49 protein-coding genes, 4 tRNA genes and 2 pseudogenes are annotated in these 57,671 nt (G+C 39.9%); 11 read left to right on the top strand and 44 right to left on the bottom strand.

What is annotated here, in order from left to right; translation table 11 throughout:
- Positions 1–104: 104 nt before the first annotated feature.
- The 17 genes from MTCD1_RS09145 to MTCD1_RS09065 all read right to left on the bottom strand — a co-directional run bounded on the left by MTCD1_RS09145 (position 105) and on the right by MTCD1_RS09065 (position 25,522).
- Positions 105–584: a DUF3015 family protein gene (locus MTCD1_RS09145; protein WP_057180864.1), complete on the bottom strand. Its 480-nt coding sequence runs from the start codon at positions 582–584 to the stop codon at positions 105–107.
- Between the two features lie 251 nt (positions 585–835).
- Positions 836–1,321 (bottom strand): c-type cytochrome, encoded by a 486-nt coding sequence (locus tag MTCD1_RS09140; protein WP_235013364.1) that lies wholly within the window; start codon positions 1,319–1,321, stop codon positions 836–838.
- Positions 1,322–1,610: 289 nt separating this feature from the next.
- The gene (gene pyrD, locus MTCD1_RS09135; RefSeq protein WP_057180863.1) at positions 1,611–2,621 is read right to left on the bottom strand and encodes a quinone-dependent dihydroorotate dehydrogenase; all 1,011 of its coding nucleotides are present in this window, start codon (positions 2,619–2,621) and stop codon (positions 1,611–1,613) included.
- A 118-nt stretch (positions 2,622–2,739) separates the two neighbouring features.
- Positions 2,740–7,617 (bottom strand): NAD-glutamate dehydrogenase, encoded by a 4,878-nt coding sequence (locus MTCD1_RS09130; protein WP_057180862.1) that lies wholly within the window; start codon positions 7,615–7,617, stop codon positions 2,740–2,742.
- A 501-nt stretch (positions 7,618–8,118) separates the two neighbouring features.
- The gene (locus MTCD1_RS09125; RefSeq protein ID WP_057180861.1) at positions 8,119–10,437 is read right to left on the bottom strand and encodes an efflux RND transporter permease subunit; all 2,319 of its coding nucleotides are present in this window, start codon (positions 10,435–10,437) and stop codon (positions 8,119–8,121) included.
- 63 nt (positions 10,438–10,500) lie between these two features.
- Positions 10,501–11,535, bottom strand: a complete 1,035-nt coding sequence (locus MTCD1_RS09120; RefSeq protein ID WP_057180860.1) for a WD40/YVTN/BNR-like repeat-containing protein — start codon at positions 11,533–11,535, stop codon at positions 10,501–10,503.
- 126 nt (positions 11,536–11,661) lie between these two features.
- Positions 11,662–13,023: a DUF1329 domain-containing protein gene (locus MTCD1_RS09115; RefSeq protein ID WP_057180906.1), complete on the bottom strand. Its 1,362-nt coding sequence runs from the start codon at positions 13,021–13,023 to the stop codon at positions 11,662–11,664.
- Positions 13,024–13,050: 27 nt separating this feature from the next.
- The gene (locus MTCD1_RS09110) at positions 13,051–15,144 is read right to left on the bottom strand and encodes a DUF1302 domain-containing protein (RefSeq protein ID WP_057180859.1); all 2,094 of its coding nucleotides are present in this window, start codon (positions 15,142–15,144) and stop codon (positions 13,051–13,053) included.
- Positions 15,145–15,520: 376 nt separating this feature from the next.
- Entirely contained in the window at positions 15,521–15,736 is a 216-nt protein-coding gene (locus tag MTCD1_RS09105; protein WP_057180858.1) for a DUF2835 family protein, read from the bottom strand.
- An 83-nt stretch (positions 15,737–15,819) separates the two neighbouring features.
- On the bottom strand, positions 15,820–18,435 hold the full coding sequence (gene pepN, locus MTCD1_RS09100; RefSeq protein ID WP_057180857.1) for an aminopeptidase N: 2,616 nt from the start codon (positions 18,433–18,435) through the stop codon (positions 15,820–15,822).
- Positions 18,436–18,487: 52 nt separating this feature from the next.
- Positions 18,488–19,963 carry a Na+/H+ antiporter NhaC gene (nhaC, locus tag MTCD1_RS09095; protein WP_057180856.1) on the bottom strand — a complete coding sequence of 492 codons (1,476 nt, stop codon included), beginning with the start codon at positions 19,961–19,963 and terminating at the stop codon, positions 18,488–18,490.
- A gap of 113 nt (positions 19,964–20,076) precedes the next feature.
- Entirely contained in the window at positions 20,077–22,128 is a 2,052-nt protein-coding gene (gene prc / locus MTCD1_RS09090) for a carboxy terminal-processing peptidase (RefSeq protein ID WP_057180855.1), read from the bottom strand.
- A gap of 84 nt (positions 22,129–22,212) precedes the next feature.
- Complete coding sequence (gene proQ / locus MTCD1_RS09085; protein ID WP_057180854.1) at positions 22,213–22,875, bottom strand: RNA chaperone ProQ; 663 nt, start codon at positions 22,873–22,875, stop codon at positions 22,213–22,215.
- Positions 22,876–22,984: 109 nt separating this feature from the next.
- Positions 22,985–23,260 carry a hypothetical protein gene (locus tag MTCD1_RS09080; protein ID WP_231733006.1) on the bottom strand — a complete coding sequence of 92 codons (276 nt, stop codon included), beginning with the start codon at positions 23,258–23,260 and terminating at the stop codon, positions 22,985–22,987.
- Positions 23,261–23,343: 83 nt separating this feature from the next.
- On the bottom strand, positions 23,344–23,826 hold the full coding sequence (locus tag MTCD1_RS09075) for a free L-methionine (R)-S-oxide reductase MsrC (RefSeq protein ID WP_057180852.1): 483 nt from the start codon (positions 23,824–23,826) through the stop codon (positions 23,344–23,346).
- Between the two features lie 116 nt (positions 23,827–23,942).
- Entirely contained in the window at positions 23,943–24,782 is an 840-nt protein-coding gene (locus MTCD1_RS09070; protein WP_057180851.1) for an SIMPL domain-containing protein, read from the bottom strand.
- A 59-nt stretch (positions 24,783–24,841) separates the two neighbouring features.
- Positions 24,842–25,522: a YccT family protein gene (locus tag MTCD1_RS09065; RefSeq protein WP_231733005.1), complete on the bottom strand. Its 681-nt coding sequence runs from the start codon at positions 25,520–25,522 to the stop codon at positions 24,842–24,844.
- Between the two features lie 149 nt (positions 25,523–25,671).
- Between MTCD1_RS09065 and MTCD1_RS09060 the strand changes: the two genes are divergently transcribed.
- The 3 genes from MTCD1_RS09060 to MTCD1_RS09050 all read left to right on the top strand — a co-directional run bounded on the left by MTCD1_RS09060 (position 25,672) and on the right by MTCD1_RS09050 (position 30,475).
- Positions 25,672–26,280: an RNA polymerase sigma factor gene (locus tag MTCD1_RS09060; RefSeq protein WP_057180850.1), complete on the top strand. Its 609-nt coding sequence runs from the start codon at positions 25,672–25,674 to the stop codon at positions 26,278–26,280.
- On the top strand, positions 26,273–27,385 hold the full coding sequence (locus MTCD1_RS09055) for a FecR family protein (protein ID WP_057180849.1): 1,113 nt from the start codon (positions 26,273–26,275) through the stop codon (positions 27,383–27,385). Before MTCD1_RS09060 ends, MTCD1_RS09055 begins: the two co-directional genes overlap by 8 nt.
- Before the next feature lie 243 nt (positions 27,386–27,628).
- Complete coding sequence (locus MTCD1_RS09050) at positions 27,629–30,475, top strand: TonB-dependent receptor (RefSeq protein ID WP_082606488.1); 2,847 nt, start codon at positions 27,629–27,631, stop codon at positions 30,473–30,475.
- A 99-nt stretch (positions 30,476–30,574) separates the two neighbouring features.
- Here the strand turns inward: MTCD1_RS09050 and prpF are convergent, their stop codons facing one another.
- The 11 genes and pseudogenes from prpF to MTCD1_RS08995 all read right to left on the bottom strand — a co-directional run bounded on the left by prpF (position 30,575) and on the right by MTCD1_RS08995 (position 39,787).
- Positions 30,575–31,768 (bottom strand): 2-methylaconitate cis-trans isomerase PrpF, encoded by a 1,194-nt coding sequence (gene prpF / locus MTCD1_RS09045; RefSeq protein WP_057180848.1) that lies wholly within the window; start codon positions 31,766–31,768, stop codon positions 30,575–30,577.
- 347 nt (positions 31,769–32,115) lie between these two features.
- A pseudogene (gene acnD / locus MTCD1_RS09040) lies at positions 32,116–34,748 on the bottom strand (Fe/S-dependent 2-methylisocitrate dehydratase AcnD).
- Between the two features lie 191 nt (positions 34,749–34,939).
- The gene (prpC, locus tag MTCD1_RS09035) at positions 34,940–36,091 is read right to left on the bottom strand and encodes a bifunctional 2-methylcitrate synthase/citrate synthase (protein WP_057180847.1); all 1,152 of its coding nucleotides are present in this window, start codon (positions 36,089–36,091) and stop codon (positions 34,940–34,942) included.
- 113 nt (positions 36,092–36,204) lie between these two features.
- On the bottom strand, positions 36,205–37,113 hold the full coding sequence (gene prpB, locus MTCD1_RS09030; RefSeq protein WP_057180846.1) for a methylisocitrate lyase: 909 nt from the start codon (positions 37,111–37,113) through the stop codon (positions 36,205–36,207).
- A gap of 1 nt (position 37,114) precedes the next feature.
- Positions 37,115–37,819, bottom strand: coding sequence for a GntR family transcriptional regulator (locus MTCD1_RS09025; protein WP_057180845.1), 705 nt, complete (start codon positions 37,817–37,819; stop codon positions 37,115–37,117).
- Positions 37,820–38,220: 401 nt separating this feature from the next.
- A complete protein-coding gene (locus MTCD1_RS09020; RefSeq protein ID WP_057180844.1) occupies positions 38,221–38,754 on the bottom strand; it encodes a DUF924 family protein in 534 nt (177 codons plus the stop codon).
- 43 nt (positions 38,755–38,797) lie between these two features.
- On the bottom strand, positions 38,798–38,989 hold the full coding sequence (locus tag MTCD1_RS09015; protein WP_057180843.1) for a VOC family protein: 192 nt from the start codon (positions 38,987–38,989) through the stop codon (positions 38,798–38,800).
- A 178-nt stretch (positions 38,990–39,167) separates the two neighbouring features.
- Positions 39,168–39,243: transfer RNA gene (locus MTCD1_RS09010), tRNA-Glu, on the bottom strand.
- A gap of 107 nt (positions 39,244–39,350) precedes the next feature.
- Positions 39,351–39,426 (bottom strand) — tRNA-Glu (locus MTCD1_RS09005).
- Between the two features lie 107 nt (positions 39,427–39,533).
- Positions 39,534–39,609: transfer RNA gene (locus MTCD1_RS09000), tRNA-Glu, on the bottom strand.
- Between the two features lie 102 nt (positions 39,610–39,711).
- Positions 39,712–39,787 (bottom strand) — tRNA-Ala (locus MTCD1_RS08995).
- Between the two features lie 418 nt (positions 39,788–40,205).
- On the opposite strand from MTCD1_RS08995, the gene MTCD1_RS08990 reads away from it, so the two are divergent.
- Complete coding sequence (locus tag MTCD1_RS08990; protein WP_057180842.1) at positions 40,206–41,123, top strand: gluconeogenesis factor YvcK family protein; 918 nt, start codon at positions 40,206–40,208, stop codon at positions 41,121–41,123.
- A 49-nt stretch (positions 41,124–41,172) separates the two neighbouring features.
- Here MTCD1_RS08990 and dcd read toward each other — a convergent pair whose 3' ends face one another.
- Positions 41,173–41,763 carry a dCTP deaminase gene (dcd, locus tag MTCD1_RS08985; RefSeq protein ID WP_057180841.1) on the bottom strand — a complete coding sequence of 197 codons (591 nt, stop codon included), beginning with the start codon at positions 41,761–41,763 and terminating at the stop codon, positions 41,173–41,175.
- 32 nt (positions 41,764–41,795) lie between these two features.
- Positions 41,796–42,995, bottom strand: coding sequence for an iron-sulfur cluster carrier protein ApbC (gene apbC / locus MTCD1_RS08980; RefSeq protein ID WP_082606480.1), 1,200 nt, complete (start codon positions 42,993–42,995; stop codon positions 41,796–41,798).
- 119 nt (positions 42,996–43,114) lie between these two features.
- On the opposite strand from apbC, the gene metG reads away from it, so the two are divergent.
- The 5 genes from metG (at position 43,115) to MTCD1_RS08955 (ending at position 47,357) form a co-directional block, all read left to right on the top strand.
- Positions 43,115–45,241: a methionine--tRNA ligase gene (metG, locus tag MTCD1_RS08975; protein WP_057180902.1), complete on the top strand. Its 2,127-nt coding sequence runs from the start codon at positions 43,115–43,117 to the stop codon at positions 45,239–45,241.
- 69 nt (positions 45,242–45,310) lie between these two features.
- Positions 45,311–45,493, top strand: coding sequence for a hypothetical protein (locus MTCD1_RS08970; protein WP_057180840.1), 183 nt, complete (start codon positions 45,311–45,313; stop codon positions 45,491–45,493).
- A gap of 1 nt (position 45,494) precedes the next feature.
- Positions 45,495–45,899: an Rcs stress response system protein RcsF gene (gene rcsF, locus MTCD1_RS08965; RefSeq protein WP_057180839.1), complete on the top strand. Its 405-nt coding sequence runs from the start codon at positions 45,495–45,497 to the stop codon at positions 45,897–45,899.
- A 1-nt stretch (position 45,900) separates the two neighbouring features.
- Complete coding sequence (gene tsaA, locus MTCD1_RS08960; RefSeq protein ID WP_057180838.1) at positions 45,901–46,668, top strand: tRNA (N6-threonylcarbamoyladenosine(37)-N6)-methyltransferase TrmO; 768 nt, start codon at positions 45,901–45,903, stop codon at positions 46,666–46,668.
- Between the two features lie 41 nt (positions 46,669–46,709).
- On the top strand, positions 46,710–47,357 hold the full coding sequence (locus MTCD1_RS08955; RefSeq protein ID WP_057180837.1) for a carbohydrate-binding family 9-like protein: 648 nt from the start codon (positions 46,710–46,712) through the stop codon (positions 47,355–47,357).
- Between the two features lie 171 nt (positions 47,358–47,528).
- Here the strand turns inward: MTCD1_RS08955 and MTCD1_RS08950 are convergent, their stop codons facing one another.
- From MTCD1_RS08950 to MTCD1_RS08900, 11 genes and pseudogenes are all read right to left on the bottom strand, one after another.
- A complete protein-coding gene (locus MTCD1_RS08950; protein WP_057180836.1) occupies positions 47,529–47,909 on the bottom strand; it encodes a VOC family protein in 381 nt (126 codons plus the stop codon).
- Between the two features lie 372 nt (positions 47,910–48,281).
- Positions 48,282–49,148 carry a tetratricopeptide repeat protein gene (locus MTCD1_RS08945; RefSeq protein ID WP_057180835.1) on the bottom strand — a complete coding sequence of 289 codons (867 nt, stop codon included), beginning with the start codon at positions 49,146–49,148 and terminating at the stop codon, positions 48,282–48,284.
- A gap of 166 nt (positions 49,149–49,314) precedes the next feature.
- Positions 49,315–49,656 (bottom strand): hypothetical protein, encoded by a 342-nt coding sequence (locus MTCD1_RS08940; protein ID WP_057180834.1) that lies wholly within the window; start codon positions 49,654–49,656, stop codon positions 49,315–49,317.
- 110 nt (positions 49,657–49,766) lie between these two features.
- Complete coding sequence (locus tag MTCD1_RS08935; protein ID WP_057180833.1) at positions 49,767–50,012, bottom strand: hypothetical protein; 246 nt, start codon at positions 50,010–50,012, stop codon at positions 49,767–49,769.
- A gap of 113 nt (positions 50,013–50,125) precedes the next feature.
- Entirely contained in the window at positions 50,126–50,362 is a 237-nt protein-coding gene (locus tag MTCD1_RS08930) for a hypothetical protein (RefSeq protein WP_057180832.1), read from the bottom strand.
- Positions 50,363–50,584: 222 nt separating this feature from the next.
- The gene (locus MTCD1_RS08925) at positions 50,585–51,094 is read right to left on the bottom strand and encodes a GNAT family N-acetyltransferase (RefSeq protein ID WP_057180831.1); all 510 of its coding nucleotides are present in this window, start codon (positions 51,092–51,094) and stop codon (positions 50,585–50,587) included.
- A gap of 139 nt (positions 51,095–51,233) precedes the next feature.
- Entirely contained in the window at positions 51,234–51,977 is a 744-nt protein-coding gene (istB, locus tag MTCD1_RS08920; protein WP_057180830.1) for an IS21-like element helper ATPase IstB, read from the bottom strand.
- Positions 51,978–51,986: 9 nt separating this feature from the next.
- Complete coding sequence (istA, locus tag MTCD1_RS08915; RefSeq protein WP_057180829.1) at positions 51,987–53,522, bottom strand: IS21 family transposase; 1,536 nt, start codon at positions 53,520–53,522, stop codon at positions 51,987–51,989.
- Between the two features lie 278 nt (positions 53,523–53,800).
- Positions 53,801–54,355 (bottom strand): GNAT family N-acetyltransferase, encoded by a 555-nt coding sequence (locus tag MTCD1_RS08910; protein WP_088568931.1) that lies wholly within the window; start codon positions 54,353–54,355, stop codon positions 53,801–53,803.
- A 222-nt stretch (positions 54,356–54,577) separates the two neighbouring features.
- Positions 54,578–54,748: pseudogene (locus MTCD1_RS23285) on the bottom strand (transposase); the annotation flags it as partial.
- Positions 54,749–54,945: 197 nt separating this feature from the next.
- Positions 54,946–55,275, bottom strand: coding sequence for a hypothetical protein (locus MTCD1_RS08900; protein WP_057180827.1), 330 nt, complete (start codon positions 55,273–55,275; stop codon positions 54,946–54,948).
- 210 nt (positions 55,276–55,485) lie between these two features.
- On the opposite strand from MTCD1_RS08900, the gene MTCD1_RS21740 reads away from it, so the two are divergent.
- Positions 55,486–55,740, top strand: coding sequence for a site-specific integrase (locus MTCD1_RS21740; RefSeq protein ID WP_057180826.1), 255 nt, complete (start codon positions 55,486–55,488; stop codon positions 55,738–55,740).
- 30 nt (positions 55,741–55,770) lie between these two features.
- Positions 55,771–55,950 carry a tyrosine-type recombinase/integrase gene (locus MTCD1_RS21735; RefSeq protein WP_268807350.1) on the top strand — a complete coding sequence of 60 codons (180 nt, stop codon included), beginning with the start codon at positions 55,771–55,773 and terminating at the stop codon, positions 55,948–55,950.
- A 296-nt stretch (positions 55,951–56,246) separates the two neighbouring features.
- Here the strand turns inward: MTCD1_RS21735 and MTCD1_RS08890 are convergent, their stop codons facing one another.
- The 3 genes from MTCD1_RS08890 to MTCD1_RS08880 all read right to left on the bottom strand — a co-directional run.
- Positions 56,247–56,456, bottom strand: a complete 210-nt coding sequence (locus MTCD1_RS08890) for a BrnA antitoxin family protein (protein WP_057180825.1) — start codon at positions 56,454–56,456, stop codon at positions 56,247–56,249.
- Positions 56,449–56,745, bottom strand: a complete 297-nt coding sequence (locus MTCD1_RS08885; RefSeq protein ID WP_057180824.1) for a BrnT family toxin — start codon at positions 56,743–56,745, stop codon at positions 56,449–56,451. Before MTCD1_RS08885 ends, MTCD1_RS08890 begins: the two co-directional genes overlap by 8 nt.
- A 367-nt stretch (positions 56,746–57,112) precedes the next feature.
- On the bottom strand, positions 57,113–57,671 hold a 559-nt coding region (locus tag MTCD1_RS08880), incomplete at its 5' end, for a transposase (protein WP_143760102.1).

The raw sequence follows: 57,671 nt of genomic DNA, 5'->3' as shown, positions 1-57,671 counted from the left end.
TCTTGCTAAGAATGTGCTGGCGTTAAATGAAGACTGAAGATATAAATTCACTAATTAAAAAAGGCTACTTAAAGCAGCCTTTTGTCTTCGAAAAAAGTTAAATACTAAACAGTGTATTTAGCTAAAATTTCGTTATTTTTCATCAAGGTGAACATTGAGCTAACAACATGCTCAGTAGTTGCATCTTCTGAAGGGAATAATGTATTGAAGTTGTTATGTAGCGTCGACTTAAATAATGCACGGTCAGCTGCTGATACACCTAAAGAAACAGCAACGGCGGTTAATGCTTCACCATCACCACGAGCAACGTCTTCACTGAACTCATCCATAATCATGCTAACATCAATCATTTCCTTACCACCGTAAGTCAATGTACCTTTAGTTGAACAGCCGTTAGTACCGAATGTCATACCAAAAGTATTGTTACCTGTTGAATTATTGGTTGTCGCAGCTAACACATGGCTAGGAGTACCAGATTGACCCGCGAAAAGCATGTTACCCCAACCACAAGATTGGCTACCCGGTGCATCTGCAAGTGCAGAAGTTGATACTAATAATGTTGCGGCTATTAATAACTTTTTCATGATAAATCCCTGTATTTTTTTGTTAAATGTTACTTATTGTTAAAATTAAGCCAAACAAGTTTAATACATAAATTTTATTAATTCTAGCGTTTAAGTCATTAATTACTGGAGAAATTCAGCCTAGTGCGAGTAAAGCCTTATTAGACTTTTAACCGTTAAATAGTTACTTACTGATTTATTAAGTGCCACAAAAAAGCCCTTGCAACTGGCAAGGGCTTTTAAAAAATGAGCTGGGCAGAGAACTCTATCAATTAATCTTTCTTAAAGTCATTATGACAACCGCCGCAAGTTTTACCAACACCGCCAATCGCTTTTTTAATGGCACTTTCATCGTTAGATTTTGCCGCGGCAATTAACGTAGTGGAAGCTAAGGTTAATTTTTCGATATCTTTATTGAAGTGATCATTTTCTTGCCAAACTTTGGCTAATGCCTCTGTTTTAACGTTAAACTTCGAGGTATCAGTACGGGTATAATCGGCAATCATCAAGGATAGTTGCTGTATGCGAGTGGCGTTTTTTTCAACAACAACGGCATCAAGGGGGATTTTACCCTTCGCCATAGCGCCTAACGTACCCATATTACTACCCAGTAATTTGAACACTGATTGACGTAACTCAGTTGCTTTGATTGCATGTTTTTCAGAGCTGGCTGGTTGCGCCACAACGGCAGTAGCAGCTACTAAACTCGTTGCCACGGTAATAGCTAATAAACTTTTTTTCAGGACATTTATCGACATCATATCTCTCTTAATAATGATTATTTAACATGGCTATGTAGTTAGCTCAGGACGTCGTTGTAAACGTCATCTTCGAAGTCTCTGATCGAAGATCCATTGCTTTTAGAAGCTGGATCCCCGATTAAGACACCACGGGGATGACGATCCTGAACCATGTACATAGGCATGTTATTTAAAGACTTTTACTCGGCTAGTGTAGCTTAATCTCACTTGACAGCAAGCGGCATTTTGTAACAAAAACAAAAACAAAAAGTTAAATACTACAAAGTGCCACTTTATTTTTTATCACTTACAAACCATTAATTATATCTTTAACTAACGGTGGACCTTGATAAATAAAGCCAGTGTACACTTGCACTAAACTTGCGCCAGCGGCTAATTTTTCATTGGCATCGTCACTCGATGCTATGCCGCCAACACCAATAATGGGTAATTTATTATCAAGCGCTTCACTTAATATCTTGATCACCTGAGTACTTTTATCTTTCACCGGTTGACCGCTTAAGCCACCTTGTTCGCCGCCAAATTCAAGACCTTCAACGCCATCACGAGATAAGGTAGTATTAGTAGCAATCACGCCATCAATACCGTTATCAATTAATGATTTAGCGATAGATTTGACTTCATCTTCAGATAAGTCTGGCGCGATTTTAACCGTAAGCGGGATATATTTACCGTATTTATCAGCAAGTATTTTCTGCTCAGCCTTCAAAACTATCAATAAATCATTCAATGCATCACCGTATTGTAGCGAGCGCAAACCTGGGGTATTAGGCGATGATATATTCACGGTAATATAAGTCGCTAAGTCATAAACCTTACGCATGCAGTAAAGGTAGTCATCTTTCGCATTTTCTTCTGGGGTATCTTTATTTTTACCAATATTGATGCCTAAAACACCTTTAAAATTAGCCGCTTGTACTTGTGATACTAGGTAATCAACACCTTTATTGTTAAAGCCCATACGATTAATAATCGCGTTGGCTTGAGGTAATCTAAAGATACGTGGTTTATCATTACCCGGCTGTGGACGAGGTGTTACTGTGCCTACTTCAATAAAACCAAAGCCCATAGCAGCGAAAGCATTAATACACTCACCATTTTTATCAAGACCGGCCGCTAAACCAAGGGGATTAGGAAATTTTATCCCCATAACGGTTACCGGTTTATCTGCTACTTGTTGCTTATAAAAAATATTTAAAGGTGATTTTCCCGTGCTTTTTAAGCCTTTTATAGTCAACTCATGGATGGTTTCAGCGTCAAACTGAAAAAGTACTTTACGAATGGCTGGATAAAACATAGTGCCTCGGCTTGTAAATTATTAAAATAAAAAATCCCCGCTGGGCGAGGATTTTATCAGTTAAAGCGAGCATTACAATATGCTAGCTCTGTTTGAGCAAAATAAACTTAGTGCACGGTTATTTTAGATTTTCTTTCGCTAAAACCGGTTGGCAATTAAGGCTCAATAACATTAATTCACGCAATGCTACTGAGAATTTAGCAAAATCGTGCGACTGGCCTACTTTAAAATCAGCTAAAATATGTTTCCAGCGTCCCAAAGGTTGCTCATTAACGTCAATCCACTCAGTAAGCAACTGATCTAAATCAGTAAACTGGGAATCACATTGGCAACGTAATACCACTGAAGTTAGTGAACGTTGCTGCCAATCTAATTCTTCTCTAAAGGAAGAACGAGCAAGTGCTTGCCAGTGATTTGCCACGGGTTGGCGAGTAATTTGATCTAAGAACCAATGTAACTCTAAACGTGCACCTAGTGCGAAGTATAAAATTGCGGCATGCTCAACCGTACAGTTATTTTCCTGAGCAATTTCTGCAATATCCATGGTCGAGAATAGAGTGCTTAACTGAGAAATACGAGTAGCAACCACTTTAGGTACACCCGCATCAACTAGATCACTAGCAACCCTTGCTATGGATTCAACTTCATCACTGATCATAAAACTAAAGAGTTTTTCTGACATAATGGTAAACGTAGGTTGATACAAGGCAATGGATTCAGCAATTGACAGCGACTTGTTACGATGACGCAAGAACCAACGAGTTACTCGACGTACCGTTCTGCGGTATTGAAACAACATTTCAGTTTGAATAGCCGTAGATATTTGATTATTTAAAACTTCAATTTTCTGCCAAAAGTCATCTAACTCAAAGACTGCACTGGCGATGGTATAACAATTAGCAATCTCGGCAATACTAGCACCGGTTTCTTCTTGCATACGATTGACAAAGTTAAAGCCCATATCATTACCAATTTTGTTGGCAAGTTTGGTTGCTATAATTTGTGCACGTAATGGATGCTGTTGCATTTCATCTTGATAGAGTTCACGTAACTGCTTAGGGAAAGCTTCAATCAATAAACTGTTGTGGTAAGGGTTATCTGTAATTTCCACATGAACTAAATCATCTTTAAGAACCATTTTACTGTAGGCAAGCAAGACTGAAAGTTCAGGACGGGTTAAACCTTTACCTTGTGCTAATCTATCAGCAATTTCTTCGTCATCAGGAATAAACTCTAGCGCGCGATTTAGTTTGCCCGCTCTTTCCAGCTCATGAATAAAGCGAACTTGCTCTTTTAATTGGCTAGCACCACGCATTGCCGTGATAGACAATGAATGTGTTTGGCGATAACAATCCTCAATAACAATTTTACCTACGTCTTCAGTCATATCATGAAGTAGCTTATTACGTTGCTTAATGGTTAAATCACCATTTTGAACTAAGGTATTGAGTAATATCTTAATGTTTACTTCATTATCCGAGCAATCAACACCACCGGCATTATCAACCGCATCGGTATTAATACGGCCACCATTGGCAGCATATTCAATACGGCCTAATTGGGTGAAACCTAAATTACCACCCTCACCGACTACCTTGGCCTGAAGATCGACACCGTTAATACGTAAGGTATCGTTAGCTCGGTCACCTACTTCTAAATGTGTTTCTTTAGTCGCTTTAACATAGGTTCCTATACCACCATTCCAAAGTAGGTCTACCTTCATAGATAAAATGGCTTGCATCAAGTCAGTGGGTGCCATGCTTTGTTTTTGCGTGCCGATCATTTTCTTAATTTCAGGCGTTAGCTTGATTGATTTCACATGGCGACTGAAAATACCACCACCTTTGGAAATAAGTTCTTTATTGTAATCGTCCCAAGTACAACCAGGTAAATTAAATAAACGTTCACGCTCGACAAAGGAACTCGCGGTTTCAGGATTTGGGTCAATAAAGATATGCATGTGGTTAAACGCAGCTTGTAAGCGAATATGTTTTGACAATAACATACCATTACCAAACACATCACCCGCCATATCACCAATGGCAATACAGGTAAAGTCTGTAGTTTGACAATCAATATCCATTTCTCTGAAATGACGTTTAACTGACTCCCAAGCACCTTTAGCGGTAATACCCATGGCTTTATGATCGTAGCCAACACTACCACCTGAAGCAAAAGCATCACCTAACCAGAAATTGTATTCCTCAGCGATGCCGTTAGCAATATCCGAGAAAGTCGCCGTACCTTTATCAGCCGCTACCACGAGGTATGCATCATCACCATCTAAACGTACCACATCTTTTGGCGGCACAACTTCACCGGCAACAATGTTATCAGTAATGTCTAGCAAGGCGCGAATAAAAGTACGGTAACATTCTTTACCCGCTTCAAAAATTTCTTCACGTGTGCCATCAGGTAACTGTTTACAAACAAAGCCACCTTTAGCACCTACCGGGACAATAATGGTATTTTTAACTTGCTGCGCTTTAACTAAGCCAAGAACTTCGGTACGGAAGTCTTCACTTCTATCCGACCAACGTAAGCCACCACGAGCAACTTTACCACCACGTAAATGTACACCTTCAATTTGTGGTGAATAGACAAAAATTTCAAATTTTGGTACCGGCTGAGGCATTTCACTGATTTTACCGGGAAGGATTTTAAATGAAATGTAGGATTTATCACCTTTAATCGGGTCTGCTTGGAAGTAGTTAGTACGAATAGTCGCCATAATCATTTCGACAAAACGGCGAATAATACGGTCATCGTCTAAGTTGGCAACGTTATCGAGTGAACTCTCAATTTCGGCTAATAGCTTATTGTTTGCTTTTTCTTTCGCGCTCTCAGTTGCCTTGCTTTTAGGATCGAAACGTAAGGTGAATAAATCAATCAGTAATTGCGCAATTTCAGGGTAGCGAGAAAAGGTATTTTCAATATAACTCTGGCTAAAACGACCACCAATTTGCCGTTCATACTTAGCAAAGGCCCGTAAAATAGAAACGGCTCGACCTTCAATACCCGCACCTAAAATAAGACGGTTAAAGCCATCATCTTCTAAATCACCATGCCAGACTTTGACAAAAGCATCTTGGAAAAGGGTCCTAACTTTATAGACATCAAACTTACCTTCACCGGTTAGGTACATGGAAAAATCTAATATCCAGTAGGTTTCGCCATCAGAGGTTTTGATTGCATAAGGTCTTTCACCAATAACACGAAGACCAAAATTTTCCAGCATTGGCAACACATCACTTAAGTGAATAGGCTCGCCTTTATGGAATAATTTTAATTTAACAAAACGGCTACCCGTCTTCTCTTCCAGTGGTTGATAAAAAAGCATTTCTAAATCTTTTTCGTTAGTAATATTTTCTAGCTTTTCAATATCTACAATGGCAGAGCCGGGTAATACTTCATCTTTATAAGCTTGTGGGAATTTAATATATTTACGGCCAAGTGCTTTCGCCGCTGATTCACCGCGGTTAGCACCTAAAGCACTCATTAATTTGTCGTCCCAATTACGAGCGGCTTCGTTTAAATTCTTTTCAATTTCTTTCACGTCTATATCTGCTTTAGTGGAGTTGACTCGAACAATATAATGGGTTCTAGCATGAACTGATTCTGAGAAGAAAGTGGTAAATTCAACATCTTCATCACTATTAAATACTTCTTTAAGTAAGTTTTGTGTTTCGATACGTAATTTTGTGTTGTAACGCTCTCTTGGTACATAAACCATACAGGAATAGAAACGATCAAAGGCATCACGACGCACAAACAAACCAGTGTAATCACGTTCCTGCATCTGCAAAATACCGGTTACATTGTGTAGTAGCTCGGCTACCGACGACTGTAATATTTCATCCCTTGGATACGTTTCTAAAATATTAATGAGCGTTTTGTAATTATGAGTACCCTTGGCAAAAGGTGACGATTTACAAACGTCCATGACTTTAGAGCTAATAAGCGGTAGGTCTAGCGCACTGTTGGTGTAATACGCAGAGCCAAAAAGCCCAATAAAACGTTCTTCACCAATAACAACGCCCTTATCGTCAAACCGTTTAATACCGATGTAATCAAGTTGCGCCGGACGATGCACACGTGAGTTTGAATTGGTTTTAGTTAAAATTAGGTGGTTTGGTCCAAGTGCTACTTCTCGGCCTGTGGCACTTAAACTCGACACTAAACGTGACTTATTTCCTGGCGAGTTTTTCATTAAACCAAGGCTTGATTCAACATTGGCCTCTAAGGAAATATCGCCCTTGACCGCTTTTACATCATATGAACGATAGCCCATTAAGGTGAAATTATTCGCCGCCAGCCAGTTTAGAAAACTTAAGGTGTCTTCTTTATCCGCTTTAGTGCCCGGTAACTTGGCTTTGCTAACATCATCAATGACCCTTTTTAAACAAGATAACATTGGCTGCCAATCACTGACAGTTAAGCGGATATCTTCAACAACAGAAAGCAGGGTATTTTTAATACTACTTAACTCTTCATCGGTCGTCTGACGATCAATTTCAATTAAAAATATAGTTTCTTCCGAGCTTGCTACTAATTGGTTATCGATAATAGGAGCTAATTCAATCACTTCTAAATTTTTATCGCGAATTATTTTTAATGGTGCATTTAGCATCAGGTGTGGCGATAAGCCTAAACGGTTTAATGCTATACGAATAGAGTCCACTAAAAACGGCATATCCTGGATAATAACTTCTATAATCGTATGGCTAGATTTCCAGCCGTTTTTGCTTACCGAAGGATTAAACACATGGATAATAGGTGCATTATCTTTATGCTCATTAAGTGAACTCCACAAGCTAAGCGCCGCACCATACATATCACTTTCATTACGGTGGTCAAGATCTAATGATGACATATTGCCATAAAGTAAATGGGCAAATTTCTCAACTAAGGGAGCAGTTTTTTCATCTACTTTTTGCTGAATAAGTTTTGCTACATTGCTAAGAATAACCGAGGGTGAACCGTTTACTAACGCCATGGATGTTTCCTTTTCCTTTTAAAAAGAAAGCTTGAATAATTGATTTTTTGTTTTGACACAGTCTCTTACTTTTAACTAACGATGTTAGAAGCATAAACCTTAATCTTTTTTATTTATATTTTGTCTATCAGAATAGACTATGCAGTGGATTTTATGAATAAACTTAGGCTATTGCGAGTGTTATTTTGTATTTTATTGGCTTAATTTTAAAGAGGTGGATGAGTAAAGGAGTCCTTTAGTTTACCGTTAGCTATGTTTATGCAGTTATGATCAATAGATACTGAGTAAAGGGCTTTTTTATTGTTTATTTATGCAATATCTTTAAGTGAAAGTTGTTTAAATTTAGCAAAAAAAAAGCACTTAATTATACCCGTTGGTATTTAATTAAGTGCTTAGGGTTAGCTGAACTGAGTATTAAAATAAAAATGCCCTTATTTTAGCCTTCAGTCAGCTACTATCTTGCGCTAAATCACCTGGGGTAATTTAGGGTTGCGCAAAAGCCTAGTTTTTATCAATATTTTTATTTGCCCATAAGAAGGCTGACAGTGCCGGTAAAATAATAATAGCGGCTAACATATTAACCAAGAACATAAAGGTTAATAATATGCCCATATCAACTTGAAATTTCAAATCAGAGAAAAACCAGGTTGAAACACCTATCGCTAACGTTAAACCCGTGATAAGTACCGCACTGCCTCGTTCTTTTAAAGCCGCAAGGTAAGCATCATGGACATTGAAGCCTTCGTTAAGCTTAGTGCTCATGGTGGAGAGTATATAAATACCATAATCAACACCAATACCAACCCCCAAGGCAATAACCGGCAGAGTGGATACCGTTAAACCGATATCAAGTACTGTCATTAACCACTGGGCTAAGGTAGAGACCACAAATAAAGGCACTACCACCACTAATGTTGCTCTAATACTTCTAAAGCTCAGTAAACATAACGAAATAACCGCACCATAAACATAAAGCATCATAGGCAATTGTGCTTCGGCAACGGCTTCATTGGTTGCTGCCATCACGCCAACGGGGCCAGAAGCTAACTTAAATTGTACCTGTTCACTGCCCAATTCTTTTGCCGCCGCGTTCACCGCAGCAATAACAGTATTGATGGTCTGTGCTTTGTGATCTTCTAAGAACAAGATAACTGGCATAACACTACAATCATTATTTAACAAGCCACTAGACGAAGGGACACGGGCAATAGACTGCACTAGGGTGTGTTGATTACGAGGAATAACTCGCCATTTGGGATTACCCTCGTTATAGCCAGCATTCACCAATTTAGAGATAGACGATAAGCTAACCGCAGATTGTACACCGGCAACGTTTTCCATATGCCATTGGAATCTATCTATTGTCGCCATGATATCGTAGTCAGTACAGGCATTTTCAGTTGTTTCAATAATAACCGACATATAATCGACACTGATGGCATACCTGTCAGTGATTAAGAAAGTATCTTGATTATAACGTGAAGATTCGTGTAAGGCAGGGGCTCCTGCATGTAACTCACCAATTTTCAAATCTTGCCCTTGATAAAAGCCTACCGCAAATAAAATGCTGGTAAGGACCAATATCACGGTGGCAGGACCTTTAGTGGCAAAGCTCGCCATGAAAGACCAAACTACATTTTCTTCAGTTGACTGCTCGGCTTTTGGCGGTGTTTTTATTTTAGTATAAGATAGTAATATCGGCAAGAGAATAAGATTGGTCAAAATGATCATCGCCACACCAATCGAAGCGGTGATAGCCAACTCTTTAATAATGCCAATATCAATGGATAGTAAGGTTAAAAAACCGACGGTATCTGAGAGTAATGCAACCCCCCCTGGGATCAATAAGACTCGAAAACTTGCTTGCGCCGCGGATGCGGGTGTTAGCCCTATGGCGACCTTTTTAACGACAGAGTTTATCATCTGTACACCATGACTAACGCCAATAGCAAACACCAAGAAGGGGATCAATATCGACATAGGGTCGAGGCCAAAACCCAGCGTCGATAACATGCCCAGTTGCCAGACAACAGCCACTAATGAACACATGATAGGTAGAAAAGTTAAACGAATTGAATGACAAAAAAGGTAGACCATCACCGCAGTAATGGCGATGGCAAGGGCAAAGAATAACACCACCCCTTTCGCGCCTTGGGCAACATCGCCGACCATTTTAGCAAAGCCAATAATGTGTATCGTTATATTGTCGTGCTCAAACTCTTGACGAATTTTCTGTTCCAGCTGTTCGGCGATTTCTAGAATATCTAATTTATCTCCGGTATCAGGGTTAATGTCTAATAAAGCCGCCTTAACCATGGCACAACTGTAGTCATCAGCAACAATACTGCCGACTATACCTGCTTTTTCAATATTGCCCTTTACGATAGCTAGGCCTTGGGCAGTTGCTTGAAAATCCGCAGGAATAACTGGTCCGCCAGCAAAACCATCTTCAACCACCTCAACAAAACGGGTATTAGGTGAAAATAGCGACTTTACTTGGATCCTATCAACACCAGGAATAAAGAATAATTTGTCATGAACGCCTTTTAACGCATTAAAGAAGTCAGCATTAAAAATATCGCCACCACTATCACAGACAGAAATAAGGATATTATTTGCGCCACCAAAATTCGCCCTATGTTTTAAATAGGTTTTCATGTAGCTATGATTTAACGGTATATTTTTGGTAAACGAAGCGTCGAGCCTAATTTGTGTTGCTTGAAAAATAAAAAATACGCTGGTGATTACGAAGAGCATTAACACCAAGAGTTTATGACGAAATAGGCCTATTTCAAGACGACTAGCCAGAGAAATTTTCATAGTGATATCATTCCGAACTTTATTATATTTTAATGATTAAATTTATTTATATGTGAGTGTTTGTTACTGTTTAGGTAAATCCAAAACCTTAATACCAACATCTGATACCGCCACCAATTTTCCCTTGAACCAGACACCTGAAATTAAGGTTTTACCGTCTTGTTGCGGTCTTTGATGAAAACTTTCCCCATCATCGCTACTAATAAGTAACATGCCATTATTACCAAGCACAAAAATACGTTCTTCATCGGTAAAGACAATATCATTGAGTAATGCCGTGGTATTAGTAGCAATTTCTTGCCATTGCCGACCATTATTTAAACTACGAAAAACATGCCCTCGTAGACCAGCGACTAAAATATTACCCTGCTTAGTTCTGCCCATAGAAAAAAATGAGCCCTGATAAAAGCCATCAAATTGTTGCCAAGTCAGGCCAAAATCATTACTTTTAGCCAGTAAGCCTGCCTCTCCTAATAGGAATAAAGTCCGGCCATCCTGCACTAAGCCATTGAAATGCGGTAAAATGAAGGATATTTCATCGAGATATGCCTCTTCATCTTCGGCTTTAAGTTCCTTAAGGTAATCGACATCATCTGCTAATAAAAATTCCTGATGAAACTCACTCTGCCACGTCGTGCCACCATCATTACTGCGAAAAAATTGTCCATAGGCACCAACAGCTAACCCCTGCTGTGCATTCTTAAAATAAATATCTAGCAAGGGTTTTTCAAGGGCCGGCAAATATTGTTGAACTTGCCAGTTAAGGCCACCATCTTGACTATGTAGAATCGTGGCATCATGACCAACAGCCCAGCCTAACTGCTCATTTAAAAAATAGACACTGGTTAACGTTGCCTGTACCGGAACATTGGCTTGCTGCCAATTAATCCCATCCATAGACAGTAATATATGTCCATGTTGGCCTACGGCAACCAGTTTGTTTGCGCCAATAGGCGCAATGTCTAATAATAGTGATTTACTTGCTAAAGCAGATTCAGTTGCTGGTGCTAAGCTAGCAAACGTTGCCGAGGTGTCATCAGCACATACGGGGAAAAGGGAACTAATAAAAATAACTGCAAAAGCAACTAGTAAACGCATAAAAAACTCTTTTTTTGATTTTTCTTAAAATAAAAACAATGCAAAACTTAACTAATACCATATCAAGCACTAAATATAGTACTAAAAAAAACGGCTAACATTTGTCAGCCGTATCCTTGTTACTGATTATCTCCGACCTTCGCGTCTTAGCGCGGCGGGAGTAAAGTCTCGCTCTTTAAGCTTGGTCGAGAAATCATACATTTTCTCTTCGTTGTCTAAACCTAAGGCTATATAACGGCGTGATTGAATATCGTGAAAGACATCAAGAGTCGACCAAAGTGTTGGTACTTCATAATAATTGATGGTATGAGAAATACCTACACGATACAGCTCATCACGGTTGTCATAAATATCCGTTACCACCACTTGCCAGCTATCTTCATCGATATAAAAGACACGTTTCTTGTAGATATGACGAGTATTGTCTTTAAGGTTAGCTTCAACTACCCAGACACGATGTTTTTCATATCGCACTAGGTCTGGGTTGATATGGCCCGCCTGTAAAATATCATCATATTTAACTTTATCACTATGCAGTCGATAGTCATTATAAGGAATGTATAATTCTTGCTTACCTTTTAATGTCCAGTTATAACGATTTGGTGCCCCATTATACATGTCAAAATCATCTGTGGTTCTTAAACCATCTGACGCTGTACCTGGCGCATCGTAAGCAACATTTGGTGCACGACGAACGCGGCGTTGACCGGTATTATAAGTCCAAGCTTGTCGAGGTGTTTTCACTTGGTCCATGGTTTCATGTACTAATAGTGCCGTACCAGCCAAGCGAGCAGGCTCAGTTACTTTCTGCTTAAATTTAAACAAAATATTTGTTTTTTGCAGCTCCTCGGGAGAAGCGCCTTTAACATTGTATGGCAATAATAACGTTTCTTTTAAACCCACATATGTATAACTACCTGATGCAGTTGGCGAAGCTTGGCCTGCTTGACGAGTAACATTTTCACCACGATAGCGTAAAGTATGGTTCCAAATTGCTTCTAGGCCATTAGCTGGCACAGGAAATGGAATGCCCACTGCCGCTTGTTTGATGCCATTACCATTTTCAACTAATTCTGAACGTGTGGCATTTTTTCTAACCGCTTGATATACATGTTCAGGGTAAGAGGCACTACGATGTGTTTGATAAATATTCATCTTATAAGTATCAGGATAAGTTTCAAATAATTTAATTTGACCTGGTGTTAACAATGTTTTGTATTTATCAAGATTACCGGCGGTAATGGTAAACTCTATTTTGTCATTAGGATACGGGTCAAGGTGATGATCACCAACGGTATATCCCGCCGGAGCTTTAGTAATGCCTCCGGTCCACTCAGGAATTGAACCGTCTTTATTCCCTGCACGTGTTGCGCCCATTGGCGTTAATTCCGCTGACAACTTTGCCGCTTGCTCGCTAGTTATTTTTGCTAAAGCACCTGTTGATAAGACCATGGCGATGGTCAATGATAATATTGTGACTTTATTCATGTTATTTCTCATGATTTCTGCCTTAAATTAGATTGAATATTTGACGCTGAAAGATACATAATCGCGATCTTCCATCTTATTGGTAGTGCCGACACCACCGAAGAAACTGTTGTAGTTTAAATCGGCTGACCAACGACTTTGGTAATCAAAGGTTAAGCCCAAAGACAACGATTTTCTGCCTTCAATAAACATAAACAGTGGGTCGGGCGTGATACCTTTGACATCGTGAGCAAATACTACTCGTGGTGAAATATTGATACCAGCAATAACATTGGTGTAGTCCAGTTTGGCAACGGCACGATAACCCCAAGCAAACTCAGTTGGGAAAGGATTACTCTCAACACCGCCTTGTAAAACCATATTAAGACCAGACAGATTACCGTCACTATCCGTAATACCGCCACTACGCCCGGTACCGGGGCCATTTAAGCGCAATGTACTTTGATCAGGCATATCATTAATGTTAATGCCGCCCACTTCAATTAGACCAACTAACTGACTGGCACCAATGGTAGGGCCAAACAAATGGGTTAGGGTCACTTGTGCTTGCACCGTATCGGATAAAATGTAGCCTTGTGCTATTTGACCTGGCTGGTATGGCGTACCATCAGGTTGAACCATTTGCGAGACATTGTTTAAAGAGTCATATGCTGGATTGCCTGAATTATAAAGCTGCTGTGGCACAGCGGCAAATAGCAATTCTACATCATCAATTTGCAACGGCTCGTCTTGACGATAGGTCACTTCACCAGCAACCGCAGTAGTGCCTACGGTAGTATTAAAACTTAACGCATACATTTTAATGTCTTCTGGATAATCCAGTTCAACACGAGAGAATGTCTTTAAATCGGTGTAGTTATCTTCCGTGATTATTGTAGTTGCTAGCATACCAATATCACCAGCAATTGTTTCCGGGCTAAAGTCTGCCGTGATGCCAGAGAAAATTGGGCGGCGACTATGATAATTGACATGATACAAACTAAATTCGGTGTCATTTAGCTCAGGGACAAACCAAGATAAGCGCAAACCATATTGGCCACCGCCATCGGGTTCATTTTCCGCTTTTGAGCCAGGTGCTCTTAACGTAATGTTGCCCGCATAAGCTGCATACATGGCCCCCGCTTGCTCGGGTGAAATCTGTTTTGCTCTAAGCGCAGCGCCAATTTCATTTAGACCTACCATGAGGTAATCTAAATTCATATCAGGATTACCGCCGAAACCTAACTGGACATTATTATATTGGCCACCATCACCGGCAAAATCATTGGTAGAAAAATAACTACCTGGCGGTGGTAGTATGGTTTTTTCCCAAGTGTACTGATAAAAGGCTTCAATATTGAAGTTATCGGTAACCCCTAACGAGCCCCATAAGGAACCAACCGGAATAAAGGCTTCTTTTAACTCAGCACCGGGTGCACGTAAACGAGCAATATCAACGGGATTTATCTCACTAATACCATGAGAAATAAGGGTACTTTCACCCCAGCTGATCACTTGATCACCTAAACGTACTGAAAAAGGCATTTCTCCTATTTCGAAGTCGCCGTATATATAGGCATCGAGTAAACGAACATCATGACAGACTTGCTCATCTGCCTTTGAGTCACGACAGGGGTCAAAGACATTACCAGTAAGCGAGTTAGACGATGCTCTGTCGTTCTTCATCATGGCAAAATCATAAAAATACATACCACGAAGAAAAATACCGACATTTTGATAGTGAATGTCTAATTCATGCACACCTTTAAATATTTGAGAGAAACTTTCACCAGCATTGTAGTTCAAGTTGCCCGCGTCACCATTAGTGGAGTAACCGCCAGCACCTTGTGCCCAAATATCCTCTTTCGGTATCGCCGGAGAGAATATATTATAATTACTGAAATCAAGGCCATTATTGGCATTGTTAGACTTACCTACATTGTCATTCCAGTTTCTATTTTCGGTGCGCCAGCTTGAGCCAATGCTAAAGGTAGAATCAAAACTGATCTCTACATCACCCAACTCAAATCTTGCTGCTTCAGCATTATTAACCACTGAGGTTAACAATGATATCGAAAGCGCAGCAGCAACACCTACAGCTAAAGGTTTTTTGGCAAAGCCATGTTGAAGCTTGTGTTTCATCTATTCTCTCCCCTGTTTCGAACATCATGCTAAAGATAAAATATCAGTGAAATTTCATCTTTATAAATGTAATCAAAAGTTAGTTTTTGTTTTATTGTTTATCTAACGGTAACAATAATTACATCATTTGACTTAGGTAGCAAGCGTAAAGGTTAGAGTTAAAGCGCTATAATTTAAGGACTTGCATTGATAGCCCTTAGGGTTTTAATACCGCGTTTAAAACTAGCGTTTAAAAACAAAACAATACAAATCCCTGTTTGTTTTATAAGTTCATGAAATAACGATATTTTGTTTATCTTCATGGCTTATAAACAAACAAGGAATGGTCTGACCACTGTTTCAAGTGTTTACTCTATTAAAGGATGTTTAAGTGCGTTTATTTAACTTTAGTTAAGGCTAAAAACTTGTTTTGTTGCGTTTGTAGACAAAAGTCACCTTTGATACCAGTGGCACTAAGGTACTTTCGTAGGTGCATGGCAGGGAATTGGACTTTAATACCTTGGGTCGTAGTCACCACGACATTTTGCACAGTGCCTTGATAATAAGGCAGGAATTCACTTGTGGATAAATTGAGTGAGAAGTAATATTTCATATCTTTATACTATATAGCAGTAACGCACTCACCTGCAGTGATAAGCACGTTACTAAGCCGTGATATACGGGCAGTTAAGTTGTTTAGTCTTGTAGCGCAGCATCCAATTTTTCTTTTAAGTCATTTGATAACTTAGGCAATGACTGCAATTTAACTAACTCTGATCTCATTAATTTTTGATGTCTTGGTGCAAAACTTTTATATTGAATAAGTGGGGTGATCAGTCTTGAAGCAACTTGTGGATTAATTTCATTTAATTTTGCAATTTGCTCGGCTAAAAATTGATAACCTCGCCCTGTTGGACAATGAAAATACTTAGGGTTATTCATCGTAAAAGCGCCAATTAAAGAGCGAGAGCGGTTTGGATTTTTCAAACTAAATTGTGCATGCATCAATAAGTCATCAAGTTGCGAAAAAATATCCTCACTCACCACACTAGCATTTAAGGCGAACCATTTGTCCATCACTAATGTCGTTTGTAGCCACTTCATCTCAAAATGTTGCAGTTGCTGCTTTAAGTCCACTAAGTTGTGTTTTGCTGAGCACGTTAACGCGGCCAAACTATCCGTCATATTTTCTTGGAGAATGTCATCATTATTCGTCGCTTGCTGATATTGCTGAGTGACTAAATACTGATATTCAGGTAAATAACTTAATAAAGCTAAACAAACATTTTTTAAGGCTCGATTAGCAACTAGGTTAGCTGATGACTGGTCTAGCTGTTGGCATGCTTGATAGCTAGCCAGTAATTCTTCTTGGCTGCCTTGGGCAATAAATAATGATAATGCCGTTATTGCCCTAGTAAGCGCAATGGGGTCAACCTCAATCATCAAGCTAGCGGCTTCATCAAAACTAGGTAATAATAATTGTTCCGCAATAAAAGCACGATCACCATCGCCCGTTAACATCTCGTTAATGGCAATAAGTAACTCATTAGGGATGACATAATCAGCATCAAAGGTTAGTTGTTGGATATATGACATTAACAGTTTTTGCCCTGCGTCCCAGCGACAAAAACTATTATTAGCTTGCTTAATAATGGTGAGTAAACTGGCATCGTCTTGCTGAAAAAGCAATTTAACTGGCGCACTAAAGTCGCTAAGCATGGCTAAAGTCGGTTTACTGCTAAAGCCGTTAAATTGCCAACTTTGCTCTGTTTGTGTCAACTCTAGTAATTCACTTTGCCCTGCATGGTTTTCACTGATTAATTCAATTTTAATAGGTATATGTAACGCTTGTGGGTTTTGTTGGCTCTTAGTTACCGGTGATTGCTGTGATAAAGTTAAGCTATAAAGCTTTGTTTGTTCATCATAGCTTTCTTGTACTTTAATTACCGGAGTACCCGACTGGCTATACCATAATTTAAATTGAGATAGATCCTTAGCACTGGCATCGCTCATAGCGTTGATAAAATCATCACAAGTGACAGCCATGCCATCAAAACGAGCAAAGTATAAATCCATGCCTTTTCTAAAGTTATCTACACCAATTAACGTATGCAGCATACGAATAACTTCTGCGCCCTTCTCATAAACAGTTAAGGTATAAAAGTTATTCATTTCCACGACTTTTTCAGGTCGTATCGGGTGCGCCATGGGCCCAGCATCTTCAGCAAACTGTTGCGAACGTAATACCCGCACATTTTGAATACGGGTCACTGCACTTGAATGCATTTGTGCACTAAATTGCTGATCCCTAAAAACCGTTAAGCCTTCTTTTAAACTCAATTGAAACCAATCACGACAGGTGACGCGATTGCCGGTCCAGTTATGAAAATATTCATGGGCAATCACAGCTTCAATATTAAAATAGTCGGTATCTGTCGCGCATTGACTATCTGCCAGCACATATTTGGAATTAAAAACATTTAAGCCTTTATTTTCCATCGCACCCATATTGAAAAAATCTACCGCGACAATCATGTAGATGTCTAAGTCGTATTCAAGACCAAAAGTCTCTTCGTCCCAAGCCATAGATTTTTGTAATGACACCATGGCATGTTTAGCTTTGGCTAAATTACCTTTATCAACAAAGATCTCTAGGGCAACTTCACGTCCTGATGCCGTGGTAAAGGTATCGGCAAGTAAGTCAAAAACTCCGGCAACCAAAGCAAACAAATAGCAAGGTTTGGGAAAGGGGTCGTGCCAAGTAACAAAGTGTTTGTTATTCGCTAAGTCACCCGCGGCCACTTTATTACCGTTTGATAATAAAGTGGGATATAACGTTTTATCGGCGATAACTTTAGTGGTGAACGTCGCCATGACATCGGGTCTATCCAGATAATAGGTGATCCGACGGAAGCCTTCGGCTTCACATTGAGTACAAAATGCCTCGCCAGATTTAAACAGCCCTTCTAATGCGGTATTTTCCTGGGGATTAATCTCGGTAGTAATAGTGAGAGTAAATTTATTACCGTCCGGTAAGCTAGTGGCCGGTATGGTCAGTAACGTATCACTGAGCTGATATTGTTCTTTACTCAAGGCTTGTTTATCAAGCACTACGGATACTAGCGTTAAATGCTCACCATTGAGTTGCAACGCTTGTTTATTATTGCTTTGTCGCTCTATGCTCAGCTCACTAATAACTTGGCTACAAGTATCATCTAAGGTAATGATTAGGTTTACTGTCTTAATCATAAAGTCAGCTGGTCGATAGTCAGCTAAAAATCGTGGTGCGGTGTCTGATAAAGAAGATGACATAATAGAGCCCTGCTGTGGAAAGATAAATTAAAATTAAGCCGTCGCGTTACAGCTATGACGTGCTAGTTACTGTTTGGCTTACTTTTTTAGAGAGTGTCTTGATATTAAAACCAATAAAGCCATAAACAACCGCAAGAATAGGATTAATCCAGTTAAAGAAACAATAAAACATATAATCCAGTGGGCTGACCATCAAGACACCCGACATATAAACCGCACAGGTATTCCACGGAATAAGCGGTGAAGTAATGGTACCCGCATCTTCAAGGGTACGACTCAGTACTAAGGGATCTAAACCTCTTTTTTCATATTCATCTTTATACATGCGACCGGGCATAACAATAGCCATGTATTGATCAGCCGTTAATAAGTTAGTACCGATACAGGTGGCAACGGTACTGGCTATAAGACTACCCGTTGATTTAGCAGACGCTAAAATCACATCAACAAATTTTTTCAGCATGCCTAAATGCTCTAACACCGCACCAAAACTTAATGCACACATGATTAACCACACCGTATTTAACATGCTAGACATACCACCACCACTGAGTAGGTCATTCAATTCACTATTACCGGTTTCAATACTGACACCATCAAAAAAGGCGGTCCATACCACTATGATATTAGCGGTAAGTACGTTCGTTTCTCCGTTGGCTAAACGTAAAATAAGCTCTTGTTGAAAAATTACCGCCCATAAGCCACCAACCAAGGCACCAATGGCCACCGCAGGAAATGCCGGAACTTTTTTAATGGCTAAAACAAGTAAAACCAATAAGGGCACTAAGTTAAACAAAGACAAATTGAACTGCTCACTAAGTTGTTGGCTTAATAAGTCAATGGACTGATCGTTACTGCTGGTAGTTTCATTAAAGCCTAAAAATAGAAAAATTATCAGTGCCGTGGCAATAGAGGGCATAGTGGTCCAAAACATATAACGTATGTGGGCAAACAACTCACTACCGGCAATTGCAGGAGCTAAGTTGGTGGTCTCTGATAAAGGTGAAATTTTATCACCAAAGTAAGCGCCAGAAATAACCGCACCCGCGGTGATGGCTGGTGATAAACCTAAACCTTGCGCTATACCAATCAAGGCAACACCAATAGTTGCCGCTGTGGTCCAAGAGCTACCAATACTCATTGACACTACCGCACACATGACACATGCCGCAGCATAAAACCAGGCAGGGTCTAATATCATCAAACCATAATAAATCATGGTAGGAACTGTTCCGGATAACAACCAGGTACCAATGAGTGAACCAACGGCGAACAAAATAAGAATTGCCCCTAATGACAGAGAGATACCATGGATAATGGCTTTTTCAAGCTCGTGCCAGTTATAACCATTTTTTATCCCTATCACTACGGCTACGCCCATGGAAATAAGCAGTGCTATTTGATTAGGCCCATATGAAGAGCTATCACCAAAGTAAGTTACCGCTAAAGTAAGTAAAGCAATCAAGGTGATAACAGGAATAAAAGCATCTAACATAGTGGGCTTTTTATTTTGATTTAACTCGGACATGAAATGTAAACCCTTTCTTATTGTAGTTATTTAACGGTAAAGTAATTTGATTATCGATAGGAAGTGAAAAAGCAAAGCCGCCTCAATGGGCGGCTTTGCTGTTGTTGTTCAGGTTATTTTTTGGCAATTTTACCCAAAGAGATAAAATCAAAGGTTATACGAGCCGCTTCATCTAAAAATGGGTCTAGATCATCGAGTTCATCCGATAAATCATCTAAATCGGTTATTTTAGCTTTACCTAAAAGCGCAAGTTGCTCATTAACACGCACTAAACGTTTACTTTTTCGTTGTAGACGTTCAGCTTTACGGGTAGCAAAATTTAATGATATTGTTTTATTATCTTTTTCTGCTTGGTATATAGTAATATCTTCGAGTAAATAATTAAATTCAGGGTTATCCTTTATACGCTGCTGATACAGTGACGTTAAATAGTCGATATCGCTACCTAAGTCATTTAACGGCGTATATTTAGCTCGCTCAATTTGATCCCAAGGCAAGGCGTTTTCTTCTTTACTCTCACCCCAGTCTTCTGGGTCAATCGCTGTAGGAAAAGCAATATCGGGTAAAACACCCCGATGTTGTGTACTACCACCATTAATGCGATAGAATTTTGCAATGGTATATTGAATACTGCCTAATGGCTTGTCATATAAGTCATAGACACGACCTAAACCTCGATGTTGCTGAACCGTACCTTTACCAAAAGTATGTTCTCCAATAATAACACCTCGACCATAATCTTGGATGGCGGCAGAAAATATTTCAGAAGCAGAAGCACTGTAGCGATCTACCATAACCGTTAACGGGCCATCAAAAAAACTGATGCCATCTCTATCACTTTGTACCTGAATACGGTTGGCACCATCCCTAATTTGAACAACGGGACCTTTATCGATGAATAAGCCAGTAAGTAAGGTTGCTTCAGGTAATGAACCGCCACCATTGCCACGTAAATCAACGATAATCCCCTCTACTCCCTGTTCTTGGAGTTTGGCGATTTCTTTTTTAACGTCTTTAGACAAGTTGTTATAGAAACTTGGAATGGTGATAACACCCAGTTTTTTGCTGTTGGCATCATCTGAATTTTCTAAGTAAAGCTCAGATTTTGCTGCTCTGTCTTCGAGTTTAATGATATCACGAACAATAGAGACCACCTTAATATTCGCTTCATCATCACTGTCGCCTGATAATATTTGTAAGCGTACTGTGGTCCCCTTTGAGCCTTTGATTAACTCAACCACATCATCTAAGCGCCAACCAATGACGTCTTCAAAATCTTTTTCACCTTGAGCAACGCCAACAATTTTATCTTTTGCTTTTAGCTGCTTTGATTTATCCGCTGGACCACCGCTAACAATACGGTGGATGACAGTATAATCTTCAATTGAACGCAACTCTGCACCTATGCCCTCAAGGGATAAATTCATATCAACTTGAAAACGTTCGGCATTACGAGGTGATAAATAAGAAGTATGGGGTTCAACTACCCGAGCAAAGCTATTCATCACCAGTTGAAAGACATCTTCACTTTCACTCTGCTTTAAACGCTTTATCGCGTAATTATAACGTTTATTTAACACTTCTTTGATCTTTGGCCATTTTTTATTGGTTAGTGTCAGATTTAACACATCTGATTTCACCTTTAAGCGCCATAATTCATCCAGCTCAGCCACACTTGCCGGCCAAGGAGATTTTTCACGATCAAAAGAGTAAAGCTCTTCTTTGGTGAAATCGAACGGGTTTTTATCATCTTTAACAGCCAATAAGCTAAGCGCATACTGATATCGCTCTAGACGCCTTTGCATATTTAAATTATAAATATCATAAGCTATAGCTAACTTTCCACGGGTAAGTACAGTGTCAAATTCAAGCCGATATTTTTGAAAGTCATCGATATCCGTCGCTAAGAAAACATTACGGGCATAATCAAGCTGTTTTATATAGCGATCGAATACCTCCGCTGACAGGGCATCGTCAATGACAACTTTCTTATAATGTGCACGGGTAAATCGTGCCGTAATACGCTTGCTTGCTGTCGCATGCTGAGATTCAGGCATCAGCACAGGCAGCTCTTCCGGGGTATGTGGTTTTTCAAACGCAATGGCGCTGACTGACAAACCTAACGATATAGATACGGCGAGTGCGATACGACGAAATTTTTGCATGCATTTACTTCCTATTCAATTTCTATGTGACTTAACTATCTTGCTAAGCCTGCCGCCACGTTAGCAGTGACGACATTTTTACTGCTATATGTAGATATTTTTTAGCTGAGTCTTAATAATCATACCAGAGTCGAGTTGCACACTAACATCTTTACCAGAAATTTCAGTGATAGTGGCTTTCATTGGTGAATTACCTAACTGCACTCTAATGCTACTACCTACTTTGATTGTAGCTGATTCAACCGGTTTAAGTGGCGCAACGGCTTTTTTAACCGCTGTTTTACTGGCAGACTTCACCGATTTAAACTTAGCTGCATCAGATTTTTTATCCGCTGACTTAGCACTCGCGGCATCTGTAGAGCCTTGCTTACCTTTATATGACTTTTTACCCTCGCTGTCTGTCGCTTTTTTGTTACCAAACTTTTCTTGGCTTTCTTTTAGCGTTTTGCTGGCATAAGCTGCTTGCTCAGCATCTATTTCAGCGACGTCATTACCGTCAACATCAACACGAGAAGTACCAAGCTTGATGGTTTTAAGGTAACGCCAACTACTGGTATAATGTCTAAGTGCTTGACGTAAACGTGTTTTACTAACAGTTTCATCATCGTTAAGCTTTGCTGCTAGGTCTTGGAATATACCAATCTTAAGCGGCTTAACCGGGCCTTTAATCGAAAAACACTCGGGAAATTTTTCGGCTAAATAGGCAATAATATCTTTTGTACTTGTACGTTTAATTTCAGTTTCCATAAATACACTTTTTTTACAATTTAAATTAAATTAAGCTAACTAAATTATCGACTAGAATCACTCTGATAAGAGCACTTTAACAAGAAAATAGCGCCATGTTTATCTTTCTTTATTCTTCAGATTTAAGATGTTGCTCTGGATTATCAATCACATGCTTACACCAATCATATATATCTTCAGTTTCGATATCAACAATCACGTCTTGGCATATCCAAGTATCCCAAATCAGATCCAATAACTGTTCTAAAAGTTCCGTTTCGATATCTTCGTCAGCTAAATCATACATAGTATGATAAAACTCATTCATATTCTCAGTAACTTCTTCTGCTTGACCATCCCAGTCGCCAACAAGTTCTTGGGTAACTAGATAGTCATGAATGACCACAAATTCTTTCATTAAAACTTCACTTTTATGTTTTTACTGTCGGTATGATTTTCAATATTATTTTGATGTTACTTTTAATAAAATTACCTTTTAGTATCATTTTGAGCCGTTATATTCTGCTCAAATATTTTGACTATTGACATAATACCTTGTTCATCTTGCTGATCAAAGCGTGCTAATGCTGTGCTATCAATATCTAAAATAGCAACCACCTTACCCGCTACTTTCACCGGCACAACCAGTTCCGCATTACTACTTGCATCACAGGCAATATGGCCATCAAATTGATGTACATCAGCAATACGCTGCACTTCACCCGTTAATGCACAGGTACCACAAACGCCTTGCCCTAGTGGAATTCGAAGACAAGCAACCTTACCTTGAAAAGGACCCAGCACAAGTTCATCACCAACAAGGCGATAAAAGCCAACCCAATTCACTTCAGCTAAACGTTCAAAGAGTAAGGCACTGACATTGGCCATATTAGCAATAATATCAGATTCATTACTTATTAGCGCTTTAGTTTGCCCTAATAACTCTTGATAAAACTCAGCTTGGTTACTCATTAAAACGTACCATTAAAGAAAGCTATAATAAAAAGCGCTAACATACCTAAAAACACGCGGTAATTAAAGCTTTTATCGAATAATTAGCCAACTATTATCAGTTAATCACTGTTTTTCTAATCTTCAAGGCTAAATTTAACCAAAACACGAGCCGTAATTGTTTGGCTACCAATTAATGATGTATGTGCTCTAGGGCTTGCATCACTCATCATTGCTTCAGCGTACATAGGTCGATAATGGTTACTTGCCAGCTCTTTAAGCAGTAATATTTGCCCTAAACTCCGCCCTGCTTGTTTGACCATACGCTGTGCTTTTTGTTGTGCATGGCTAATGGCTTTTAATAAAGCCTGTTGATAAAATTCATCTTGTCCCGCTACTGTCATAGACAGCGATGATATATGACTTACCTTTATTTTAATAATTTGTGTTAAAAAGCTATCATAATCCGCTAGTTCATTGAATTTCACCGTAATTTGTCGGCTTAATTCAAATAATGGCTGTTTATGAAGATTACCCTTGTTAGTCTGCTGATTCACAGTTTGACCATCGATATAAACATTAGCTTGCCGCGCTCTATGCAATTCAATGCCTTGCACTTGAATTGAGGGCTTTTCTACCACAATACGTAAATTAACGCGGGCAGAAGAAATATTTGTCTCTTTAACTGCTAGGTTTTTCGCGGCATTAACCACTAAATTACTTTTTTTATCCACTAAAGCCTTTAATTTACTAGGCAGGCGACCCCGTTCGGTAATGGTTAAGGTTATTGAGAATTGATCCGGGATAACTACAACACTGCCCTGACCTGATACCTCTATGCCTGCCTGCTCAAAAGCATAAGACTGACTGGGCAGCAATATACACACTACGAAGGCAAAATAAGACGGCAATCGTTTAAGTGCGACAAAAGCACTTTTTATTTGAATCCAAGAATGAATAAAAGATAACACCTGCATGTTTGTTCCTTAAATTAAGCGGTTAAAGTAGACACTTATTACTGAGCAGCGCGCTGCTCTCATGGCTTAGTTTCATCGATAAAATCAATAAACTGTTCTTTTTCGTCACGACTTGCCTTTTGCCACCAGTATTTAAGCATGGGCACAGCGTCGACTTGATTAAGCACTTTTTTGTTGAAATCGTACTCAATTGTATCAAGCTTAATTGCGGTGTTACCACCCTGCGTGCTAACAACGGGCAATGACAAAGTAGTAATCACTTGATTGACCTTTTTAGTCAACTCATAGTCAGTTAACTTTTCTAGCGCTAACACAACTTCTTCTTTATCTTCATCTACTAAGATGAGTTCTGGTGTTTTAACAAAACGTTCGGCTGCGGCTAAATCAGCAATATTGTTAGTCGATAACACTAGTGTTAGCTGTTTATCAACGGTAAATTTAACAACGAAGTAATCCGACTGCACTAGCCTTTCTTCAGCAAAGTCCAGATCTTCAAAAACATCTTTATATTTAACCACTAATACATGTTTTCCTTGCGATAATTGCATGGTTTGTTTACTTGAAAAGAAACCATGCTCAACGGCTTTATCATCAATATCTCGTACTAGTAGATTATCAGCGACGGTTAGCTTAGTTGCACTGACATGAAAGGTAAACAAACTGGAGAACAAGACACTGGCACAAAGATAGTTTACCGGTGTATTGTTGAAAAAAGCTGTACGGCGGGTGATGTGAAACAAGCTTGCCTCCCTTGTTAGTGATAATAAGTAATGACTCTTTATAAACTGCCTAGCAAATAAATTAAAGTAAAAAGATGTGATTAAGTTCGACATTAACTCAATCTCATGGTTATTATCGAATTAAGTTAATATGTAACGAGCAAACATGGATGGCAAGTAACTCGACCTTAGCAAAACTATTTATTAGTACCAGCAAACATATCAGCTTCTTAATTAGTCATATCGTCAAGCCTGACGATATTGATGATATCGTTCAAGAAACCTTTGTTAAAACCTATGAAGCTGATTTAAAGCAAGAAATTAAATATGTGCGCAGCTATATGCTAAAAACCGCAAAAAATCTGGCCTTAAATCATGTGGCTAAGTGGGATAATAAATATAAAGACTCGTTAGATGATTTTGTAGATCCACCTGTTCAATTAACTAGCACTAAAGTTGAAGACGATTATGAAAGTAAAGAGCAGTTTTTATTTTTTTGTCGAGCAACCGAGCAACTGTCAGGTTCAGTGCGTAAATGTTTTATACTAAAGAAGGTTTATGGCTTAAGCCAAAAAGAAATTGCCAGTTACTTAAAGTTAAGTGAAAGCACAGTAGAAAAGCACATAGCACAGGGGCTACTAAAAAGTGCCCGGTTTATGGAACGAATGAACCATCCTCATGGTCATAGTCTCAGTGCTAAGGATAAAAAAGTAGCACAACCAACACCAAGCGCTCTAGTAAAAACCTCCGTCGGTAAATCGAGAAAAATGAATGGGTAATGTCAGCCAACTCTTTAGTCAAGAGTGCAAAAAGAAAAATAATGATAATAATATCCAAGAACTTGCTTGTCTTTGGATAAGTCGTATGGACCGTGGTTTAACTGCGGTTGAACAGCAACAACTTGTTGTTTGGTGTAATCAAAATTCTCAGCATCATAGTACTCTGCTTGAAATGGCTTCTTTTTGGGATGATTTAAGTGTTTTACATGAATTAAGCGCTTTATTTCCGTTAGCCCAGGCAAAAGTAGCCGGTAAACGCCATACTTTGGCAACTATTGCCCTAGTAGCCAGTTTTGCTCTGGTCTCTCTAATAAGTATCAATACCCTAGTTAATGAATCTTTCTTACCCTTCTTGCCCTCATTGAATGAGCAAAGTTTAAGCCAAATTCAGACCTTAAAAACTAAAATAGGTGAACAAAAAAGTTTTACTTTACAAGATGGCTCACTGATCCAACTCAATACCAACAGCCATATAGAAGTTTCCTACAACGCCGAACAACGCCTTGTTACTTTAGTAAAAGGCGAAGCTCGCTTTGATGTTACTAAAGATAATAATCGGCCTTTCACGGTAATTGTTGGGGCAACATCATTCACCGCACTGGGTACCGTTTTTAATGTCCAATGGCATAATAACCAGGCGATGGAATTAGTGGTCACCGAAGGTAAAGTCTTAATCACCCAAGCAACAACATCGGTAAATGACCTTAAAGAAAGCTTAAAACAGGCTAACACTAGCTTTGCTCCCGACCAACTAGCGGCAACGTTAGTTGTTTCCGGTGAAAAAGCGCTAATAGCCGAGCATGCAACGTCAACTAGCACAACCCCCATAGAGAAAGTCTCTTTAGATCAAATTCACCGTGATTTGGCCTGGCAACAGGGCATGCTAATTTTCGAAGGGGAGCCTTTGTCCATGGCACTGGCTGAAATTAGCCGTTATACCACCAGTAGTTTTGAAATTGTTGATAGCGAGCTAGCTGAGATAAAAGTCGCGGGCTATTTTAAAGCCGATGATATTGACGGTCTACTATCATCCTTACAGAGTAATTTCGGTATTAATTTTAGTAAAAAACCCGATGGTACCATTTTACTCACTGCGGCTAACTAACCATCGCTATTTCTTAAAAACTTGCTATTTATTCTCTGTTTATCAGTTAAATAGCCGCTATATATCGCTGGCTATTTAGCCAAACATGCAACAAGATAAAACTAATATTAAAAATAATAAAATAAATTAGAGGATTTCCCCCTGCTTAGCTGTTTATTACTATTGCGCAGTTGGCGAAAGCAATTTCGTCTGAATCAAACCTCGCTCAGACATGCCTTGTTAGTGAATTTCACCCTAGTGGTAATGTTATTAACAACAAGCCATGTCAATGCTGAGGATTTTATTCGCTTTGATATTAATAAACAACGAGCTGATAAAGCCTTAATTGCATTTGCCCAAAAGGTCAATCAAACCATTATATTTTCTTTTGATTTGACCAAGCAACATCAAGCAAATTCATTAAAAGGTTATTATCCTATTACCTTCGGCCTAAAAAAATTATTACATGGCTCTGGTCTAGTCGCTGTTGTTAATAACTCTGGTCAACTGAGCATTCAAGTTGATTCACATAATAAGAGATATATAACAATGAAAAATAAAAGCTTACACGCCGCGCTAGTCCCCATTTTACTTGGTGCCGCTAGTCAAACAGTATTAGCTCAACAAACTGTACAAGTACAAGAAGAGGAAATAGAAAAAATAGCCATTGTCGGTAGCCGTGTGGCCGGTCGCTCGGTCGAAGACTTACCCGTACCCGTTGATATTTTAACGGCAGAAGCCTTGGCCAATACCGGTCAAACAGAAGTCGGTCGTATGTTACAAGCCATAGCACCATCATTTAACTTCTCGAGTTCATCGATCAGTGATGGTACCGATGCCTTACGTCCCGCAACATTAAGGGGTCTAGGCCCAGATCAAACCTTGGTACTCATCAATGGTCGTCGCCGCCATCAAGCCAGTTTAATTCATCTCAATACCTCTGTGGGTCGAGGCACTGCGGGTACGGATATGAACGCTATTCCTGCGGCTTCAATCAAACGCATTGAGGTATTACGTGATGGCGCCGCGGCACAATATGGCTCTGATGCTATTGCTGGTGTTATTAACATCGTCCTTAATGATGCCAGTGAAGGCGGTAAAGTCGCACTATCTTATGGCGAATATTCAGAAGGTGATGGTGAAACCACCAATGTCGATATTTCCAAGGGGTTTAGCTTAGGTGATAAGGGCTTTTTAAATACCACCCTAAACTTTAGAAACCGTGGTTTTACTGATCGCTCTGGCTTACATGGCTCATGTCAATTTTCAGGGTGTACCGACTTAGCTAACGGTGACTTATTATTAGGCGACCCACGCGAGGCAACAGCGACCCGTTCAACCTTTAGAATTGGCGATGCCGATTCAAGTCAATTTGCGTTAATCATTAATACCGGCTATGACCTAGGTGATGGTGAACTGTACGGTTTCTTGACTTATTCAAAGCGCGAGAATGAATCAGCCGCATTTTTCCGTCACAACAATAATGCCGGTGGTAATGCACAGCTACAAGATGGTGAGGCTACCATTTTGGCGGGTTTTTTACCGAAAATTAATACCGATATTAAAGATATTTCTTATAACTTAGGTTATCAAACAGAATTCTCCGATGGCTCAACTTTAGATTTTTCTTATACCTATGGGAAAAATAATATTGATTATGTGACCAGCGATACCATTAACTCTTCTTTTGCTAATGCGCTACGCTATACCTCAAGTTTAACCGCAGATGAAATTCGCGCCGCTATTCCACGCCAAGCATCGGCTTATGGCCTTGAGTTATCACTGCAAACCTTAAACCTTGATTATACCCAAGACTTTGATTTGTTTTCATTTGCCATGGGCACCGAAATTAGAACCGATGAATTTAAAGTCACTGCGGGCGATGAATACTCCTATCGTGACTATGATACCAATGAGGACGGCAGTAGCAAATATCCCGATGACCGCTCTGCCGGTACCCAAGGGTTTGGCGGCACTGCTCCTATGCAAGAAGTAGATGAAAGCCGTGATGTTATCTCTTTTTATCTTGATGCAGAAACTGAAATTATTGATGATTTAATTATTAGCGGCGCGGTACGTTATGATGATTACCAAGGTTTTGGTGACAGTACTAACTTCAAACTTGCCGCTAATTGGTCCGTTACTGAGTGGATAGCTCTACGTGGTGCTATAAGTACCGGTTTCCGTGCTCCGTCAATGCAGCAATTGTATACCGATAACATCAGTACGCAATTTCAAACCGATCCGAACAACCCTAACGGCGATCAAATTGCTGTGCAAGTGGGCACTTTTCGTAATGACTCAAACCTAGCCAAAGCCATTGGTATTCCTGAATTAAAAGAAGAGGAAGCCACCAACTTCAGTTTAGGTACGATAATCCACATTACTGACGAAATAAACCTAACCATTGATTGGTATTCAATCGATATAGATGATCGTATCGTGTTGAGTAACTCATTAGGGCAAGGTTTGTCACCGGCTTTAGATGCAGCGCTCATTGCCTCAGGCGCTGGTGCAGGTCAGTTTTTCCTTAATGGAGCCGATACTGAAACCAGAGGCATAGATATCATTGCCACCTGGAACACTGAGTTAATGGGCGGTGATTTTAGCCTAACCGCAGCGGCTAACTTTACTGAAACCGATGTGGTAAATATTTATACACCCGCAGACAGTGCTTTGGGCAGTATCGAGCCTAGTGACGTTTTTTCAAAACAAGCGGTCTCTATTATCGAAGAATGGCAGCCACAAGATAGGATCAGCTTAAACGGTTTCTATACTATCGGCGATATTAGTATCAATTTAGCCTTTAACCGCTATGGTGAATATACTATCACTGATGGTGGCACACAAACCTACGGCGCGGAAGTATTAACAGATTTTCGTATTAATTACCAAGTAACTGAACAGCTATCATTTAACCTTGGTGGCAATAACATCTTTGATGTTTACCCGGATAAAAACACCATAGGTAACTCACGTTCAGGCACTATAGTAGATGCTGATGGCAACGTTATTGTTAGTAGCCCTGGGGTCTTTACTTATTCACGTCGCTCGGCACCGTTTGGTTTTAATGGTGCCTTTTACTATGCTGGCGCTGAATTTAAGTTCTAGCCTTATCGAGTTATTTATTGCTGTTATAAATAGCACAAGCGCAGCGAAAGCTGCGCTATTATTTGCTTAAGTCTGGAATGAATATACCGCAACTGCAAGCTAATCAGACAGCGCTGGCACCCTTACCCAACCTTCCATTAATACTCTGGCACTACGACTCATAACAACCTTGCTCACCGTCCATTTATCATTATCTAGGCTTGCTTCAGCGCCTACTGTCAAGGTACCTGATGGATGAGCAAAAGTTACCGAACTAACATCAGTTTTACCGGTAGCAAGAGCGACTAAAGTGCCTGGAATTGATGCCGCCGAGGCAATGGCGACAGCAGCCGTGCCCATCATGGCATGATGTAATTTCCCCATAGACAATGCCCGTACTTGTAAATCAATCTCATCTGCTGCGATGTTCTTACCGCTTGAAGTAACATAATCTTGAGCGGGGGCAACAAAGGCTATTTTAGGGGTATGCTGACGTATTTTCGCATCAGCAATATCACTAATCAAACCCATTTTAACCGCGCCATAGGCACGAATAGTTTCAAAACGCGCTAGTGCCTCTTCATCGGAGTTAATCGCGTCTTGCAGCTCTGTACCGGTATAACCTAACGCCTCGGCATTTATGAATATGGTCGGAATGCCAGCAGTGATCATGGTTGCTTGAAAAGTACCAATGCCCGGCACTTCAAGTTCATCAACTAAGTTACCGGTAGGAAACATAGCTTCAGAAGGGTCAACCGGTGCAATAAATTCAACCGGCACCTCTGCCGCAGGAAACGTCACGCCATCGAGCTCAAAGTCACCGGTTTCTTGCACTTGTCCATTGCTGATAGGTACATGGGCAATAATGGTTTTTTGGATGTTCTTCTGCCAAATACGTACAGTACAAACACCATTATCGGGAATTCGGCTTGCTGCCACCAATCCTGAGCTGATGGCAAAAGAGCCAACCGCTGCGGTTAAGTTACCGCAATTACCTGACCAATCAACAAAGGGCTTATCAATAGCAACCTGGCCAAATAGATAATCAACATCGTGATCTGCTTGTTCACTGATTGAAATAATAGCAGTTTTACTGGTACTTGAGGTTGCGCCGCCCATACCATCGGTTTGTTTACCGTAGGGATCAGGGCTACCGATAACGCGTAATAACAAGGCATCACGAGCACTGCCAGCTACCTGACAATCTTCAGGCAAGTCGGTTAAATTAAAAAATACACCTTTTGATGTACCACCACGCATGTAGGTTGCTGGGATTTTTATTTGTGGCGCATGTATTTTAGTGACTAATGACATAGCTCACTCCTGAAATAATTTTGGCTCTGTTAGCTTTAGTATTTCTGCGCAAACACGCAAGACGCATGAACTCTTCCATGAGGCTCGACACAAGCATCCATGCTTGTGAAGCTTGCTTATTTGCATCCGCAACACTAAAACAAATCTACCACCGGAGCTTTTGACTTCAGTTATAGAGAACATAGCCATTAATTTAATATAAAAAGCTGCAACTTTTATTACTGCTTAAAGAAAATCATACAGAGTTGATTTTCATAAGAGGGGTTTTAGTGTTTTAACAAGGCTAAAGCGCGGAATTGACGAACGTCAATGAGCACTTCTAACGTAGTTAAAACGCTAAAAATCAATTATGAATTCGACTCTAAGAAATCATTGGCAAACTTTTGTAATACCCCACCGGCGGCGTATACCGAAACTTCGTCAGCGGTATCTAAACGACATTTCACTGGGATGTTAATTATTTCACCATTTCGACGCGTCATAATGACAGTCATTGCCCCACCTGGTGAAATACCTTTAACATGACTGTCTTCAACATCGTACGTTTCGCTGCCGTCAATGTTATAGCTATGGCGAGTATCACCGTTGGTAAATTCTAAAGGTAATATCCCCATACCCACTAGGTTAGTGCGGTGAATACGCTCGAAACCTTCAGAAATGATAACTTCAACACCGGCTAAACGCACACCTTTTGCCGCCCAATCACGTGAAGAGCCTTGACCGTAGTCAGCACCGGCAATTATGATTAATGGCTGTTTGCGTTCCATGTAGATTTCAATGGCTTCCCACATGCGTGATTCAGTGCCTTCAGGCTCAATACGAGTGAGAGAGCCTTGCTTGACTTTACCGTTTTCGTCCCTACACATTGTTTCGGGTTGGCAAAGGTGGCACGTTGTGCCGTTAAGTGATCGCCCCTGTGAGTGGCGTATGAGTTAAAGTCGGCTTCAGGTAGACCCATTTTAGCGAGGTAGGCACCCGCAGCACTGTCTAATTGAATAGCATTTGAGGGTGATAAATGATCTGTAGTGATGTTATCGCCAAGCACCGCTAATGGCACCATACCTTTCATGGTGCGAACACCTGCTAATGCACCCGGCCCCTCGGTATTCCAGTAAGGAGGACGACGAATATAAGTACTGGTTTCATCCCAATCATATAATGGGCTTTCAGCTGGTTCAAAGGCACCTAAATCAAACATGGGTTCATAAACCTTCTTGAATTGCTCAGGCTTGACACATGAAGCAACAATTGCATCAATTTCTTCATCCGCTGGCCAAATATCTTTCAAGGTAATATCGTTACCCTGTTGATCTTGACCTAGAATGTCTTTTTCAATATCAAAACGTATGGTACCGGCAATAGCATAAGCAACAACTAATGGCGGTGATGCTAAGAAAGCTTGTTTTGCATGCGGATGAATACGACCATCAAAGTTACGGTTACCTGATAATACCGCGGTAGTGTATAAATCACGGTCGATAATTTCTTGCTGAATTTTTGGCTCTAACGCGCCACTCATACCATTACAGGTAGTACAGGCGTAACCTACTATACCAAAGCCTAATTTTTCCATTTCACTGAGCAGACCTGCTTCTTCTAAATACAGTTTCGCTACTTTAGAGCCCGGCGCAAATGATGTTTTTACCCAAGGTTTACTGACTAAACCTAATTCATTAGCCCGTTTAGCCACCAGACCCGCGGCAACAACGTTACGTGGATTTGAGGTATTGGTACATGAGGTGATCGCAGCGATAATTACCGCACCATCCGGCAGTTGACCATTGGCTTCTTGTGCTTTACAAACATCCAAATTTTTGGCAATGTCTTTCGACACTAGATCAGCGGTCGCTAAACGACGATGCGGATTTGAAGGTCCGGCTAAGTTACGACAGACAGTTGATAAATCAAATTCGATAACACGAGGGTACTGTACTTCTTTTAGGTCATCAGCCCAAAGACCGGTGTGTTTAGCATAAATTTCAACCAGTTTGATTTGCTCTGGATCACGACCGGTAATTTTCAAGTAATCAATGGTTTGTTCATCAATGTAGAACATACCTGCTGAGGCACCGTACTCTGGCGTCATGTTTGAGATAGTTGCCCGGTCACCTATAGTTAAGTGTTTAGTACCTTCACCGAAAAACTCTAAGTAAGCAGAGACAACTTTCTCATTACGTAAAAATTCTGTGATGGCTAAGACCATATCGGTAGCCGTAATACCGGGCTGACACTTGCCCGTTAACTTAACACCAATAATGTCGGGTAAACGCATCATAGAGGGTTGACCAAGCATAACTGTTTCAGCTTCTAGGCCACCAACACCAATGGCAAGAACCCCGAGACAATCTATATGTGGTGTATGAGAATCGGTGCCAACACAAGTATCAGGGAAAGCAATACCGTCACGCGCTTGAATAACTGGCGACATTTTTTCTAAGTTGATTTGATGCATAATACCGTTACCAGCGGGAATAACATCAACGTTTTTAAAGGCTGTTTTAGTCCATTCAATGAAATGAAAACGCTGTTCATTACGGCGATCTTCAATGGCACGGTTTTTAGCCAACGCTTGTGGATCAGAGCCAGAAGCCTCAACGGCTAAAGAGTGATCGACTATTAATTGTGTCGGTACCACTGGGTTTACTTTTGAGGGATCGCCACCTTGCTCGGCAATAGCGTCACGAAGACCAGCCAAATCAACTAAGGCGGTTTGCCCTAAAATATCATGACAAACAACTCTTGCCGGATACCATGGAAAATCAAGGTCTTGCTTAACGTCTATAATTTGCTTTAATGAATCGGTAAGTATCGCCGGATCACATTTACGCACTAATTGCTCAGCAAGTATGCGTGAAGTGTAAGGTAATTTAACGTAAGAGCCTGGTTTAATGGCTTCGATAGCTGCACGCGTATCATAAAAATCTATGGTCGCGCCCTTATTTTTATAACCGGGCAACGGTTTGCGGTATTGGTAATTCATAATTCAATCCAGGAAACATTTCTAATAAACAAGTGTTAAATAGTTGATGGTTCTATAACTAACATTGTATAAGTCGTTAAAAGTAAAATCAGACGACGAAATTTGCCACTAATTCAAGGAAGAAAACATGAGCATATAAGTATATGTGATTGTCTTCTGACGATGAAGTCGTGGCAAAGTTCAAGTCTCTCCTACCTCTTTTCGATAGCGACAACCTTACGTGGCTCACTGCCAGTGTAATCAGCACTGGGTCTGATGATACGGTTGTTTGAGCGCTGTTCCATTACGTGTGCTGCCCAACCGGTTAATCGTGAACAGACAAAAATAGGGGTAAATAATTTTGTTGGTATACCCATGTAATTATAGGTTGAGGCATGGAAGAAATCAGCATTACAGAAGAGTTTCTTGCTATCCCACATATATTCTTCACACGCGACAGAAATATCATAAAGTGAAGTATCTCCGTTTTCTTCAGCCAGCTTTTCAGACCAGGCTTTAATAATGACATTACGTGGGTCACTCGTGCGGTATATCGCATGACCAAAGCCCATGATTTTCTCTTTTCGCGCTAACATGCCGGCCATTTTCTCTTTAGCATCACTCGGTGAAGTAAAGCTCAGAATCATATCCATAGCCGCTTCATTAGCACCACCATGAAGTGGCCCACGTAACGTACCTATCGCAGCAGTGATACAAGAAAACATATCAGATAAGGTAGAAGCACAGACCCGGGCAGTAAATGTTGAGGCGTTAAATTCATGCTCAGCATATAAAATCAATGATACATCCATAACCCGTTGATGTTGTTTGGACGGACTTTCACCCTTTAATAAACGTAAAAAGTGACCGGCAAGGGAAGTTTCAGAGGATTGACAATCAATTTCTACGCCATCATGGCTGTATTTATACCAGTAACACATGATCGCTGGAAAAGCGGCTAATAAGCGATTTGCTGCGTTATTTTGCTGGCTAAAGTCACCTTCTGGCTCTAAGTTACCTAAAAAAGAACAACCTGTGCGCATAACATCCATTGGGTGAGTATCTTTAGGGATAAGTTTTAATACCGCTTTTAATGCCTCGGGTAAATCACGTAACGATTTTAGCTCTGCTTGATATGCAGTTAATTGTGTTTGGTTTGGTAATTCACCGTTGAATAATAAATAGGCAACTTCTTCAAAGGTTGAATTTTCGGCTAAATCTGCAATATCATAACCACAATAGGTTAAGCCTGAGCCTGATTTTCCTACGGTACAAAGGGCGGTTTCACCGGCACTTTGTCCACGAAGGCCAGCGCCACTGTTCGGTTTTTTCGCAACACTTTTCTCTTCAGTTGTCTCTGTCATGATTCTTTCCTCATTTGATAATATTTTAGCAATTTTTTATGTACGCACTGCTGACATTATTGGAGCTTATAAGCACTCTTGGGTCAGTTTTTAGCTTGGTAAGGTGCGAGTAATTATTTCTGAGCTTTCTCTTGAGCAAAAAGCGCATCAAGCTTTTGTTCGTAGTCGTGATAACCTAGGTAGTCATATAAATCCATACGGGTTTGCATGTTATCAATTTCAGCTTTTTGATCGCCATCGGCTAGTATGGTTTTATAAACAGACTCTGCCGCTTTGTTCATCGCACGAAAGGCTGAAAGTGGATAAAGCACCATGGCACAGCCCCACTCGCCTAGTTGTTCTTTATTCCATAACTCGGTTTGACCAAATTCAGTGATATTAGCCAGTACAGGTACATCAAGGGCTTCAGTAAAAGCACGGTAATGCGCTTCGGTTTTTATCGCTTCAGCAAAAATACCATCAGCACCGGCAGCAACATATGCTTTCGCACGTTCAATGGCAGCTTCTAAGCCTTCCTTAGCAAATGAGTCAGTTCTCGCCATGATAAAAAAATCACTGTCTATGCGAGCATCTACAGCCGCTTTAATACGGTCAACCATTTCTTGGGTTGAGACAATTTCTTTATTTGGTCGGTGGCCACAGCGTTTTTGTGCAACTTGATCTTCAATGTGCACAGCAGCAGCACCGGCTTTTTCCATATCACGAATCGTTTTAGCAATATTAAATGCGCCACCCCAGCCGGTATCAATATCCACCAATAGAGGTAAGCTCGAAGCACTGGTAATTCTTTGTACATCTGCAATAACATCATTCAATGACGTCATACCTAGATCAGGTAAACCGTAAGACGCATTGGCAACGCCGCCACCCGATAAATAAATAGCCTGGTGACCAAGTTGCTCAGCCATCATGGCGCAATAGGCGTTTATGGTACCAACGACTTGTAAAGGTTTATTGTTTTCTAGGGCAAGACGAAATTTTTTACCCGGTGAAACAGTTTTTGTTGATAGACATTCTGACATCTTAGGTCTCCTGTGATTCTTGCTCGGCTTTTTGCAGGGCAATTTTATTTTCAATATTTTTACGTGAAGCCGCAATATGGCGGCGCATTAATAACTCGGCAAGCTCACCATCTCTATCACTGATTGCTTGAATTATATTTGAGTGCTCGGTAAATGCACGGGTTGCTCTTGGGCTATGCATACCAAATTGACAACGATACATACGAACTAAATGATATAACTGGCCACAAATAAGATTGATTAGCTGCTGATTATGACTGCCCAGAATAACTTTATAGTGAAAATCAACATCCCCTTCTTCTTGGTAGTAAGACACACCGTCTTGCAGGGCTTTATCGCCGGCATGTTGAGTGAGCATATTTTTCATATGCGCTATCTCTTCATCGGTCATATTCAGCGCAGCTTGTCGACACGCCATGCCTTCAAGCGCTTCTCGCGTGATATATAACTCGAGTAAACCCTCTATGGTGCAAGCCACTACGCGTGAGCCTATATTGGCCTTGCGCTCTATTAAGTGACATTTTTCCAGACGATTTAATGCTTCACGCAAAGTTGAGCGACTAATTTTATAGTGCTTAGCAAGCTCAGGCTCACTAATTTTGCTACCGGCGGCCATATCACCTTCAACAATGGCATGTTGCAGCTGTTCAAAGACCTTGTCGGCTGTGGTCACTGCCGCTTGTTTTGTTGGGTTTTGTAAGAACATAGTCTGTCTTTTAAGCCTAGATATAATAGTTAACATACATTGTCGAAACACAACTATTGTCGACAAACATCACAATATCAATCAATAATATCGTAAATATCGGATTAATCAAGTGGACCTAAGTATAATTGTCGACAATTCTTAAGAGTGGTATTGCTTAACTGTAAATTTTTCTGAGCAGAGCTGAGCTAAAAGTGAGGGCTAGAGCTAAGGAAAAAAATGATAACAAGTAAATAAAACTCATGCCTTAATGGGCTTATTTCACTATTTAATGCTATTGGACTAGCACTGCCCTACCGATAGCAATAGGGTATAGGCTCTGGTTATCGATTATCGATTATCGATTATCAACAAGACTTCCTTTTCGACAGCCAGTGGTAACTAATTAGCTGACTCAAAACTTAAAATGATGAATTGGCTTGGCTTAAAAATTTAAGTTCTTCCGCCGTCGATTGTCGGTTTAAGATACGGTGTGGATAGCGGCCAAATCGCTTAATAATGTCTTGATGTTTTAATTCAAATTCAACATTGTTAGCGATGCCATTAGCTGTATAGAGTTCAACCGCATCCCGATGTATTGATAACGATTCACTGTGCATAAATGGCATATATAAAAAGCTCTTCTCTATTGGCTTGAGGACTTTATCGGCACCTACTGTAATGGCTTCTTGGGCAAGCGCTAAGGCAAGGCCATCATAGGCAAAGGCTTGTGCCGTATCTCGGTACATATTACGCGAAAACTGATCGAGAATAATTATTTCAGCCAGTCGTCCATGTGCTGTTTCCCGCCATGGTGCTAACTCACATTGTTTTGCTGCATTATGAATACTAATAAATTTTTCTGTTATGGTATTATCAAAAGCAGTATCTTTCAGCCACCAACTGGCAGATTTTATTTCTTTAAACCAAAAGTCGAGCACGGCTTGATAGGTCATCTAACTATCCTTGATTTATTTATTATCACGCTTAGTGGGTTGTTCACACATTTTTCTCTTCGCTTTGCTGATATAACTCTAACGGCAAGCCATCTGGATCACTAAAAAAGGTAAACTTTTTACCGGTATATTCATCAACTCTAATAGGCTCAACGTCAATACCTAAACGTGTTAAATGCTGAGCAACCGGCTCACCCTGGCAAGCGCCCTTAATAGGATAGTTAATTTTGCTCACATTACTTCTTTATTGTATTTTAAATTTAAATAAATATTAACCAAAGTTAAAAATATTCTGCCAACACCAACGATAAAATAATTACTAAATTTTAAGCAAAAAAAAACCCACGCAATATTTACATATTGCGTGGGTTTTCTCATATAGTTCACTGCTCTTTTAGTACATTAAAAGGAAGTGGTATCCCTAAGGGGATTCGAACCCCTGTTACCGCCGTGAAAGGGCAGTGTCCTAGGCCTCTAGACGATAGGGACAAAGAACTAGCAAGTAGCTAATTTCAAAACAACACTTAATTTTTTATAAGTATAAGCAACTTATTGATGCCCTCTTTTATCATGCCTTTATCAGGTATGAATAAAAGTGGTATCCCTAAGGGGATTCGAACCCCTGTTACCGCCGTGAAAGGGCAGTGTCCTAGGCCTCTAGACGATAGGGACAAAGAACTAGCAAGTAGCTAATTTCAAAACAACACTTAATTTTTTATAAGTATAAGCAACTTATTGATGCCCTCTTTTATCATGCCTTTATCAGGTATGAATAAAAGTGGTATCCCTAAGGGGATTCGAACCCCTGTTACCGCCGTGAAAGGGCAGTGTCCTAGGCCTCTAGACGATAGGGACACAAATTAGTGTTTACATTATAAATAATATTAACAAACCAATTAAACTATCTATTTTTCGCTAGTGATAACTTGACAGTTAACCTTAACAAAAAACCTAATATGGTGGAGCTATGCGGGATCGAACCGCAGACCTCTTCGCTGCCAGCGAAGCGCTCTCCCAGCTGAGCTATAGCCCCGAAATATTCGAGCAATTTAATAACTGGCCTAATAGCCATTAAATTATGTTCTCAACCAGTGGACCTAACACTTGCTGAAAACGAGGCGCATTATGAGCAGCAGCTAAGAAACTGTCAACACTTATTTGTAAAAAATAGCATTTAATTAGTAAGCAAGGCCTAAACTGATCGCATAATGAGCAAGCTGCTTATTTATTGCCTTATTTTAACTAACTCTCTGTAATGTCGGTATAATTATTAACCACATAAAAAGCATTGGCGGTAGTTAAGCATTACTGCCCTTACTTTTTCAGGTTAACTCACCCTATTGCCATCATCTGACTATAGAGAGATTATATAACCTAGCTTTAGTTACTTTATCTTTTTGTTATTTAGCGGTATGGTTTATATAACTTAGCCATACCATAACGAAAACCGTATGCAGCTCAAAAAACTTAACATAGTCGCTATTGGCGGCGGACACGGTTTAGGACGTGTATTATCCACCCTATCCTTTATGGGCCATAAACTCACTGGGATTGTCACCACCACAGATAATGGCGGCTCAACTGGCCGATTAAGAAAAAGAAGTAGCACTATTGCTTGGGGTGACTTACGTAACTGTTTAACCGAGCTAGTCGATGATAATTCTATTGGTAGTCAACTATTCAATTTTCGCTTTGACGGTAATGATGAGCTAGGTGGTCATAACCTAGGTAACTTAATTCTGTACGGGTTAGGTAAAGTACAATCAAGCCCGATGGACTCTATCAAATTAGTGCGCCGTATTTTGCGGGTAAAAACACAAGTATTACCTATGTCTGAAACGCCAACAGATTTAATGGCTTTCTATCCTGAGGGGCGCTGTCGTCTCGGTGAGCTTTCTGTTGATGAAATGCCGATAATGCCAACAGACCTAATGCTAGCACCCTTAGTTAAGTCAGTTACGCCCTGTATTGAGGCCATTGCTAATGCTGACCTGATCATTTTAGGTCCAGGTAGCTTCTTGACCAGTATTGTGCCACCGCTGTTAGTCAGAGATATCGCCAAAGCATTAGATAAGCGTAAAGGACATTGTGTTTTTATTGATAATATAGTCGCTGAGCAAAGCCCAGCCGCTAAATTAACTCTAGATGAAAGACTTAGCTGGATTGAACATAATATTGGCTGTTTGCCAATTGACAGTGTAATTTGTCAAGATGAGCGTATACATTCAGACAAGGTCAATGTGATTTGCCAAGATTTAGCCCACAATAAAGTGGCCCATCACCATGACAATGAAAAGCTGATTCACGCCCTAGAAACATGCGTAAAACAATTTACTAGTGCGGCTAAAATAGAAACAGCGAGTAAATAACTCGCTGTTTCTTATTGTTATGCTGGCCGTTTAGGTGCTTTTAAGCGGCCTAAACGACATCATCTTCACTGATACGGCTGGCCACAGCTCCTTTTTGGTTTTTATATTTTGCATCTGCACGTTTGTTATAGGGACGGGCAGCACTGGATGACATGGTCTCAAAGTTTAATGCTGCTATCGTCATTTTTGGGCGCAGCGCTAGCGGTAATTTACCACTGTTAAAAAACTCTAGCACGATTTGACCAGACCAACCGGGATCGATGCGATGCGCTGTCACGTGCACCATCAGCCCTAAACGTGCTAATGATGAACGACCGTCCAGCCAACCAACAATATTATCCGGTAGGGTTACTGATTCATAAGTCACGGCTAAGGCCAACTCACCTGGGTGTAAAAAGAACGCATCACCATCGGCAATATAAATTTCATCACTCATAACCGCGTCCAGCGCTTTTTGCACTTCGGCTTTTGGTGCACTCAAATCAATATAAGGCGCGGTATGATCTTGAAAAACTCTAAATTCATTGCCTAAGCGAATATCAACACTGACGCCAGAGATCATCGACGGGTCAGGTCTTGGCTCAATAATGATCTTTCCCTCATCAAGGCATTTTTCTATATCTTTATCACTTAATCTCATAATGGCTTTTATTTACCTTATTACACTGAAGCTTATATTGCTTTTGTGGTTACTGTTGCGGTTAATGGGCTGGCATTATCACACTGTAAAAATAACTGCGCCGAAATATTACGCGCTATTTTACGGTAATAACTGGCGATTTCACCCGTGCTATGTTCAAAAACGTCTGATTCACCAAAATCAGCGTCCTGTCGAATGGCAATATCTAAAGGTATTTGCCCTAATAATTTACTTTGCTGATCTTTTGCCATCTGCTCAGCACCAGCTTCACCAAAAATATAACTTTGATGACCGCAGTGTTCACAGATGTGGTAGCTCATGTTCTCAATAATGCCTAATACCGGTACTTTAACCTTATCAAACATGGCAATGCCTTTTACCGCATCAATTAAGGCTATATCTTGTGGTGTTGTCACTATCACCGCAGCGGCTACCGGCACTTTTTGCGCTAGCGTTAATTGAATATCCCCAGTACCTGGTGGCATATCAATTAATAAGTAATCAAGCTCTGGCCAATCGGTTTCATTCAATAGCTGATTAAAGGCAGTGCTGGCCATTGGGCCACGCCAAACGGTGGCATCAGCTTCATCGACTAAAAAACCAATCGACATGGCACTTATGCCATTGGCATTAAGTGGCATCATCAGCTTGCCATCACTCGAGCTAGGTTTTTCATTTTTAAGGCCAAGCATAGTGGGTATTGACGGGCCGTATATATCAGCATCTAAAATGCCCACCTTAGCGCCTTCGGCCATTAAGGCATAAGCAATATTAACCGTGGTGGTCGATTTCCCTACCCCACCCTTGCCTGAGGCGATGGCAATAATATTGGCAATGTTACCTTGTGACGTACTGCCTTGCTCAGCTTTATTTTTATCGCTACCCAGACAGAATTGGCGCACCGGCTTTATCGCTAATTCTACCTTAACCGTCACTGTGCGAGCCAAATTATCACTTAACGATTGTGCGATTAGATCTAACTCACCTTGGCAGACAAAGGGCATGAGGAGATCGATGATAATATTTTTATGCTTCGGCTTTTGACTTTGAGTAACGCTAAACTGTAAACAAACCGCGAGCACACCCTGTGGAAAGTTATCAGAAATATAATGCGTTAAGGACTCTTTAATCAGTTGCTCTATCTCAATCGCGTTAAGTGTTTCGTCATTTGATTTTACGTCCGTTTTTGCGGTTAGTTTCGAGAAAAATTTACCAAACTTTTTACTAAACATAGTGACTTGCAGACCTTAATAAGAGAAATTACGAAATTAGTTGCATTCAACTAATGAAAATCATTACTAAATTCTGTACTATTGCCGACATTATTACCATCAAAAAACAACTATTTTTCATGTCTGACACTACTTTATCTGCAGCTACAGCAAACTCTTCACTACAAAAACGTAAAATTTTAGTTACTTGTGCCCTACCCTATGCCAATGGCTCTATTCATTTAGGTCACTTACTTGAACATATTCAAACGGATATTTGGGTACGATTTCAACGCATGCGTGGCCATGAAATCTATTTTGTTTGTGCGGATGATGCGCACGGCACACCGATTATGCTTAAAGCACAAGAGCTTGGTATTACCCCTGAAGAAATGATCAATGGCGTACGTGAAGAGCATATGGCGGATTTTGCTGATTTTCATATCAGCTTTGATAACTATCACTCGACCCATTCTGAAGAAAATAAAATCTTAGCCAATGAAATTTATAATAAATTACACGCTAAGGGCCATATTAAAACCCGTACTATCTCTCAGCTTTATGATCCAGAAAAAGGCATGTTCCTGCCAGACCGTTTTATTAAAGGCACTTGCCCTAAATGTAAAAGCGAAGATGAAAATGGTGATAGCTGTGATAATTGTGGTGCTACCTATTCACCCACCGAAGTATTAAACCCACGTTCGGTTATTTCAGGCGCAACACCGATATTAAAAGACTCTGAACATTATTTCTTTGACTTACCCGCTTTTGAAGGCATGTTACAAAAGTGGATTCGCTCTGGCGCTTTGCAAGAAGAAATGGCCAATAAATTATCCGAATGGTTCGATCAAGGTTTAAGACAGTGGGATATCAGTCGCGATGCACCTTATTTTGGTTTTGAAATTCCAAATGCACCAGGCAAGTTCTTCTATGTGTGGTTAGACGCACCTATTGGCTATATGGGCAGTTTTAAAAACTTATGTAATAAAGATAGCAGCATAGATTTTGATAGCTTCTGGAAGGAAGACTCTGATGCTGAGCTTTATCACTTTATTGGTAAAGATATCATTTATTTCCATAGTTTATTTTGGCCGGCCGTACTTGAAGGTGCTGGTTACCGTAAACCAACGGCAGTATTCGCTCATGGTTTTGTTACCGTTAACGGCGCTAAAATGTCTAAATCAAAAGGGACTTTCATCAAAGGTCGTACCTACCTAGATCATTTAAACCCAGAGTATTTACGTTATTACTACGCGGCTAAATTAACCAATCGCATTGATGATTTAGATCTTAACCTTGAAGATTTTGCTCAACGGGTTAATTCAGACTTGGTCGGTAAAGTGGTTAATATCGCCTCACGCTGTGCCAGCTTTATTTATAAACGCTTTGATGGCATGTTATCAACTACTATTGACGACCAAGCACTGGCCGATGAAGTAATGGCAGCGGGTGATAGTATTGCCGCCCATTATGAGTCACGTGAATTTAGTCGTGGTATGCGCGAAATCATGGCGCTAGCGGATAAAGTGAATGAATATATCGCCATAAAAGAACCATGGCAGTTAATTAAAGACGACAGTAAGCAACAAGAAGTACAAGATATTTGCTCGCTAGGCATAAACATGTTCCGCACGTTAATGATTTACTTAAAACCGGTACTGCCAGTACTTGCCGAAAACACGGCGGCTTTCTTAAATGATGAACTCACCTGGGAAGGCCACAAAACCTTATTAACCGGTCATAAAATCAATAAATTTAAGGCCTTGTTACAACGTGTTGATATGGATAAAGTCAATGCCATGACCGAAGCATCAAAAGACAGCTTAGCGCCGAAAGATGAAAAGAAAAAACCGAAGAAAGCAAAACCAGCGAAAGTCGTTGATAATAGTGCGGCATTAGCTGACCCGGTAGCGGTCGACCCTATCTCTGAAGAAATTCAGTTTGAGGATTTTGCCAAAATTGATTTACGCATTGTCAAAATCATCAATGCTGAGCATGTTGAAAAAGCCGATAAATTACTTAAATTAACCCTAGCGCTTGGTGATGAAGATGGCTGTGAAACTCGTCAAGTTTTTGCCGGCATTAAATCAGCTTATCAACCGGAAGACCTTATTGGTAAACATACGGTCATGGTCGCCAACTTAGCGCCTCGTAAAATGCGCTTTGGCATGTCTGAAGGCATGGTACTCGCTGCAGGTCCTGGCGGTAAAGACCTATGGATATTAAATCCAGATGATGGTGCTAAAGCAGGTATGCGGGTTAAATAATGTATCGCTAGGACTTTAGCCGACGTGTACTCAACTTAGGTAAAAAAGAGTGTTTTAAAAGGTACGGTATTGCACTGTACCTTTTTTATTTCAATCAAGATCCTTGCCGAAGTGGCGAGCATCGTCATTGCCGAAGTGTCGAACATCGTCATTGCCGAAGTGGCAAACATCGTCATTGCCGAAGTGGCGAACATCGTCATTCCCGAAGTGTCTGATCGGGAATCCATTAATCAAAAAATGCCAGAGGCATGAGATGAACAAACACCGGTTAACAAACTTGCCATTATTCGCTTTACTGCCTTTATTAGCCAGTTGTAGTGGTAACTACACCTTTAAAAGTAATGTTACGCCTGACAATGCCGAGCAATACTTTAGTGCCAGTAAAGTTAAAATTTTTAATGATGAAAGTGAGTTTAACTCCGCCTTTCAATATATTGGTCTAGTTGAAGGTGATGATTGTCAAAAGAAGTCATATCTAGCGCCACCTGATGCCATTAATGCTCGAACACAAGCAAGACAAGCCGCTTTTTTACAACAAGCAAACGCTGTTATTTTCACCAGCTGTGTCGATATAGAAACTAAGCACTGTGTCGCGCAAGTGGTTTGTTACGGTAAAGCCTATCGACTAGGCGCTCCTTATAAGGAAATGGAGCAATAAAATGTCAAAAACGTGTGATAGCACTCATCAAGTACAAAGCTTTAAATTTGAGGCCATAGCGACAATAGAATCACCTTATCAAGAAAAATTTGCCATACCACGTCAGCCAAACTTAGTGAGTGCCGCAAAAGGCAAGGTTGTACTCCTTGGAGCTGCCAATAATAGTGAATTAGTCCGAGATATTGAGCAATTTAGTCATTTATGGCTGCTTTTTATTTTTCATGGTACGCAAGCGCAAGGCTGGAAACCATTAGTTCGACCGCCGCGTCTTGGCGGCAATGTAAAAACAGGTGTATTGGCAACACGATCAACCTTTAGGCCAAACCCGATTGGCATGTCTGTGGTTAAACTTGATAAAGTTACCGTGGCACACAAACAAACTATTTTACATATTTCAGGCTTAGACTTACTACACGGCACTCCAATTATTGATATAAAGCCTTATTTACCTTATTCCGATGCGATTATTGATGCCGATGCCGGCTTTGCTCAGCAGCAACCTGATGCCGGCTTAAGCGTGGTATTTAGTAAGCAAGCACAAGCTGATCTAACGCAATACCAAGCAAGATCTGAAGAAAAGTATAGCGAGTTAGCCTTATTGATAGAACAAGTGCTGGCACAAGATCCTCGACCTGCCTATAAACAGGGTAAAACGGATGATAAAGTTTATGGCATGAGTTTATATGACTTAAACATCCAGTGGCAATTAACCTCCTTGGCCACCGTATTAGTGTTAAATATTACTAAAAATCAGAAGATAGTAAGCTAAGGTAAAGAGTTAACTTAAATACTTACTTTAAAGAGACAGCCATGAGCCAATATACTATTAAGAAAACAGCGACAAGTAACAACGCAACTAGTTTCAGCCCCGATTGGCCGGCAATAGATGCCCTAACCATTGACACCTACCCCTGGTATCAAGCCGGTGCTAAACAAGAGACACAAATAAAGCTAAGCGCCAATAACGATACCTTATTTATACAAATTACCGCCCAAGACAACTACAGCTATGCCAAGCAAACTGAACTCAACCATATGTTAATTTGTCAAGATTCTTGTGTAGAGTTTTTCTTCAGCCCTTCAGGTGTATTGGGCAGTAGTTACGTTAATTTAGAAGTAAATTGTTGCGGCACCTTGCACCTAGCTTATGGCCCTGGCCGGGATAAACGTCAATTTATCAGCCTCGAAGCAGCCAGCTTAATACAACGTAAAACAAGTATTACTAGTCCGATAAAATTTGAAACTGACCTCGATAATGAATGGACGGTTGCAATTGTCCTGCCCTTTGCCGCTATCGAGCAACTGACAGGCGAAAAAGTGAATAAAGATAAATGGTTTGGCAACTTCTACCGATGTGGCGGCAGAACTGAGCCACAATACGCGGTATGGCATAATATCAATGTGCCAGAGCCGGATTATCATCGACCTGAGCACTTTGGTGAATTAGTATTTATTTAACCTTTAAATAGCGTTTATATCAATATCCTACCAAGGTATCTGGCTCGCAATAAATAATGATACTGCTGTCCGTTAAAACGGAGGGAAACAAGCGCCTGCTTAAGTAACTCATAGTTGGTTAACATGTTGCTGCCAGTAACAACATATCGCCATTTTTGCATTAATTCAACATCAACCTAGTCGATGAAGTGCACAAATTTTATTATTGGACGGATCACGTAAATACGCTAAATATAATTTCCCAATAGTTCCCTCACGTACCCCGGGAAGATCCTCACAAGCAGTGCCGCCATGCGCGATACCAGCTGCATGCCAAGCATCAACTATATCTGCGGTCTTTGCTGAAAAACCAATAGTAGAGCCATTACCATGACAAGCAGGCTCGCCATTTATAGGTTTACTGAGGGCAAAAACACCACTTTTAGTAAAATAAAAGCAACGTCCTTTTTCATCAATTACTCCTGGTTCATAACCCATAGCGGCTAAAATTGCATCATAAAATATTTTCGATTCTTGTACATCATTTGCACCAATCATAATATGACTGAACATTTTGTTTCTCCTCGTTATAAAATAGATCCACCGCCATGGCTGAACGCTGAAGGTGGCGAAAATTGGTTAGCTATTTACCCTATAAAACAGGTGCCCGGCTTGTCCAACACCCGAATAAGGTCGCGGCTGTGCGACAGCTGTTTTTATTTGTTATGCGTTGTTCCAGCTTTTAGCAAAATTAATTGCTTGTTTTAAGTTTTACCACTTTAAAAGGCTATCTTGATATGAGCCGGCTTTACCTTGAAGATTTATTCCGTATGCTTCAAGGTTCACTATCCTAAGCACAGTATTTAGATTAGAGGGGTTTAGGCGGTGCCACATGCAAGGTGGTGTGGGCCTGGGGGCAGAGACCTCCAGCTACCCGATTATATTTTATTTACTAAGTTTAAAATCTAAATTTCTTACTTTAATATTAACACCAAAGGCCGTTAGTTCTTGATAAAAATCGACGATATTGCATGACTTAATTTGCTTACAAATTATGCCATATTTTAAAATTGCAGGTTTATCACTTTGTAACGATGCTTTCTTAAGCCAATAAAGTGCTTGATTAAAATCTTTTTTGACATGCTGGCCATTTATGTACATTTCTGCGAGGTTTACTTGTCCAAGTGAATATCCATAATTAGCTGAGCGCTGAAAAAGCTCAAAAGCTTCTTTTAAGTTAGTTTCACTATATAGTTGCATAAGGGAAGCTTCACCATAGACATTTTCTTTTTTCCCAGGGAGAAAAAGACCTTTACCATGAATTATTTTTTCTGGACCAACTAAATGACCAAAGAGCTTATTTCTTATTGGTCTTTTAGCTAAGTAAATAGCGCCAGATTGATGCATTTCTTTTATTGCTTTGATTGGCAAGTCGTATCTTTTAGCTTCAAAGTAATCTTTAAAGCTTAAATGCCCATAGCGAATGCTGTTTTCTACGGCATGTTGCCTTAAATAATAAAACCCTCCATAAATTAAAGTAATAATGTCCCCGGTAATATCGACAACCTTAGCTATTCTATATTTTTCTTGAGGCCTTAATTTACCGCTTAACAATCTAAAATCTAAAAAATATATGTCATTCACTTTTGGTTGGGAAATTATTTTAAACGTTTGAATTTTGTCTTTTTGGTATGAATGAAATTTAAAATAACCAAATAATATAACGGCAAGTATTATGATAAGTTTAAAAATTTGTGGAATAGATGGCCATCTTATATGAATTGCCTTTATGACTACATCATTAACAAACATCTTAAATAATCCTTTAATGCTATTTTGAAATACCTCTACGGTAAATTATTCACCGTAGATGGCAGACCAACGCCGACTTAAGCGGAAAAATATAGTTGGCTATAATGTTTGAGGAACAAAAAACAGCCAACTGTAAATTTTCCGTTTGATGTTCTCGTAGGTGAATTTATGTACCAAAGCTATCTTTTTCTGGAAAATTTTCATGGCCAATAATATTTACATTAGCCACATAGTTAACTCTACCAACACGAGCTACCATTTTCATTTTTTTAGAGCTACGAGATCTTTTTTTGCGTTTAGATGATTTTTTAGTAATTAGGCGGTTTTCGCTACGAATTTCACCAAGATAATGTCCTTGAAAATCAAAAACTTCATCTCCACGAAAAGTAGCTACATGAGTACCATCTTGCAACCTTAATTCATCATTATTTCGAAAGCCAAAAGACTTTCCTTTCCATGTCCACAACCATTGCATTGCTAATACCCCTTTGTATTTACCTATCGCCATTTTAAGCGGCAATTAATAGTGGGCTAAAATGTGTGAGATACGAACAACAGCCCGCTGTTAATTGTCCGACTTAAAAACACCCGATTATCTGTAAAGTGCTGATATAATGACTATAAAAAACTAAGTAACAATAGTAAACCTATAATTGCTGCACCAAATAATAGGTACTTACCAAAGGTGGTATTTTCTTCCATAGTCTCTTGATGCTGTGCTTTGAGTTGCGCCAATTGTGAGTTATTAAGCTCAGCGCAATGGTCACATTTATCTAATGACTCAGGGTAATATAAATCACACCTGTCACACCGTTTTTGTTTTGGCTGCTTAGCTCTCAATGCTAGGCTCATACCTACCGACATGACAACACCCTGTTACCCATAACACCTACTTAAGCGAAAATAGAGTTGGCTAAAATATTAAAGAACGAAAACAGCCAACTGTAAATTTTCCCTCTTGAACGGCTTGTATGTATTTAATTACCAGTAATAATTTCCCATAAGATGTTAATCCAAAACAAATCATCATCTTCTGATTTTTTTTGATGCTTAGCGGCTAATTCATACTCTCTTTGCGCCGCTTGTGGTTGTCCTATTGACTCATAATAACGACCGGCTTTAGCATTACGACTAGACATTTCTTTAAGGTCCGAGCTTGAAGCACAACCACCTAAGATTAGGGACAAAATAATAACAACTTGAAATTTAAACACCTAAAAATCCTTTTATACACCTGAAAATGACTAAACACATCACGAGCCTGTAGAATAACTCGTTTGTTATGAATTACCCCCTTAAAATCGAGGTAACAAATGCATTACCTATATCGAGTTAATAATCTACAGTGCGATATAGGAGCACAAAGTTTTAGCTGTTTTGGCTGAATTAGTTATTCTACAGCCTCAACGCCGTTTTAAGCGGAAAATTACAGTTTGCTAAAATGTTTGAGTGCTTTTGACTAGCACCGATGTATTTCTTGACCCTGTAGTTCTCTTTTTTGGATCATGAAAGGTATCAATAACTTTAAAGGAAGCTTTTCGCATCATTCCTGCGGATGCTAGGTTTTCTTCGTGTCGTTCAATATATACCTTTTCGCATTGCTCATTTTGAGCCAATACGATTGCCTTTTGTAAAAGCGAGCTGCCAATTCCTTTTCCACTATGACTCATACTAACTACCACATCATTAATGTATGCGATAGTGGATAAATCTGAGTATTTACCTAGCATTGAGGGACATGCATCCTTAAAAATCAAAATGGCGAACCCAGCAATTTCATTTTCCTCAGCCAAAACAGCAAGCGCCTTTCCATCACGTATTAGCTGAAACTGTTTATCAATACTTTCATCTGTAATGTAATTCCACTCGTTTGGACCATCTCTGAGTAGAATCTTCCTCATTTGTTTAAAATCTGTTTCATTTAACAGTCTTGAATGTACTTTCATATTCCACCTCTTTCTAGCACATAGCGCCACAATTAAGCGGCTAAGTAATGGTTGTGCGTATTTCGGTCGGACCGATCAGTTAATTCGGTTTGAACCGATCACTTTTTTTCACTCTCTTTTTCATCGTTAATATTTATACCTAGTGATCGGATAGAGTCAAATTGTTTTTTCTTTGTGAGTCTCCATTAAGATCAATTTTGTAGCTATTATGGATCAACCTATCAAGTAGCGCATCGGCAATTGTGGGATTGCTTATCAATTGATGCCACTCTTTAACGGGCACTTGGCTAGCAATAATAGTGCTGTTAACTTGATAACGGTCTTCAATAACCTCAAGCAATTCGCTGGCCTGTCGAGCGGTCATTTTTTCTAGCCCCCAGTCATCTAAGATCAACAGTTCAACCTTACTTAATTGATTCATCAACAGCGTGTAACTACCGTCAACTCGTGCCGCGATGAGTGCATCAAGTAGCCGCCCTAAGCGATAATATCTCACTCGGTATTGTTGGCGACATCCTTGCTCGCCAAGCGCACAAGCTAAATAGGTTTTGCCACAGCCTGTTTTACCAGTGATAAGTATATTTTGCTTTAATTGCAGGTAGTTCCCACCAATGAGTGGCGCAATCTCACTCTTTATCAAGCCTCGTTCAATGCTGTAGTTAAGCTTTTCTGGTGGTGCATCAAGGCGAAATTTTGCTTGCTTTCGTAAACGCTTTACTCGCGCATTTTCACGTTCAATGAGTTCATGATCCAGTAGCAGAGTCAGTCTTTCTTCAAACCCTAATTCATTAAACGTAGTCGGTTGTTGACGTTGTAATTCAAGCGCATTAGCGAATGGGCTAAGTCGTAAACTACGTAGTTGTTCGATGACAATATCATTCATGTTATTTCCTTAGTTGTAGTATTTTGAACCACGGATGTTTTTGTGGTTTATCGGCTCGTTTGGCTCTTTATTTTGCTCAAGAGCAACATTTTCTCGCTTGTTTTCAAGGAGGTTTTTTACGGTAAATCGGTCTGGCCTTTCTAACAGCAATGCGCTTTGGCAAGCCTGCTCTAAACGAGCCTCTGTATATTTCCTCGCTAAGCTGAGTAAACCTAAACAGGCTCGGTAGGCTTGCTCTGGATGCGTTTTGCTATTAAGTTGGTGCTCAACAACACTACGGGTGCCACACCCTATGCTTTTACCCCAACTAAGCAAATGCTGTGGTGACCACTGCTGTTTTTGATGTGATAGCGGCATATGCTCTGCTATGGTCGTGAACCCACCTTCTTTATGGCTTCTTGGGTGTTGGGCAATACATTGTCCTTTGAAGTAAATTCTTATCATGCGAACGGTTGCTTGCGTATCAACACGCTCACCGCTATAAATATGCGGTACCGAGTAAGCATGCTTTTTATAAAGTACATGATAATCAATGCCGACTTTGGCGTGATGGTGGTCAACATATTCATAGGGATATTGAGGAAGTGGCTTTAATGCTGGACGGTCAAGTTGCTCAAATAAGCTTTCACGGTTGCCCGGCAACTGCCTAAATTTACGTTGATTTAAGTCTTTGAGTAGATATTTCAGTTCGTGATTCAAGCTCGCCAAGGTGTGGAACACTTGATGGCGTATGCGCATTAATATCCATCGTTCAACGATAAGGACGGCATTCTCAGCTTTTGCTTTATCTTTGGGTTTATAGGGTCTTGCTGGCATTATTGCCGTGTTGTAATGACGCGCTAACTTGAGATAATTCTCATTAAGAGTTGGCTCATATCTATCCGCTTTAGTCACCGCACTGCGCAAGTTATCAGGCACTAGCAAATTTGGCACACCACCAAAAAATTCAAACGCACTGACATGTGCCATTAACCAATCTTCTTGTTTTTGACTGGCACTGGCTTCAATAAAGGTGTAGTTCGATGCGCCTAAAGTCGCGACAAATATCTGCGCATTGCGACACTCTCCGGTATCAGGGTTAACGATTGGTACGGTTGGACCACAGTAATCAATGAAGAGTTTATCACCTGCGATATGATGTTGGCGCATGCTGCGTTTAAGCTTTTTCTTCCAGCGTAAATAGTACTCACAAAACTGAGTGTAGGCATAAGCCTTTTCTAGGTACTTTGCTTGATACTCTTGCCACAAAAGAATTTTAGTCATGCCTTTGCGCTTCAGCTCTTTATGCATCAAGGCAAAATCAGGCACTTCTTTCGTTGCTGAAGAGCCTTTACCTGGGAATAAGCGTTGTTCAAGTACTGCCTCGCTAAGATCGTCAGGTAATGGCCAGCTTAACTTTGCATTTTTAAAGCGCGTGAGAATTTCAGAAACAGTGGCAGGGCCAATTTTGAGGCATAAGGCAATGTCCCGATGAGATAGCTTCGCTTCAAATTTTAAACGTAAGACGTCATTTATTTTGCTCATTGGTGTTCTCTTTTTTCGCATGTTATTCCCCAAAATCATTTGTTGTGATTTATAGAGAGTAACTTGTTGATGAAAAACGAAAAAGAGAGGCGTTTCGGACAACCGATCACCTATTTCGGAAATAGTTCCAAAACGATCGGTTCAAAGCGAAAGGAGTGATCGGTTAATCCCGAAATCAATGATCGGATAATACCGAAACGGGTGATCGGTTCAGGCCGAAGCATGCAGGTTGGCTAAAATAAGCGACGAATGAGCAAAAACCAACTGTTTTGGTCCTAATTAATTTGCTTATATGCCGTCTAACTCGGATTTAATTTGGATGTTAAAACATGATCTTGCCATGAGCCAGCTATTTTTAAATAAGACTTAGCAAATCCTTCTTTTTGAAAGCCCAATCTATTTAATAGTTTCTTTGACCGTATATTTGATGGAATAAAGTTAGCCATAATTCTGTGTAATTGATATTCATCAAAGACGTATTGAATTGATGTTTGAAGCATTTCAAACATTAGACCTTTACCTTGTTCTTTTTCGCTGATTGAATATCCCAGACTACACGCTTGAAAGGGGCCATGAACAATGTTTGAAAAGGTACACAGACAAATTATTTTTGATTGTTCTTTGTCAAAACCGACAAGAGAAATAGAAGAGCCAGATTTAAATTTTTTAAAGTTGCTTTCTACGCGTTTATGAGTGTATTCCAAACTAAAATACGTTGGTGATCTTGTAGGCTCCCATTGAGATAAATAAATGCGATTTTCATTTTCATATTTTACTAACAACTCAAAGTCGATAGGATTTAAAACAGAAATAATCATATTTTCAGTTTTTAACTCAGGAATAGATTTCAACACAAATATCTCTTAGGCCTCTAACGAGCCTGTAGAATAACTCGTTTTTTAACTTTATGTATAATCGAAATACTCTAACTGGATTATTTTCTTTTAACAATCAAAAACGTTTACGTTTTTGGCGATTTTTATTTTTTCATCAATGGGCTTTAAATACTGGCGGGAGTTTTACTGGCTTTTGTCTTTTACGGCTGTTTTCGAGGATATATACGGGCGGGGTTCGCCTTAATGCAGGCTATTTCTTAGCTTTTCAATATTATGTACTAAGCAGTACATTTGCCATTGCGTATTCACTTTCTCTTGTCCGCGCAAGGTGAATTTATTCATGCCTTTATTCACGGTGATATTGCCAAAAACAGGCTCTATTGCACCTAATCGTTTACTGTATTGTCGTCGACAACTAGCCTGACAGAAAGGGAGCCCTGATAAATCGAGTTGATTATCGAAAATATGCGCAAGTGCGTGTTCGAAGGTGCCGGGAATAATTTGGGCAGAGAAATCAATGGGAATGAACTTACTTTGACAAGATCGTGGTACAAGGTTAAAAAACAAACAAAGTAGAAATAGTAAAAGGAACAATGAATTATTGCTTGTTAGCATCTCAACTCGAGCATACTATCAACCCTATCTTGTGTTTCTTGACTGAACATTTGAAATTGATCATCAGTAAAAACACCATAACTTTTTAAGGCAACCAATTTCAATAATACGTTATTGCGAGTTGGGTTGTTGAACATCTCAGCAATTTTTACATCTTCATCTTGAATTAATCCATATAGCTCTAAGTAAGACGTATGCTCTGAACCAGCTCTATTTTTAGCTAGCTCATCAACTTTAACAAATATTAGTTCACAAGCTTTTGCAGTTAAATCATTTTGAAGCTTTCGAAATAGTTTCCAATCTTTTTCAGGTATAGATGACATGCTAGATTCTCATTGAGTGCTAACCGCCGCAATAAGCGGCTAAGTAATGGTTGACTAAAATGTGTAGCGAAGCGGAACCGAGCCAACTGTAAATTTTCCGTTTAAATGCCTTGTTGAACGAAGTCGCTTTGCGACAGAGTAACGTTAAAACAACCTTTCATACTCAATAACAACATTGTCACTTCGATGATGCGTTATTGGAGTATACCCATGAATACATCACAAGCACAACGCTACAATTATCTTTATGAACAACATCTTATCAACTTGTCTTTACAAGGTAAACGCCCTTCAACCATTGACGGTTATTCACGCGCAGTACGCCGTATTACGGCATTCTTTGATAAATCACCGGACGACCTTGGTATTGATGAGCTAAAACAATATTTCAATAGTCTTATCCAAGCACATTCATGGAGTACCGTAAAAATTGACCGTAACGCTTTACAATTATTTTATCGTTAGACCCTCAATAAACAATGGCAGTGGCTTGCTATCGTCAAGCAGCTACGTTATCAAGTGTTTTTTATGACGCTGTATTCTATGGGATTACGATTAAGTGAAGGACTTAATTTAACCGTTCATGATATTGATGGCTTACATATGCAGGTGCATATTCGAGATGGTAAAGGCGGAAAAGACCGGCTAGTGCCTTTGCCCGTGCTGCCAACATGAAATGCACTGCATTGAGGTCACACGAACGCCCTAGCCGAAAGGCAAACATAATAAGGATAATGGCAACGGTAAGTAATGAGGAATAAGGAGAAAAACAACCAATGAAACACTAAAGAATGACTCGGCGAAAAAGTATACGCTTTTTCGACTTAACTTCGTACGTCTTGCGATCAGGTAATTGATAACAATCTCTTCACATAGCAACTCACTATTTACACTATAAAGCAGACTCCGGGCTTGTCCAACACCCGAATAAGGTGTCGGCTGCGCGACACCTATTCTTATTTGTTAGCCTTTTATTGCCAATTAAGTTGCAACTCTTTGTGTTCAGTTGCGCAGTCCTTTAAGTACAAATTGATCAGGTTTTGATACGGTATACCATTTTTATCTGAAAGTACTTTAAAGTAATCAATTACATCTTCGTCTAGGCGAATAGTTATTTGTTTCTTAAGCTTTTTAGCGTAAGGATTAGGAATAGATTTTGAAAAGTCATATTGTTCACGCATAATGAAAATCCTCATATTGTTTACGCTCACCTTTATCGGCTTTGCGCGCAGAAATGATACGAATACTTTCATTTTTATCTCGATAGCAATGGCACACTATTAGAGTTTTAAATTCAGAGCTTTGTCCAAGTAAAATGAAACGTTCTTCGTGGATGGAACTATCTGGATCTGGAATTAAGCGACCACGGTCATCATAAAACACACTTTTTGCCTCATCAAAAGAAACACCGTGCTTTATTTTGTTGGAGTCGGCTTTATTCTGATCCCATTCAAACTTATATGTTGTCATAATTACATTGTAGTTATAACGTAAAGAATATGCAAGTTTTAGGAAAAGCCTCAACGCCGCAATAAGCGGAAAATTACAGTTGGCTAAAATGTTTGAGGAACGTATATGGACTCCTCGTGTATAGCAACACGCTTTATAATAATTTTTTGTGTAATTTGCAAGTTCACGTATATTCGGTTTCTAATGGGGAGCTACCCCGAACCTTAATGGCTTAATCCACTTACAAAGCTCCTTAACGAAATAAAGGTATTTAAGTACCGTCGTTCCTCACAGGTTTGGCCTCGCGTGCGTTGATACACTTTACATTATTACTTTACGATTGCTTTTACTCGGCTTACATTAGTTACTTTTTATCATTTATCTTAAGCTACACAGCTACGGGCTCTCGATAAACTTCACCACTGCTCAAAATAGCCCATGCCATTCTAACCAGCTTATTGGCGTAAGCAACCGCTGTTTTGTTTAAATGATTCTTCAATAGTTGCTTTCTTATCCAGCAACTCAATCCATCTTGCTTGTCTTTAATCCGACTAACAACTGAACGTGCGCCATGAATAAGTAATGAACGTAAACACCTATCACCTCTTTTTGTTATCCCTAACAACTTATTATTTCCACCCGTTCCTGAATGTGCAGGAACCACACCAACACTTGCGCTGGCATCACGCCCACATTTATAAGCTGAGCCATCACCCAATCTTGCGTAAAGTGCACTGGCTATTATCCAAGCAACTCCTGGCAACGCAATCAATCGTGTGCAAACAGGCACTTCCTTAGCTCTAGCAACTAATCTATTCGTTGCCTCTTCAACCTGACTATCTAATAACAAAAGCTGATCAAGTAAATTCCTTAAAATGAATCGACTAGACGTCGTCAATTCATTCTCTGCATCTTCAAGAAAACACGGTAAATGTTTACGTATTTTA

Source organism: Colwellia marinimaniae (assembly GCF_002207865.1).
GTDB classification, from domain to species: domain Bacteria; phylum Pseudomonadota; class Gammaproteobacteria; order Enterobacterales; family Alteromonadaceae; genus Colwellia; species Colwellia marinimaniae.
Note: the sequence above shows the minus strand (reverse complement) of the source record. Positions and strands in the feature narration are given on the sequence as shown.

Bases quoted from the DNA above. Each gene is read 5' to 3' on its own strand.
- MTCD1_RS09025 (WP_057180845.1), bottom strand. From the start codon at position 37,819: ATGTTCTTACAAAACCCAACAAAACAAGCGGCAGTGACCACAGCCGAC.
- tsaA (WP_057180838.1), top strand. From the start codon at position 45,901: ATGTCAAAAACGTGTGATAGCACTCATCAAGTACAAAGCTTTAAATTT.
- prpC (WP_057180847.1), bottom strand. From the start codon at position 36,091: ATGACAGAGACAACTGAAGAGAAAAGTGTTGCGAAAAAACCGAACAGT.
- metG (WP_057180902.1), top strand. From the start codon at position 43,115: ATGTCTGACACTACTTTATCTGCAGCTACAGCAAACTCTTCACTACAA.
- MTCD1_RS09070 (WP_057180851.1), bottom strand. From the start codon at position 24,782: ATGCAGGTGTTATCTTTTATTCATTCTTGGATTCAAATAAAAAGTGCT.
- MTCD1_RS21740 (WP_057180826.1), top strand. From the start codon at position 55,486: ATGAATACATCACAAGCACAACGCTACAATTATCTTTATGAACAACAT.
- MTCD1_RS09125 (WP_057180861.1), bottom strand. From the start codon at position 10,437: ATGAAAATTTCTCTGGCTAGTCGTCTTGAAATAGGCCTATTTCGTCAT.
- MTCD1_RS08885 (WP_057180824.1), bottom strand. From the start codon at position 56,745: ATGACAACATATAAGTTTGAATGGGATCAGAATAAAGCCGACTCCAAC.
- MTCD1_RS08900 (WP_057180827.1), bottom strand. From the start codon at position 55,275: ATGTCATCTATACCTGAAAAAGATTGGAAACTATTTCGAAAGCTTCAA.
- MTCD1_RS09110 (WP_057180859.1), bottom strand. From the start codon at position 15,144: ATGAAACACAAGCTTCAACATGGCTTTGCCAAAAAACCTTTAGCTGTA.
- MTCD1_RS09115 (WP_057180906.1), bottom strand. From the start codon at position 13,023: ATGAATAAAGTCACAATATTATCATTGACCATCGCCATGGTCTTATCA.
- pepN (WP_057180857.1), bottom strand. From the start codon at position 18,435: ATGTCATCTTCTTTATCAGACACCGCACCACGATTTTTAGCTGACTAT.
- MTCD1_RS08890 (WP_057180825.1), bottom strand. From the start codon at position 56,456: ATGCGTGAACAATATGACTTTTCAAAATCTATTCCTAATCCTTACGCT.
- istA (WP_057180829.1), bottom strand. From the start codon at position 53,522: ATGCGAAAAAAGAGAACACCAATGAGCAAAATAAATGACGTCTTACGT.
- MTCD1_RS09060 (WP_057180850.1), top strand. From the start codon at position 25,672: ATGGCAAGTAACTCGACCTTAGCAAAACTATTTATTAGTACCAGCAAA.
- proQ (WP_057180854.1), bottom strand. From the start codon at position 22,875: ATGGAAACTGAAATTAAACGTACAAGTACAAAAGATATTATTGCCTAT.
- MTCD1_RS08935 (WP_057180833.1), bottom strand. From the start codon at position 50,012: ATGTCGGTAGGTATGAGCCTAGCATTGAGAGCTAAGCAGCCAAAACAA.
- MTCD1_RS08950 (WP_057180836.1), bottom strand. From the start codon at position 47,909: ATGTTCAGTCATATTATGATTGGTGCAAATGATGTACAAGAATCGAAA.
- prpF (WP_057180848.1), bottom strand. From the start codon at position 31,768: ATGTCATTAGTCACTAAAATACATGCGCCACAAATAAAAATCCCAGCA.
- MTCD1_RS08925 (WP_057180831.1), bottom strand. From the start codon at position 51,094: ATGAAAGTACATTCAAGACTGTTAAATGAAACAGATTTTAAACAAATG.
- pyrD (WP_057180863.1), bottom strand. From the start codon at position 2,621: ATGTTTTATCCAGCCATTCGTAAAGTACTTTTTCAGTTTGACGCTGAA.
- MTCD1_RS08940 (WP_057180834.1), bottom strand. From the start codon at position 49,656: ATGGCGATAGGTAAATACAAAGGGGTATTAGCAATGCAATGGTTGTGG.
- MTCD1_RS09055 (WP_057180849.1), top strand. From the start codon at position 26,273: ATGGGTAATGTCAGCCAACTCTTTAGTCAAGAGTGCAAAAAGAAAAAT.
- MTCD1_RS09075 (WP_057180852.1), bottom strand. From the start codon at position 23,826: ATGAGTAACCAAGCTGAGTTTTATCAAGAGTTATTAGGGCAAACTAAA.
- MTCD1_RS09020 (WP_057180844.1), bottom strand. From the start codon at position 38,754: ATGACCTATCAAGCCGTGCTCGACTTTTGGTTTAAAGAAATAAAATCT.
- MTCD1_RS08945 (WP_057180835.1), bottom strand. From the start codon at position 49,148: ATGTTTGTTAATGATGTAGTCATAAAGGCAATTCATATAAGATGGCCA.
- MTCD1_RS09140 (WP_235013364.1), bottom strand. From the start codon at position 1,321: ATGTCGATAAATGTCCTGAAAAAAAGTTTATTAGCTATTACCGTGGCA.
- prpB (WP_057180846.1), bottom strand. From the start codon at position 37,113: ATGTCAGAATGTCTATCAACAAAAACTGTTTCACCGGGTAAAAAATTT.
- prc (WP_057180855.1), bottom strand. From the start codon at position 22,128: ATGCAAAAATTTCGTCGTATCGCACTCGCCGTATCTATATCGTTAGGT.
- MTCD1_RS09050 (WP_082606488.1), top strand. From the start codon at position 27,629: ATGTTATTAACAACAAGCCATGTCAATGCTGAGGATTTTATTCGCTTT.
- MTCD1_RS09120 (WP_057180860.1), bottom strand. From the start codon at position 11,535: ATGCGTTTACTAGTTGCTTTTGCAGTTATTTTTATTAGTTCCCTTTTC.
- nhaC (WP_057180856.1), bottom strand. From the start codon at position 19,963: ATGTCCGAGTTAAATCAAAATAAAAAGCCCACTATGTTAGATGCTTTT.
- apbC (WP_082606480.1), bottom strand. From the start codon at position 42,995: ATGTTTAGTAAAAAGTTTGGTAAATTTTTCTCGAAACTAACCGCAAAA.
- MTCD1_RS09105 (WP_057180858.1), bottom strand. From the start codon at position 15,736: ATGAAATATTACTTCTCACTCAATTTATCCACAAGTGAATTCCTGCCT.
- MTCD1_RS08990 (WP_057180842.1), top strand. From the start codon at position 40,206: ATGCAGCTCAAAAAACTTAACATAGTCGCTATTGGCGGCGGACACGGT.
- MTCD1_RS09145 (WP_057180864.1), bottom strand. From the start codon at position 584: ATGAAAAAGTTATTAATAGCCGCAACATTATTAGTATCAACTTCTGCA.
- MTCD1_RS09130 (WP_057180862.1), bottom strand. From the start codon at position 7,617: ATGGCGTTAGTAAACGGTTCACCCTCGGTTATTCTTAGCAATGTAGCA.
- rcsF (WP_057180839.1), top strand. From the start codon at position 45,495: ATGAACAAACACCGGTTAACAAACTTGCCATTATTCGCTTTACTGCCT.
- istB (WP_057180830.1), bottom strand. From the start codon at position 51,977: ATGAATGATATTGTCATCGAACAACTACGTAGTTTACGACTTAGCCCA.
- MTCD1_RS08955 (WP_057180837.1), top strand. From the start codon at position 46,710: ATGAGCCAATATACTATTAAGAAAACAGCGACAAGTAACAACGCAACT.
- dcd (WP_057180841.1), bottom strand. From the start codon at position 41,763: ATGAGATTAAGTGATAAAGATATAGAAAAATGCCTTGATGAGGGAAAG.